30 protein-coding genes (2 of these 30 only partly in view) are annotated in these 57,671 nt (G+C 52.4%); all 30 read right to left on the bottom strand.

Going from position 1 to position 57,671, the window contains the following annotated elements; genetic code table 11:
• Positions 1-1,771 carry the 5' portion of a hypothetical protein gene (locus HGA34_02645; GenBank protein NTW22425.1) on the bottom strand. The gene continues 23 nt to the left of window position 1, outside the view, so only the first 1,771 of its 1,794 coding nucleotides appear in the window; the start codon lies at positions 1,769-1,771; its stop codon lies beyond the left edge, outside the window.
• 18 nt (positions 1,772-1,789) lie between these two features.
• Complete coding sequence (locus HGA34_02640) at positions 1,790-2,812, bottom strand: hypothetical protein (protein ID NTW22424.1); 1,023 nt, start codon at positions 2,810-2,812, stop codon at positions 1,790-1,792.
• A gap of 32 nt (positions 2,813-2,844) precedes the next feature.
• Complete coding sequence (locus HGA34_02635) at positions 2,845-4,095, bottom strand: hypothetical protein (protein ID NTW22423.1); 1,251 nt, start codon at positions 4,093-4,095, stop codon at positions 2,845-2,847.
• Between the two features lie 95 nt (positions 4,096-4,190).
• Entirely contained in the window at positions 4,191-5,279 is a 1,089-nt protein-coding gene (locus tag HGA34_02630; protein ID NTW22422.1) for a hypothetical protein, read from the bottom strand.
• A 22-nt stretch (positions 5,280-5,301) separates the two neighbouring features.
• Positions 5,302-5,919, bottom strand: coding sequence for a hypothetical protein (locus tag HGA34_02625; GenBank protein ID NTW22421.1), 618 nt, complete (start codon positions 5,917-5,919; stop codon positions 5,302-5,304).
• Positions 5,920-6,127: 208 nt separating this feature from the next.
• On the bottom strand, positions 6,128-7,861 hold the full coding sequence (locus tag HGA34_02620) for a hypothetical protein (protein ID NTW22420.1): 1,734 nt from the start codon (positions 7,859-7,861) through the stop codon (positions 6,128-6,130).
• Positions 7,862-7,993: 132 nt separating this feature from the next.
• Positions 7,994-8,623, bottom strand: a complete 630-nt coding sequence (locus HGA34_02615; protein ID NTW22419.1) for a hypothetical protein — start codon at positions 8,621-8,623, stop codon at positions 7,994-7,996.
• Positions 8,624-9,781, bottom strand: coding sequence for an ABC transporter permease (locus HGA34_02610; GenBank protein NTW22418.1), 1,158 nt, complete (start codon positions 9,779-9,781; stop codon positions 8,624-8,626).
• A gap of 55 nt (positions 9,782-9,836) precedes the next feature.
• Entirely contained in the window at positions 9,837-11,165 is a 1,329-nt protein-coding gene (locus tag HGA34_02605; protein ID NTW22417.1) for an ABC transporter ATP-binding protein, read from the bottom strand.
• A 4-nt stretch (positions 11,166-11,169) separates the two neighbouring features.
• On the bottom strand, positions 11,170-12,795 hold the full coding sequence (locus HGA34_02600) for a hypothetical protein (protein NTW22416.1): 1,626 nt from the start codon (positions 12,793-12,795) through the stop codon (positions 11,170-11,172).
• A 96-nt stretch (positions 12,796-12,891) separates the two neighbouring features.
• Positions 12,892-25,983, bottom strand: a complete 13,092-nt coding sequence (locus tag HGA34_02595) for a hypothetical protein (protein NTW22415.1) — start codon at positions 25,981-25,983, stop codon at positions 12,892-12,894.
• Between the two features lie 481 nt (positions 25,984-26,464).
• The gene (locus tag HGA34_02590) at positions 26,465-28,297 is read right to left on the bottom strand and encodes a hypothetical protein (GenBank protein NTW22414.1); all 1,833 of its coding nucleotides are present in this window, start codon (positions 28,295-28,297) and stop codon (positions 26,465-26,467) included.
• 17 nt (positions 28,298-28,314) lie between these two features.
• Entirely contained in the window at positions 28,315-28,782 is a 468-nt protein-coding gene (locus tag HGA34_02585) for an Hsp20/alpha crystallin family protein (protein ID NTW22413.1), read from the bottom strand.
• A gap of 146 nt (positions 28,783-28,928) precedes the next feature.
• A complete protein-coding gene (locus HGA34_02580; protein NTW22412.1) occupies positions 28,929-30,779 on the bottom strand; it encodes a hypothetical protein in 1,851 nt (616 codons plus the stop codon).
• A 2-nt stretch (positions 30,780-30,781) separates the two neighbouring features.
• Entirely contained in the window at positions 30,782-31,204 is a 423-nt protein-coding gene (locus HGA34_02575; GenBank protein NTW22411.1) for a hypothetical protein, read from the bottom strand.
• 19 nt (positions 31,205-31,223) lie between these two features.
• Entirely contained in the window at positions 31,224-32,072 is an 849-nt protein-coding gene (locus HGA34_02570; GenBank protein ID NTW22410.1) for a formylglycine-generating enzyme family protein, read from the bottom strand.
• A gap of 39 nt (positions 32,073-32,111) precedes the next feature.
• The gene (locus tag HGA34_02565) at positions 32,112-33,842 is read right to left on the bottom strand and encodes a DUF916 domain-containing protein (GenBank protein NTW22409.1); all 1,731 of its coding nucleotides are present in this window, start codon (positions 33,840-33,842) and stop codon (positions 32,112-32,114) included.
• Positions 33,843-33,847: 5 nt separating this feature from the next.
• The gene (locus tag HGA34_02560) at positions 33,848-34,831 is read right to left on the bottom strand and encodes a hypothetical protein (protein ID NTW22408.1); all 984 of its coding nucleotides are present in this window, start codon (positions 34,829-34,831) and stop codon (positions 33,848-33,850) included.
• An 18-nt stretch (positions 34,832-34,849) separates the two neighbouring features.
• Positions 34,850-35,974: a hypothetical protein gene (locus HGA34_02555; protein NTW22407.1), complete on the bottom strand. Its 1,125-nt coding sequence runs from the start codon at positions 35,972-35,974 to the stop codon at positions 34,850-34,852.
• Between the two features lie 221 nt (positions 35,975-36,195).
• A complete protein-coding gene (locus HGA34_02550; GenBank protein ID NTW22406.1) occupies positions 36,196-37,209 on the bottom strand; it encodes a hypothetical protein in 1,014 nt (337 codons plus the stop codon).
• 372 nt (positions 37,210-37,581) lie between these two features.
• Positions 37,582-38,316 carry a hypothetical protein gene (locus HGA34_02545; GenBank protein NTW22405.1) on the bottom strand — a complete coding sequence of 245 codons (735 nt, stop codon included), beginning with the start codon at positions 38,314-38,316 and terminating at the stop codon, positions 37,582-37,584.
• A gap of 7 nt (positions 38,317-38,323) precedes the next feature.
• The gene (locus HGA34_02540; GenBank protein NTW22404.1) at positions 38,324-48,664 is read right to left on the bottom strand and encodes a DUF2341 domain-containing protein; all 10,341 of its coding nucleotides are present in this window, start codon (positions 48,662-48,664) and stop codon (positions 38,324-38,326) included.
• Between the two features lie 22 nt (positions 48,665-48,686).
• Positions 48,687-49,106 (bottom strand): hypothetical protein, encoded by a 420-nt coding sequence (locus HGA34_02535; protein NTW22403.1) that lies wholly within the window; start codon positions 49,104-49,106, stop codon positions 48,687-48,689.
• Positions 49,107-49,322: 216 nt separating this feature from the next.
• Positions 49,323-50,774, bottom strand: a complete 1,452-nt coding sequence (locus tag HGA34_02530; protein ID NTW22402.1) for an ABC-F family ATP-binding cassette domain-containing protein — start codon at positions 50,772-50,774, stop codon at positions 49,323-49,325.
• A gap of 339 nt (positions 50,775-51,113) precedes the next feature.
• Positions 51,114-51,728 (bottom strand): hypothetical protein, encoded by a 615-nt coding sequence (locus HGA34_02525; GenBank protein NTW22401.1) that lies wholly within the window; start codon positions 51,726-51,728, stop codon positions 51,114-51,116.
• 5 nt (positions 51,729-51,733) lie between these two features.
• Positions 51,734-52,168, bottom strand: coding sequence for a hemerythrin domain-containing protein (locus tag HGA34_02520; GenBank protein NTW22400.1), 435 nt, complete (start codon positions 52,166-52,168; stop codon positions 51,734-51,736).
• A 3-nt stretch (positions 52,169-52,171) separates the two neighbouring features.
• Positions 52,172-54,586 (bottom strand): lamin tail domain-containing protein, encoded by a 2,415-nt coding sequence (locus HGA34_02515; GenBank protein ID NTW22399.1) that lies wholly within the window; start codon positions 54,584-54,586, stop codon positions 52,172-52,174.
• Between the two features lie 84 nt (positions 54,587-54,670).
• Positions 54,671-56,344 (bottom strand): hypothetical protein, encoded by a 1,674-nt coding sequence (locus HGA34_02510; GenBank protein NTW22398.1) that lies wholly within the window; start codon positions 56,342-56,344, stop codon positions 54,671-54,673.
• Between the two features lie 95 nt (positions 56,345-56,439).
• The gene (locus tag HGA34_02505) at positions 56,440-56,670 is read right to left on the bottom strand and encodes a hypothetical protein (protein NTW22397.1); all 231 of its coding nucleotides are present in this window, start codon (positions 56,668-56,670) and stop codon (positions 56,440-56,442) included.
• 369 nt (positions 56,671-57,039) lie between these two features.
• On the bottom strand, positions 57,040-57,671 hold the 3' portion of the coding sequence (locus HGA34_02500; GenBank protein NTW22396.1) for a M23 family metallopeptidase. The gene runs 598 nt beyond the window's last position; only the last 632 of its 1,230 coding nucleotides appear in the window; its start codon lies beyond the right edge, outside the window; its stop codon occupies positions 57,040-57,042.

Genomic DNA, 57,671 nt, shown 5'->3' with positions numbered 1-57,671 from the left:
CCTTTATCTCTTTCAGGATTTTCATCTCGGTCGTGTCAATCGATTCCCTCAGTGCCTGCTTCATCTTGGCGCCCTCTTTCCTGACTTCGGTGATGCGCTTGAACTGGTCGATCCGTGAAACTTCATCGTCTACCATCTGCTTCAGTCCGCACATGTTCTGATGCAGCACATCCTCGACTTCAACCGTCTCCTTCTTCAGTTTTTTTCGCAGCTTGCCGCTCAACAGCATGACCAAAGCGACGATCAGGATGATCATGAACAGAAGGCTGGTAATGACCGTGAAGTAATTGATGACGAATGATCCAAATGTGGCGAAAACCGGCGGCGTCACCAGAAAGCTGACCTTCTGGGTGGGCACGCTCTTTAAGCCATTGATGTTTTCACCCTCAGCCCAAGCGAAATAGCGTCCGTTACTCAGACCGGAATCATTCAGATAAAACCAATTGCCGTTCTTATCGCCATGGACGACCTTGGCCGCAATCCTGCCCGCGCTGTCCTGGATGTAAATATTGACCAGACTATTCGCCAGCGCCGTACCGTTGATGAAAAACTGATCCGATGGCTTGATTTCTCTGGCATAATTCTTGATGACCGGAGTCTCGATCGGCTGGATGGTGAATTCGACGGTTTCAACCGTCTCGTTGCCGGCTTTGTCTATCACCTTGATCAGTGCCGTATGATCGCCGTAACCGAGCTGTGACAGTTCGATGTTCAGATTTTCCTGCGATTCATCCTCGGTCAAGCTATATTTATTCTCTTCCAAGCTGTTAACGTAGATTTCGTACGACTGGACGCCGGAGATATCGTCTTTGGTCTTGAAATACAGTTTCGGCCAATTGCCGGCGTCAGTCTGCTCTACCCTGATCGTGAACGGCTTAGGGCGCACATTATCAAGCATTACGCGGTAATGATCGACAGTCCCCCATTTCTTGCCGTCATATAGTTTGAGATGCAAATACCAGATGCCGTTTTCGACATTATCATAAGCTTTCGAAGAAACCAGCCCTGATGATTCTGATTTTGGATCGAAGTTCAGCTCCTTATTGAAATCATAACTGACTCCGGTCACGCCTGCGGGCATTTCCCAAGCAAACTCGACATTATTCTTAGCATACCAGGTATTCTGGTCCGGATGGGTTGCCGAGGTTATGTTCGGCTTGTTGTACTCGTCAGTTATGACTGCCGTTTTCTGGTCTTGGACTACCAATGGTTTGCCGGTGCCAGCTGTCTCCTTCGTGGCGGAATCCGGCACGACGCCATCCTTGGCTGAAATATTAAAAGTGGCGCTGCCCATGGTCTCGAGCACATTGGAACCCTTGCCGTCATTGGCCAGGATGGCGCCCGAGGAAAATCTGACTTGAGTCGATCCGACCGCTTTGGCTTTGAAAGTCACCGAAATGATCTTACCAGACTGCCCCGAGAAACCTGGCGGAGTCAATCCGCCACCGAAACTGACAGAGCCGGCCCCGTTGGAATAGCTAGGCTCAGCCGGCCACATGGAAAAAATAGACCCGCTCTTAGAGATGCCGGAAACTTCCAGAAAATTCCTATCGAAATTCAGGACGCCCTCGGCTGCGTTTATGGTGTTGCCACCGGTATAGGCCTTAACCGTGACCGTAATCTTGTCACCGACGACGTAAGTGCCGTTGGCCGGAGCGATATATAGCGATCCGCCGGCTGCAAGTGCAGGCGAAACGAGGCCAAAGCTGGACAGCGCGAAAACCAGCAGCGCTGACAAGGCCAGAAACCTATTTTTTTTATGAGTATTCATCTCCTTGACTTGTTATCTTTACTTGATGCGGTTGCGAGACCTGGCTTTCCGAAAAATGAGCCAGGCCGCAAGCGCCACTATGATAAATAATACCACAAAAGGCGCGAACCTCATAGATGATTTGGGCGCCGGTTTTGATTCCTTGATGAAATATTCTTCAATCCGCTCGTTGCCGGCCTTGTCTATGGCCTTCACCTTGATGTTGCTTGACAAGGACTGGTCCTCCAATATGTAGGGGATGCTGGCGAGCTTCCATTCAGGGTCAGCCTTCTTGCTTTCAAACCAGCCGAACCAGGAAGATCGGTCGGCGCTATCATCAAATCTCGCCTCTAGGACTTCGTAATGGTCTACTCCGGACTGCTTGTCCGTAGTGTTGAATATCAGATAATTTTTCCCATTATACATCGACTGGCTGCGCTGAATTTCTATAACGAAAGGTTCGGGCGGGATGACATCGTCATTCTTCAAGGTGTCCCACTCCTTCCTCGACTCCGCCTGCTTTTCAGTGACAGTGAATTCGGCCTCCTTCAAAACAACCTTGGCCTCGGTGCCCAGACCGTCATTCAGAAGCACCTGGGTGCTGTCAACGAAAAAAACCTTAGCCGTCGGCTTGGGCACGGCGTCCGCCTTGAAGTTATTGACCTTAAAGATGATTTTGCCGATGATATTGCTCTCGCCCGGATCACCCGGAATCTTACCGCAGTAACCACCAGGAATGCCGCCGGTGAACTTGACTATCTTTTCATGATTGATATTCGGCATGTCGCCAGTCTTGGGCAGGTCGATCCATAAGGAGAGGATCGATTCGCCACCGCTGAAATCGACCATTTCAAGATAATCCTTATCGAAACCGATAACACCCTGGACGGTATTGATGCACTCGTCACCGCTATCTATATCGATTTTGACGTCGACAGCGAAAACATCGCCATAGCCATAAGTTCCGCTAGAAGGCGTGAAATACAAGGTAGCAGCACGAGCAGCAAATGACGGCACGACCAGCAAAAAGGCAAAGATGAGAGTTTTTATCACATTATTCATTGAGAGTTGTAAATTGATAATTGTAAATTGTGTTACCCTGTCCAATTATATAGCATGATACTGAAATCGATAAGGTCGACCTTCTTGTTGCGGTTCTGGTCGGCACAAGTATTATCAGTGCCCCAATAGTAAAGCAAAATCGAGAAGTCGACCAAATTAGTCTTCTTGTCCTTGTTCAGGTCAGCCTTGGGGCAAGGCTGGGCGAAGCCGCCCTTGCCGACATAGAAGCTTACCGCTTTGGAAAAACCGCTCTTGATAATATTGTTAGTCCCTTTCTGCTCGAATGATGCCTTGACGATGTGATAAGCCTCGGACTCCAGCGGTGCCGTATTGAAATTGAGCGTCCATTCGCCTTTGTTCGAACTCTGAGTCTGTTTGACCACCTCAGTTGCTGAATGGAATACGACCGAGACATCGCTCGTCGGAACGGTCTGACCGAACACCCTCAGCTCCTCCCCTTGTCCGACTGTCGGCTTGTCGATATCGATGCTTGGCGAGAGATAGGCTCCGGAAACGGTAGTGACCGCGCCGGAAGCGACGCGGAAAGTCAGGGTTTGCAGGGCCGACTTCAGTCCCTTGCTGTCTTCTGCCCAAAGCCCCAAACCGATTACGCCAGGAGTTATGGTTTCGCTTTCGAAATAGAAATCCGCTTTAGGATCGGCCCGAACGATACCGATAGTCTTGCCGTCAATCAGAATGTTGACGTCGGATCCAGGATAGGCTTTGCCGTTGACTACGACCTTGGTCGCTTTGGGTGCGACTTCGGAGCCAGGAATGAAGCCGGCTGGAAATCCGCCGCCGCCAGTGCCTCCGCCGCCGCCCGAACCGCCGCCCTGGGAACCAGCGTTGCCCGGTTCGGTCAAACCGACGCTGGCACACCCGGTAATGACCAGATTGCAGTTGGAAGCGCAAGACAGGCTGCCGGTGTTATAACCGAACATCTGGCAGGTGCTCGAACCGACATCGGTGCCATCGCACTGCTCGAAGCCTTCTTTGATCCCGTTGCCGCAAGTGCTGCAGAATGGCGTCAGGATCGTCGAACAATCGCCGGGCGTAATAGTGTTGGAACAGGTCAGTTCGCCGTCATCGAAACCGAAGTTGCCGCAAGTCAAACCGCCGAAATCATTAGTATCGCAAGTCTCACCGCCATCCTTCAAGCCATCACCGCAAACCAAGAGGACGGTTACCGAGGTGGTAGCCGTGCTGGCGTTGGCGATTTTATGGTATGGCAATAATCCGATGGCTAAAATCAAGAATAATATGGATAACGGGCGAAAACGCATAATGCAAAAAGCTAGATGAGGAACGGCCGGCCAGCAGGCACGCGCCGACTATATATAAGAGAGGTGCTGCTGCGTGACGCAACCGCTTGATTTTCTTAGTCGCGACGATCGCGGTCATTATGCTGGGAAACCTTGGTGCCAACCCAGCGCCAGAAACCGGTCTTCATGCTGTTGGTCGATTTGGATACCGCTCTGGCGACCGGGCGGATCGGAGCGAAGAACTGGGCGAGCAGCAGAGCCAGACCTTTGCCGGTCAAACGCCAAACCTTGATCTTGATCAGGAAAGACAAAACGATGATGGCGATTACGATATAGCCGGCGAGGAGCAGCCAAGGCAACAAACCGAGGCTTAATCCGCCATTAGGCAATTCACCCGGCTTAGCTATGGTAAAGGCGATTTCATAGGCATTAACTATATCGTTGCCCTTATAGACTTTGACCTTGCCCCAATACTGGCCGACGCCTAGCTTGGTCGGGAAATGGGCGGAAACTTCCTTGGTTGAGAATGAAGGTATCTTATCAATCGACTTGTCCATCAGATTCTCCAAAGTCTTGGTCTTGGAGATGTCGAGAATCTCCAAAGCGACCTTTGATGGTGCGGTTTCGACGTTGCCGATATTCTCGATATTCAAGACGACTGTGGCGCGATGAAGGAAGGTACTGAAGATCTTCCAATTCCACGGCCACTCAAGCATCTCAAAATCAGGGATGGCGGCTGTCTTGACCACGAAGTCGCTATTGGCGACGTTGGTAAGAGTCAGATCGATATCTACGCGGGCACCGAGGGCGATGGCAACGCCGGCCGTAGCAGCATTGGCCGATGCGACCTTGATATTTATGCTGCCTTTGTAGTTGCCTAATTCGGCGCTCTTGGGCACGTTAACCGTTACGATCATCGGCACCTGCACCTCGCCCTTGGGCAAGACGAATTCCTCGCCCTTATCGATAGTAATCCAAGGGGCGATTTCCGGCGCGTTGACCTTGATAGTTGCCTTCAGGTCCTCGTCAGCCGACGAACGCAGCAAAGTGATCTGCTGCTCGAACCTCGAACCAGGCACTAGCTGCTGATTCTTAAGATATGGCGGTGAGATACCGAAACCGGCAGACGCGCTCTTAGCGTACCCCAAAAGGCACAGCGCAACCGTGAAAAAACCGAAAAGATTAGTTATTGCTCCCCTTTTCATTATTATAATTGCCTAACGGTGATTAGATTTCATAAACATATATCAGATGAGGGCGTTTACCCTCCTTCTTTTTCGAAGAAAAAATCTTGCGCTTGGACAGGAAATCCAAGCGGCCTTGCTGCTGGGAAATCTCTAAAACTTTTTTTTCTGGCAAGTTAGGAATCGGAAAACCGACACTGATGATCAAGGTACCCGGCTTGCACTCGAACTTGAATTTCTTCGGCAGCTCTCTCAAATATTCTATGCCGAGATAACAGTAGATCACATTCGCCTTGCTGACATCGAGGCTATAAAGCCGCTTCTCATACAGGACCTTGATATCAAGCAGCCTGATCCATACCTGGATGCGCTCAAGCAGATAAAGCAGAAAGTCGTTTTCAACTCCGATCAAGGTGGCATTCGGGAATGCCTTGCCGACAAAATACAAAAAACCGGACTTGCCGCAACTCAAGGAATAGATTACCGGATTTTCCTTGATCTTATTCTTCTTCAGCTCATCAATCAAGGTCTCGATTACCCAGGGGCGCGATGAAACAACCGGGGCAAAACCGCGCAACAGCAGGTCGAAAGTGAATCTGATCAGATAATAAAAGAACGAAAAAACTATTGCGCCATAGACTGCAATTTGGATTTTGGTCATAATCTAAAAATTCGGCCAATACAAAAAAATATATCCTTCAAACATATATTATTATTCCTTTATATTATACTATAATACGACACAATTTTTCAAGGCAGAAAACCCCTGAATTATGGGCATATTATGAGCTATATTTAGGCTAAGGTTAAAGTTTTACACAAAAGAAGCGCCCTTAAGGCGCTTCTTTATATAATTTTCACTGTATTTATTACCAAACTCCGCCGGAATAAAGTCCTGCTGTAAATGTATTCGTACCGTAATAATCACCCGAGGGCAGCAAAGCCGGGATATTGATACCCCAATAAACTGGCCTGGTCACGTTAGCCGCGCTGGTTGGTCGAGCAGAAAGGTTCAAGGTTTGTGGCGTCGTGGAAGATAGATTATAAGTAAGCGACCCGTAAACGGCTGTTGAGAGATCAAATTTCTGGTTATTTTCCCCTATATGATTGCCGCCGTTAGACATCCAAGTTCCATCTATATCGCTAGCCAAAGGACAATTGCCAAAATTTATGACTGTGGTGGTTGCGTTGTAACCGGCAGTATTCTGTCCAGCCTGTAAGATGCCATAAGGAATTGTCGCCTCAGAGACGTCTAGAGCCATATTAGTAAACACGTCGACCGGACTGCTTGTGGCAAGACTGGCTGAGAGGGTTTCATCATAGGGAAAAATCGAAGCAATCCAGCCGTTTGAAGTGTACGGATTTCCCGTGGAAATGTCAGTTGGGATGGCATGATATTCCAAGCCAGCGCTGCATACTACTGTGGCCACGGTATCGACACCGCCTGAACAGTCAGAAACGTTGCAAGCAGCTGCTGCCGACTTATAACAATTATTGTCGTCGGCCGTGCAGTCGGCTCCGCCGGCGACTGCCGAATAATAAATAGTGCTGGTGGCGTCAACCAAGTCGGCACAACCGTTATTGTCCGTAACCGAAGATGAGGATGCGGTTACTGTTTTTGGCCCGGCACCCTTATTTAATAAGGTAATGAGTGAACCGCCGTTCAGGACGATATTGCTCACTGAAGGAGCGACATTGTTGGTAGTGATTACGCTAGTTCTCGAGTTGGCGGCAGAGGCTAACTGATGCCAATCTTTGACAAAGGCATAATATGAAGAGGTTCCATGAGCCATCGGAACCGGGCTGGTATAGGTGCAGGAAACCGTAGCGCCGGTCGTGGTGCCGGTGCAGAATGTGGTGGCAGCACAACCGGTGGTGGTGGACCAGCTATTCGAACTGCAGACGCTCATGGTCAAGGTATCGACTCCGCCCTGGGCATCTGTATCGCCTACGTTGCCCTGGATGGTAAATATGCCTCCAGGATCCTTGTTGTCATCAGTCGTGGCCACTGCCGTAAAGGTAGGGGCATGGTTGACATAGTACGGAGAGCCGGAATCACCTGAGCCGGAATTGCCGACAGTCGTACACTGGGCCTGGGTGGCGTGATTATCGCAGACAAAAGCAGCCCAGTTCTTGGTCTCAGCTCCAGGATCAGCCACATTGCCGTAGGTGCAGCTTGCCTGAGCCGTATCGCCAGTCAAGCCGGAAACGCAGTTGATGGTGTTGCCGACACTGCAGGTCGGGGCGGCGCCACCGGCGCCAGGAGTGGCCGTAGCCGTACTATCGCAAACAATCAAGTAATAACTGTTATTTTCCGGGTCATCGGCCGTGCCGGTAAAGCTGATATTAGCGCCGACATTGACCGGCGAAGTTGAAGAAGACGTCGGGTTTTCGGCTGCATTGACCGTGAAGGCCGGCGGCGCGTTCTTGACGGTAACAGAGCTGGTGGCCGAATCCTGGGCCTGAGCACCGTTAAGCCAGCTGATTTCTAAAAGATTGAAGCGCATGTTGAAAAACACGGCTGAGATGGCGATATTCAGAATCAAAAAACCGGCCACGACGGGATACGATCGTTTGAGTTGTTTTTTAATTGCTTGCGACATGCATGGGGAATATTAATAAATTAATATCTGAAAACTAAGTTACGAAAAAAAATTCCTGAAGAAAATCCTCTATTGATATTTTACCACATTTTACGTTTTAGTGACAACAACTTTTTTTTATCTAACCTTAAATTAATTTTTGGGTTGAAGATGGCTCCGAAAGCTATTCCAAGATGCTTTGGCCTCACCGGTCATCCTTATATACTCTTTAACTCTGTCCTGGTCGGTCGTGGTTGCGTTGCGAATCCTGGCCACGAAGACGTGTTCCGGCAAGTCCTTAATGACTTGAGCGCCTTGATTGGCGGCCTTGAATTTTTCCCAATCTTTTTTCGTTAATAAATCGACCGTGAAGATCGGGATGCCTGGCTCTCCAGGCAAGACGTATAAAAAATCGATCGACTGTCCTGTTTCTTTGGTGGCGTATTTCCCTTCCCAGGACTCCGGGATGGCCAGGCTGCCGATATAGGGGGCTTGAAAGAAGAACGAAGTCCGGGAAAATTTCGGCTCGTTCGGCACTGTGGATAATTGCGCCGCACCAGCACCGGTTTTTTCATCTGATGGTTGGCCGAATCCGAAAAACTGCCGGCTGATCCGAGAAATAACCCCCTGTCCGGCTGATCCCTCTTCTGTTACGACTTCCTGCTCGGCCGGTGGCAAGCGATCGTCTTGTGAAACCTGGTACAACGCCAGAAACGACATAAGGTTAAGAATTACCAAGACGACATAGGCGGCGACTCTGGCGTATTTATTCTCGAGCATCATTTATTTGTATCTGATGGCGTCTAGCGGACTCAAGGAAGCGGCGCGCCTGGCCGGATAAACACCGGTCAAAAAACCCATGACGGCGCCGAAGGCGGCAATCATCAGTAAAAAAGGAACAGGAAAGCGGAATAAGGTGATGGCCGTACCGCCCATACGAGTGGCGATCGAGTTCAAAAGGAAATTCAAAGACAATCCGCCGGAGACGCCGATGGCGATACCGACCACGCCTCCCAAGAAGCCCATGACGATCGACTCGGACAAGAACATGACCTTGATATTGGTCGGCGAGCCGCCGATGGTACGCATGATACCGATCTCGTTGGTTCTTTCCATTAGGGTGACGGTCATGGTGTTGAACATACCGATAGCCGACACGACCAAAGCGATGCCGCCGAAGATAGCTAAGATGATCTGGATGCCGCTGAAGATCTTGTTGGCTTGTTCGACCGTTTTGGACAAAGCCGTCACCACGAAACCCTTCTTGATGATCGCATCTTCGGCCGCAGTCAAGAACTCGTTGCTCTCGACCTTGACTCGGGCGCTTTCGTAGGAAGTGACCGCAAATTTAGCAGTCAGCTCCGATAGCGGGACAAAGGCATAAATCGAGGAGGCATCATCGATTACGCCCGCGACTTCGTACTCTTTGCCCAAAGGCACCTCCTGGACATCGTCCGGATTAGCGCCTGGCACGAAAATCTTGAAATTGACCCGCTTGCCGAGAATAGCTTTGGGTTCCAGCTCGAAAAGTTTCAAGGCTGCTGTCGACAAGATTACTTTGTTCGCCTCTCCGTTGCCGAACAACGATCCTTCAAGCGGCACCACGCCGGCATATTTGAAGTAATTGGCGTTGACGCCGCGCACGAAGATGCTGCCCGTCAGTTCGCCGAACTTGATCAAGGAAGTGTAGCTAGTCATCGGCTCGACCTCCTGGACATGTTCCAATTTCCCGAACATCTCCAGGCTCTTCTTGTCCAGTATGACCGCTTTCGATGACGGAGCATTGACATTCAAGCTCAACAAAGCCTCGCCGAAAACGATCTTTTCCAGGATGATTCCCTGCAAACCGTAGCCCAAACCGACCAAGACGACCACGGCAGCAATACCGACGCCAATGCCAAGAATCGTCAGCCAGGTTCTGGCCGGCCTAGTTTTGAACATGCGCGTCGCTAATCGGGCTGTGTCTTGGACTCTCATATATATTGATATCTATAAGCTAATGTTCTCCTTTTTCTTCGGTCTCCAAGCCTTGTATCAGCAGCTTCTCGAAATATTGGGTCAGTCGATTGGCCATATCCTTATCGAAGCCGAGACCGCCTTGGTCGAGCGGCGCCATCAAGGATTCCAAGAATTCATCCATCTTTTTCAGTCCAGCTACGCGGTTATAAACCGTTTCCTTGAGGCGTTTCTTTTGCATAACCGTAATGGCGTGGCCGTATTCGTCCATCATGTACTTGGCCAGCTTATTGATCAGGTCCTTATCGGTGTCGAAAAAATTGTTGCGTTCCAAGCGCCGGCGATAACGGCGGATATCCTTGGACTGAGCCAGAATCTTCTCGATCTTTTCGGTCATGACCTCGGCCAACCCCGGCTTGACCCCGACGCCGCCGTCTTTGAATTCCTTGACCAGGAGCGCATTGAAATTCTCCGCATTCATCTTGCCATCGATCATCAGCTTGGAAATATCTTCCAAGCGCTGCAGCTGCTCGAAGGTGAAATCTTGAGTCAGATAATTGATGATGCTCTTCACCTTAAGCTCGCTCGGTGACAGATACGGATGAACCTTGACCAGCTGCTCCATCTCCGTAATCAGGTTCTTCTGCTGATCCACGCGGGCGATCTGCTTCTTTTCCGGGTTTGGCACGATACGTACCACTCGGCCGTCTTTGATATAAATCACGCGGTGCGCGTAGGGCAGATATTTGGCATCATGGGTAACTAGGATGATGGTCTTCTTGTCTTTCTGGTTGATCGTATTCAGCGTATCCATAACCTGTCCGGCCGAGATCGAGTCCAAATTTCCGACCGGCTCGTCGGCCAGGAGGATTTCCGGGTCGTTGACGAAAGCGCGGGCGACCGAGACTCTTTGGGTTTGGCCGCCGGACAAGGCTTCGGGCAGCTTATGGCCGTGTTTGCCCACACCGAAGCGGTCCAAAAGCTCCTGGGCGCGTTTTTTCCTGACACTGGGATGCACGCCTTTGAAAATCAGCGGCAAGGTCACGTTATCGGCGATGGTCAAAGACGGTATGAGATAAAAGGCTTGGTACATGATGCCAATGACGGAAGTCTGATAATGCACCAGCTCTTCCGCGGTGTAGGCGTAGGGGTTTTCGCCTTTGACCATGACCACCCCCTCGGTCGGCGGCAGCACGCCCAAAATAGTATAAAGCGTGGTCGATTTGCCGCAGCCGGACGGGCCGAAAAAAATGATGTACTCGCCCGGGTAGATTTCCATGCTCGTGTTATCAGCGGCACGGAATTCATTTTCCTTGCCCTTGTTATAGATCACGCTCATGTTTTTGATGCGGATTAGCGGTTCGATCATATTCTTATTTCTTTTTAAGCCAGCCGAAGGTGCCTTCGAAATTCTTGATGATCAAATCCAAGATGCTTTGCTCACGTGTAGGCGTCAACATGGTATAGTCTTCGGATTTCGCCCTATTCTTGGTCCTGTCATAACACTCGATCCAGAATTTATAGACCGTGGCTGGCTGGAACTCAGTCACCACCTGGACGTGATTGGTAATGTAATCTTCTTCTTTGGCCAAAGTGCTGGCGTCCTTGCTTGAGGCCAGGCCCTGGCCGTAAAAGAATTGGCACATCGACCCTTCGTCGGTCCGCCAGCTGATAATGGTCTGCGTCTTGTTGTCGGTGCCGGGGTAAAGCGTGGACTCGGTGTTGACCTTCGAAATGACGGGCGGCTGGATATCCTTGATGGTGGTGAAGGTGATCGGCTGGGAAACGACCTTTTCTCCCTGCTCGTTCTCTACCTTGATGACAGCTGAATAATAACTGTCGAATTTCAGGTTCTTCAGCTGGATCGAATGGGTATTGACTACGGCCGTGCTGCCTTCAAGCTTAGTGACATTAGTGCTCAAGTCGGTATACTCTACGATCGAAGAACAGGGCACGTTAGTATTGAAATCGATCGTAGCCGAATCCTCCTGGACTTTGCTGATGGTGATATTGAAAATTTCCGGCATGATCGACTTGGTCTTGAACGTGTTGTCTTCACTGACGCCTTCAAGGCCCAAGCTCGACTTGGAAGTGACCTGATAATGATAGGTCGTGGCCGGGCGCAATCCGTTGACCATGACTTCGTGGACCAGCACCATCTGATTCGGTTCGCCCTCTTTCCAGCGATAAGGGTTGGCTGCGTTCGGGGCGTACTCGCTTTCGGCGGCCAAGGCCACGATCGAGTCCGATTCCTTGTCGGTCTTCCAAGTGATCTTGGCGAAATCAGTGCCCACCTCGACTTTGGCGAAGTCGCCGGTGATGACCGGGGGTTTGGCTTTTTCCTCGGCCACCTGCTGGATTTTCGACTCGATCAAAGACAGGCTCTCTTCGCTGTCAAGCTGCTCGAGCAAATTCATGGTTTCTCTAACCACCTGGGTCTCGTCCTGGGGCGGATCCTTGTAACCGCCTCCTTCGCCGGCGCCGTTGCCCGGGCCGAGATTCTGCTCCGGCGTTTCGGTGGGCGTCTGGGTCTCTGGCGGCGTCACTGGCGTAGTCGTCTTGGTCTCAAGGTCTTTGGTCGTGAAGACAAAATCATTTGAGATATTCTGGTTGCCATTCTTATCAACGGCGATGATGCGGTAATAGTATTGCTGGGACGGATTCAGCTCCGGGATGACCAGCCGATGTTCCTTGACCAGGGCCGAATCGCGGGTAATGCCGTAATCCCGGCTGATATTGAAATTGACTAGCGAGTCAGCTTCCTTGTCGGTCTTCCAAGTGATGGTGGTTGAGGTCGGCGAAACGTCTGCCACCGCGATATCGCTGATCTGAGGCGGCGTTTTGTCTGCCAAAGCTTCATCCGCTGCCGCTGCCGCCTTGAAAAAGACCTTGCCTGGCCCGAATAACGGATATAGATAATCATAGCTAGTCCAAACAACTGCCACTAAGGCGGCGGACAGCATGATCACGTTCAATATTAATTGGCGATTCTTGGGCATTGATGATGTAGTTTATCTCGAATCGGCCGGCTCAGTCCGGCATGCTTGGTACTCAGATATTATAACACAAATATAGCAAACCGATAAAATTTACGGTTACCAGTTAAGCGCATCGAGTATGGCGGTAAAGATATTCGATCCGGTATAGGCCGATGACTCAGCCCCGAACGGGATGCCGATGCCCCAATAGATCTTTTTTGATACGTCGGCCGTGGTGGTCGGCTTAAGCAAATTGACGTTGACCGTCTGGTCGACGTTCGTAAGTGAAGTTCCGACAGGATAGTTGAAATTCTGAGTTAGCGACCATTTCTGTTGCGTAACAGCTAAAGTTCCGGTCGGAGCGCCCACCATATCGGTGCCAGAAAGATCCGTATTTATGGGCGAGTTGCCATAGTTGATTACCGTAGTAGCCCTGCTTGAAGTGCCTGTATCGTCTCCGGCAAAAAGGTTGTTGCCATAATCGATTGCCGACTCGGATACATCAAGGACCTGGCTTGCAAGGACCTCTACTCCTGGCGAGCTGGTTGCAGCATAGTTGACCCCATCATAAACCTGCAACCTAGAAAGCCAGTTATAAGGCTGCCAAGGGTTGCCCGTAGCTCCATCATCGGTCGGGATAGCGAAATGCTTGAAACCTGCCGTGCACGTATACGTGGCAGTCGTATCATTATCGTCAGTGCAATCGCTCTTGACGCAATTGCCGGTCGTAATCTGATAGCAATCGTTGTCGTTAGCTGTGCAGTTCGAACCATTAGTGGCGTTGGACATATAGATAACAGCCGTGGCACTGACTAACCCGGTGGCGCAGCCGTTCTGATCAACGATCGAGGTGTTGATTGTCGAAACAGACTTGTCACCTGCTCCCTTGCTATTCAAGGTAATATTCGTACTGCTATTCAAGACCAGGCTACCCAAGACTGGCGAGACGTTATTGATGGTATAGGTGTTCGTGCGATAATTGGCGGCCGCGGCCATGTCATGATTATCGAAGAGGAAGCCGTAGTAAGTTTTCGGTCCGGCCGGAGTCGGCGCCACGTCGGTAAAGCTGCATCTGGCGTTGGGCGAGCTGGTGGCCACGGCCGAGCAGACCGTGTTGCCTGCCCCGCCGGCGCAGCCGGAGAAGGTAGCGGTGCTGGTCGAACAGACGAACAAAGATAGGGTGTCGGCACCGCCCAAAGAGTCAGTGTCTTGCGAGACCGTGGTAATGGTAAAGCTCGAACCGGGGTTCTGATTATCTACCAGGGTCGAAACGCTGGTGAAAGTCGGGGGGTGATTGATGGCGAACGGTGAGTCATCCTCATTGCCCCAGTTGCCTTGGGAAACGGTTGAGCAACGGCCGACACCGACGCCAGCCTTCTTATCGCAGGCAAAACCGTACCAAGCCGATGATTCGCTCGAGGTGGCGGCCGTGTAGCTGCAAGTCGCCTCCTGCGTGCTGGAGGCCAAGCTTGAAATGCACCAGCTGCCGCCACCGCAGGTCGGCGGGGCATCGTTCCCAGGAGCAACGCTGTTAGTCTGACAGATTGCCAGGTAGTAGCTATCGTTGTCCGTATCTTCGCCTGTGGCAGCAAAGGCGATTTGGCCGCCGAAATTTGTCGGCGTGTTGGTAGCTGAGCCGTTATCTGAAGGGTCGACTACGAAAGTCGGAGCCGCGTTGGCGTTCGGATTGACGGTTAATTCGGCATAGCGGTCATAATGATTGAGCGGCGTTCCATTGTCCGTCATCCTGAAGCAATAAGTGGTGTTATCCACGGCATTGTTGGTGGCGAAGAAGGCGAATTCTATTTCCGTATACCTCGATTCGGCAAGCGTCGTGGTCGTGGCCTTATTTGACGGGTCCTTGACTAAGCGGCCTGGAACGAAGGTGTAACCCTCGGCATTAGCCAGCTGCTGCGTGGTGCTTGAACCATTATTGATGGTCGTGGTCGTGGACATGCGGAAGGCTAGGGTTGTCGAGGTCGGAATCGTCGCCCAGCCGCCAGGGTCGCTAGCGCAGTTGCCGGTCGTAGTCGCGTATTGTATCTGGTACTGCTGATTTGCAGCTCCGCCTCCAGTATTGGCCGCCGATAGCCTTAGGCGGGTCGTTACGTTCTTTTGGAGCGAGGTTGAAGCGGTCGGACTTCCCACATCTTCGGCTTCAAGCCAGAAAGCCGTTGTCTCGTTGCCGAAATTGGAGCGCCAACGGTAATGTTTCTGCCAGGTATCGGCAACCGGAGCCGAGAAAGTCGCATTGAAATAATCCGTACGCAGAGTCTCGGTGCCAGCATCTTGATAGACGCGCCAGTAGGTCCAGTTCGAACCGTCATAATATTCTGACAGTCTGGAATTCAAGGAAGCCGTCATCGTAAAGTCCGTATTGGCAGAGAAGGTCGTTTCCAGGTCGACCGTCACCCAGGCATTAGTCGTACCGAAACGATAAACCTGGAGATACATGTTGGATCCAACCGAAGATATCGATGACTGGCCGTTCCAAGTTGCGGTAATGGCCTGGGTGTTGGTCGAATTCTTGGTCACGAAGTAGAAGATCGGATATTGGGCTGTAACGGTCAACGGATCACGGTTGGAATTATCATCCGCAGCCACATCGCCGTAGCCTTTGGGGTCGAGATAGTAGGTAAGGTCCGTCGTTCCGGTCGGCAGACTGGGGTAGTTCCCTTTCGAGTGCCTGACTGTTTCGCTAGCCACGATCGAAACGGCAGGATAATTATTGTAAACTTCCAAAACTTTATTATCCGTACTGTTGTAGAGGCGCAGCCGGTAAGTCTTGCCAGTGAGCGCGTTATTGGTGCGCAAGGCGAAGACGAGTTCTGTATACTGGCCGTTGGCCAAGGTCTTGGCTGAGGTGAGATTCGTTCCCTCGTGCCAAGTTCCATTGACCCATGCATTGGCGTTAGCGCTAGCCTTGGCGGAGGTGACGGCATCGCCATCGTTGCCGGAGATGCCCAGACCATAAGCGATGCCGGAATTATTAGAGACATCAGCCCAAGTTCCTGGCGCATCGGTCTGGTTCTCGAATTGCAGTTTATAAACTTTGTTGCTAGCGACGTCGCCGCCGCGATTCTCAATCTGGATGCGGGCATCGAAACGCTCTCCCTTATTCAGGTTAGCCAAACTCGTCGAAGCCGCTGCGGCCGAAGAATTGGAATTGACATTGGCGCCATCATCATTCTCGAAGATATATGAGGTCTGGGCCATAATCGGACCGACACTGGTCGTAGTTGAGACCTCCGGCGTGGCCGTCGCCTTGTTACCGGCCAGATCATACGCCCAGATATTGAAGACATATTGCGTGGTGGAAGCCAGGTTGATCACTAAGCTCGTCGTCGCGCCGTTGTAATTTATGAATCCGAGATTGGCGTCGCTCTGCAAGGTATCGGCTTCGGTCGCGCCGGAAGCCCCTGCCTTGTAATAAATGCGGTATGAGGAGAAGTTTGACTCGGTCGTAGTAGCACCCAGACGCAAAGTGACGCTATTGCTGTTCTTCGAGGCGATCGTCAAAGCGCCAGGCGCCGTCGGGGCTGTCGTATCGACCTTGAAATTAGGTTGAGTGGAGTTGAATGCGACCCAATTGGAACAAGCCGTGGTTGTCGACAAAGAATCATCGCATGCGATTACCTGCCATTTGTAGCCGGTTGCGGAGTCAGGCAAGCCGGTGATATTCACCTTGTTGGAATAAGGCGTAACGCTATAATCACCAGGTGAGCTTGAGGCCACGAACCAGATCTTGGAGGCACATGAGCCATAGGCAGTGCCCCAAACGCAGGCGCCTGAAGGCAAGGCCGTACTGGTGGCAAAAGCGGAAGCATTGGCGACTAGCTGGGTGTAGAGCGTGATGACTTCACTAGTATCCGGATCTATGGCGCTTGCGCCTACATAGACTTGATTCTGGTTGGTCCAATTGCCATTGGCAATCGTGGTGCTGGCGTCGCTGCGCTGCTGCAGTAAAGCTGTCGGCGTGTTCGGTGCCGAATTTCCGGCGGTATAGGTGAAGGAGACTGCAGCATCGTTCGCGCTGAAGGCACCGGTGTTGGTGGCGACATTGAGCCAGGCCTGATTGCCGGCACTATAGAATTGATTGGCGGCTCCATTGAAGAAAACTGCTCCGTAATTGATATTCGTGCTTTGGAAAGCTGCCAGGAGCTCGATCTCATTCGGGTCCTTGTACAGCTTGACGCGGGTCCAGACTGAAGAGGTCGCTCCTTGCACGGCCGTATTGACCGCGTCAATCGTGTTCGTGGTCGAGTTTAGGATACGATATTTAGGCGTCGTCGAGGCGGCGGCGTTCCAAACGACAACCCCTCTATAATATTTATAGAAAGCGATGTCGAAAGGCATCTGAGCGAAGTTAGTCTCATTGTATAGCGTACTGGTGGAAATATTGTCTCCATTGGTGACCGTCGACCAATCAGGCGTGCCATTAGTAATATCCACCTTATAAACGTTCAGCTGGTCGCTCGCATCACGGCCGGCGAAATAAGCCAAGCCGATGCTGCCGAAGTCGGCCGAAAATTTACCCTGGACAAAGGCGCCACCCCAATTGTCTGGCGCAGTTTGCGGACTGGTCGATGCGGATCCGTAAGAGATGCTCGAGCCGTCTGCCAGGAAATTCTTAGCATTGGTATAGGTGTTGACGGCGCTATTCGAGTAATTGATGGCGCCGCGCGTATTATCTCCCGGATCGAAGAAGCTTTCGCCGACGAAATTGTTGACATTATTCTCGTTGGTCGAATGTTCGTTCCAGGTCGTCCAAGAGTTGGAATAGGTCGAGGTTCCGGTATAATAAGCGCTGCCGAGATCGACCGCGTTATCGAAAGTCGTCAGGAGGTAATTGTCAGAGCTGGGCCTTCTGGTCAGCTGACAGCCGGTCAGGACCGCTACCGGATTCGGGCCGGCGCCTTCCGCTACCCAGCCGCCCGTCGCCGACCAGGAATAAACCAAAGTGCCGTTAGCGGCATTGTTGTTCCTGACCACGAAGAACTCTCCGCTAGACAAGCTCCCCATGCACCCAGTAATCAGATTGTTGGTTGTAGCGTTGTTCTGAGCGGCTCCAAGGATGGAGGAGGTGGCAAAATTATTGGCGGCCACCCGATAGACCGTGCCCCACCACTCCTGGTTAGTGCCGTCCCAAGTCTTGACCAAGACTGCCACTTTGCCGCCGTCATCCGAACGGATCGAATCGATATGGCGGATGTTGTCTCCGGCGGCGCTGCCCAAAGTCGGGCCAGACTGTTCCGCTCCCCAGGAGATGCCGCTCCAGACCCTGTAGAATAAAACTCGTGTATTTTTGGTGTAGAAATAGACGCCCGGGGTTGAAACCGTCGGATTGGTCGTGACTGCCACTTCGGTCGAGGTGGCATAAAGGCCGGCCAAATCATAAGCCCAGATATTGAAATAATATTGGGTGTTCGGCGACAGGTTCGGAACCGTAGTCAGAGTCGCGCCATTATAATTAATGAAGTCGAGGTTGGCATCCGTCTGTTCGCTCGATGTTGCCGTAACCGGCGTCGAGGTCGAATAGAAAATCCTGTACTGGCTGAAATTAGTCTCGGATGTAGAGGAGCCGAACGCCAATGTCACTTCGGTACTGGTCTTAGAGTTGAATGTCAGGGCACCAGGGGCCGTAGGCGGGGTCGTGTCGACCTTGACGTTCGGAGTTACCGCATTAAAAATTTGCCAACTAGTACAGCTGCCGTCATCATCGCAAGCTAGGACTTGCCACTTATAGCCGCTAACGCTATCCGGAATGCCGGTAATGCTGGTCGTGGCACTGAAAGGGTTGACTGAATAATCAGCCGGCGAGCTTGATGACACGAACCAGATCTTGGAAGCGCAGGAATTATATGCCGTGCCATATGCGCAAGCGCCTACCGGGACCGTAGTTGCCGTCTTGAATGAGCTGGCATTGGGCAGAAATTCGAAATAAAGCGTCAGCACCTCGGAAGTGTCAGGATCCTTGGCTGAGCCGAAAAGCTTGATTTGGTTTTCCGGCGTCCAAGCGCCGTTGGCAATCGCGCTATTATTGCTCTGAGTTTGGCCGCCGACTGCCAGGCTGTAAGGGTAAGCATTCGTCCTGATGGCCAACTGGGACGAACTGGCCTTGTTGCCATAATCATCATACGCCCAGATCTTGAAGTAGTATTGGGTGTCGGGCAACAAACCGGTAACCAGGGTTGTAGTCGCGCCGTTATACCCGACGTTATTAAGATTGCCGTCGGCTTGCTCGCTTCCGGCTTCGGTTACGGGAGAGGACGTCGAGTAAAAAAGGCGGTACCGGTAAAAATTGGTGTCGGAGCTCGGGGCGCCGAAGCCAAGCCTGACCGAATTATGGTTCTTGCTGATTTGGGATAGATTGCCTGGATTGGCCGGGTCTATATTATCGATCAATATCAGCTTGGTTGAGGAGGTGGCTTGGTCGAACAAGCCGTCATTGATTGTCAAACGAACGCAATAGGTGGCGTTGATGTTGGGAATATCGCTCTTTGACAGCCAATCGAACAGTACGAAATTGTTTCCTAACGAAGTCACTATCCAACCGGAGGTAGTACCGACCTGGTAAGTCGCTGCCTGGTCGACCTTAGGGTCGCCATAGGTAGCGGTAGTATTGGCATCGGCCGTATCAATGGTCGCTTTGCTAGGAGAAGAAAAGTCGCAACCGACTCCGGCCACATAATCGATCTTGGCCCGCAACGTGTCGTCATTATCCGGGTCTTGCGCAGAAATGGTGAAATCTATCGCGCCTGACCCGTCAGTCTTCTGAGCCGTAGTGATGATGCTACCCGACGGCGGAGTGAAAGAGCTGGTGGTTGAAGCGACAAGCACCTGGGTCGAACTTGTCTTGTTGCCCGCTAGGTCGTAGGCCCAGATATTGAAGACATAGGTCGAACCGGCCGTCAGTGAAGTCACGGTCGTAGTAGCCGTGCCGTTGTAATTTATGTAATCGAGATCCGAATCCGAATGCTGGGTGTCCGACTCACTGACCGTGGTCGTCGCCTTCTTGTAGTAGATGCGGTATCGATCGAAATTCGCCTCAGTGGTTGAGGCTCCAAAATTCAATGTGATGCTCGTTACGCTGCGGCTGTTGAGCGTCAAGCTGCCCGGGGCGGTCGGCGCGGTCAGGTCGATTCTGAAATTGGGGTTCGGACCGTATTTATTCCAAAGCGAACAGGCGGCGCTGTCGTCGCAAGCGATGACTTGCCACTTGTACCCGTTATAATCCTGAGGCAATGCCGTAATGCTGGTCGTCGCCACAAAAGCGGAATAGCGATAGTCGCCCAGCGTCGAGGTGGCGGCCCAGACCTTGGAAGCGCAGGCAGCGAAGGTCGTGCCATAGGCGCAGGTGCTGGTCGGCCTGACCGTCGACGACCGGAAGGCGGTGCCGTCAGTAATCAATTCATAATAAAGACCTATGGATTCGTTTATATTCACGTCGGTGGCGTCGGATAGCAGCCTGATCGTTGTCTGGTTGATCCAGGCCTGATTGGCTATCGTCGTCGTGCCGGCCGCTCCAAGATATTGGATCAGGTTGTCAGGCAGATTAGGCGCGGTATTGCTGGCAGCCGTAGTCAGCACCGGATAGCTGCCGTAATCGGTCAAGATCGTTCCGTCGCTCTTGGTCATGCGGAAACAATAGTCCGATGAAGATGTGGCCGAATTATTATACAAGACCCAATCCCACTCGCCATATTCCCCTTCGTCCAAGCCTTGCGGATTAAGGCTTGTGGGGTTGTCCTCTTCATAGGTTTCGAACTTATTCGAAGTCGAAAGCAAGGCGCTGGCAGTCGAAGACCCGTCAGCTACGTTCGTATTATTATAGCTTCTCCAAGGTGAGGCGCTGGTCGTTGTTCCGACATCAGACCAGCTGACGATAGCTGAGCAATTCGACCCTAGGCCATACTGCAGCCTGAAAGATTGGCTCGAGGTCACTGCCGTCTCCGCCAGCGATCCGACATTGAGACGCAAGCGCACGACATCGGAGAGATTCACGCCGGTGGTAGTTGCCTTTTCGCCACCCCGGGCCGGTCCAGGGGCCAAGCTATTGGCATTGTCATACCAGCGCCAATCCCCTTGCCGATATTGGACCGGCGGAGCGTCATAACGATAGACGTAGCGAAGTATGCCGTTCATCTTGCCGCCAGCCGTGGCATTCGCTCCGCCATCGTTGGAATAGCAGGCGATATACCGCTGATTATTAGTGACCGACAGGCGTGAAGTCACGTCTTTATAAAACTCAGTGAAGGCGTTGACCGAGTCCGGTCGGGAGTTGTAGGCATTAGTACAGGTCGGCGTACCAGTAGAAATGTTGGCATCAATAGTCAGACCGGCGCCAGGCATGGTGCCGTTGCTGGCGGAAAGCAGGTAGCTCGCCAACAAGCCTCCCGAAATAAGGGTTTTGGAATTCGGCGCCTCGGGAGCGAAAAAGCGGGCGACCGAGGTCGTGGCGTTCTGGCTATTGCCGTTGACATTGGTCTGCCCGGCCGTAAGCGAAAGTGAAGACAGGTGCCCGAATACCTCGGTCGTATAACTATAAGTGATGACCAATTCAACAGAAGTGCCGCCGTGCGATGTGCCGATGCTGTTCTGCGTATAGACGGAAACCGCCTTGGGTGTCGTGGCATTGGCAGATTGCAGCTCAGCGTAATCGGCCGACGGTATGACGTGAATGATGTTGAATGACGGCTTGATCGAAGTTCCGGCCTGATTGTAATTATAAACCGAGCCGGCTGTTTCAGCCCGGGTACCGACCTTGGTCGAGACGGTGACCGTATTGGCTGCAGTGTTGTAATTATTAGTAATGATCCTGAACCAGGCCTTCTTGATAGAAACCACGCCAGTCGATTGGCCGTTCTCAGGGAAATACATAGTAGATGTAGCTCCCGTCTTGGTCGTTGTCAAACCGTTGTTGACGACACCTACTGGTATGACGGCGGTACGGGTTTTAGTAGCCGCCGAGGTCGATGCCACATACGTCTCGACGACTTCCCCGCCCAAAAGATAATAGGTCAGCGTAGCTCCAGGACTGGTGGCGTGATACTCAAGCTGTTGAGCAGTACTCTCGGCATATCCGTTGACATCATAAAAATAGATCACTGGCGATCCGCCCTGAGTGCCGCCCAGGGCCGACTCGTGGACATAAGTATTGCTGTCGAAATTAGTGCCCTGGATATTCACATTGGAGTTCATGTCAGCCGTACTGTTGCCATCATTCTGATTATAAGTTTGGAACCATTGGGAAAGCTTTTCGCCGAACTCTGGAATATCCATGTTATAAGCGAAAATCGGGCAAGTGCTATCGACCGTGCAGTCATCCGCCTGAACGGCCCGACGCGTACCCTGATCACCGGCCACTGTCGATTCGAGAGGATAAACTACGGTATTAGTGTAGCTATCGGTATCGTCTTCGTCATATTGGTAAGTGACTGCCAAGGTCGCCTTGGCAGCTGAAATCGAATTTATTGCCGTGCCCCTATTGATGCTATAGCCGACCTGTCCTGACAGGAGAGAGCCATTACCAGAATAAGCGGCCAGCTGGGCTTCGTTCGTCACGTCCAAAACCAACCGAACCTGGTTGCTGCCGGTTTCGTCGTAAGCCAGGACCGTGCTATCGGTCAAGGAAATGTTGCCGGTGCCCGTAAAGGCATTGGCCGTGCAAGGCTGCTGGCAAGCGTCGAAGGCCAGCTTATGGCTGGTGTAACTGCCGGCATTGTTGGCATATGACTCGAAGTGGCCCTCGAAAACCAGATAGGCGTTCTTGATCTTGGCTCCTGTCTCGGCCAGCTTGAAGTCGAAAGCCGGAAGCGTCTGGTCAGTGTCTGATTGTTGGCCGGTCGCGCCGTCGCTAGAGGAATATTGTCCGGCCAAAAAGATCACCGAATTGGCTCGCAACGGTGCAGCCTTGCCGGTAGTCAGCGTGACCTCGCTCGAGCTTGACTTGTTGCCATATTGGTCATAAGCCCAGATGGAAAAAACATAAGTCGTCAAAGGCGCAAGGTCATCGATGGTGGTCGAGGTGGCGCTGTTGTAATTCGCGTAATCCAAGTCGCCATCAAGGTCCTTGTCAAAGACCTGATCGTTTTCCGTGACACCCGACGACCCGACTTTATAATAGATCTTATACTCGCTGAAGTTGCTATCGGTCGAGGTGGCGCCGAAGGACAAGAGCGCCCCATTTCCCGCCGGACTCGTAGTAGCGGCCAATTGCCCTGGCGCGGTCGGCGCCATATTATCAATCGTGACAGTGGTGGTCGCTGGCGATGTCTGGTCATCCGACTTGTCATTGGCCGTCAGCCGCATACAATAAACGCCATCTCCTGTAGGAATGTCGGTTTTCGAGTTCCAGTCGACATTGACGGTATTGGTGCCGGAGGCCGTCAATATCCAGCCAGTAGTCGTACCGACCTGATAGGCCGAAGAATTATCGACTACAGGCGCACCGAAAGTGGCCGTCGTCGCGGCATCTATCGTCGGGTCGCCCGGCGAAGCGAAATCGCAGTTCGAGCCGGCGACGTATTCTATCTTGGCTTTGGAGGTGTCACCATCGGCATCGCTGACATTGAATGCGAAATCGACCTTGCCAGAGCCGTCGGTCTTTTGTATCGCGCTATTGATTAGTCCGGTCGGTACTGAATTCGGCGGCGTATAGGTCACCCTGATACTGATCTGGTCGATATACAGAAATCGATTCTGCGCCGCGCTGCTGCTGCCATGGACCAATACGTCCAAATTCTGGATATTTGCCCAGGTCCAAGAAGAGCTGGCGCTTGTGATATCGACATAAAAAGTCGCACCAGTGTCAGCGGTTGTCAGGGTTGTTCCGGGAATCTGTTGCGGCGTACCCGTAGCTGTGCCATTCAACAATGGACGGAGCCAGGCGCTGACCGTAGTTCGCTCGACGTACCCTTCGACGCCGATCTCGACCTGCGTGATGGTGCCGCCCAAGTCGGTGGCACTATTAGCTGTTGCCTTCAAATAGTTAGCCGAGTCATTGGCGCCGCCCTGCGGTATGTCCCTGGAGGCATAGGTGTTGTTCGTGCCATTCCAAGCATTGGCAGCATTGGTCCAGTTAACGCCGGAGCCGGCGGTCGCCAGAACGACCGAAACCGCATCTGAGGCGATCTGCCACTTGCGGGCCTCGGTGAAATTACCAATGGACAATGGACCCAAGAGATAAAATTCAGGAGAAATGTCAGGAGCGTCGAACTCATAGACTATCGATAACGAGTCGTATTGTTTCAATCTGATGTTGCGCCAGGTCATGACGCTGCCGTCGTGGCCATCGTTCGTCACATCCAGCCTGCCGCCCTGCCCAAGCGGTGAGCCGTTAAGCAGGAGTTCTTGGGAGACTATCTTGAATGGTCCGGGCACGACTTCGGAAATGTCTCCGGCATAATCCTCGTTCGCCCGGATATTGATCCGCATCTTGTAGTCGGCCAAGGGGTATATTCTGGTCGGGCCGACGCGCTCGACATCGAACGGCACAGCATCACGCACTTCGAAAGAGTCGGTGATTTCCTTGTTGCCGTTAGGCGTGCGGGCGATCAGCTTTAACTGATAAACTCCTGCCCCACCTACGCCGTAGTGAGCGAAGTAATCAGGGGTATCGATTACGTTATTCGGCCCGCAGGCGCTGTTGCGCACCACTAGGTCGTTTCCGGTATTGAGATAAGCGACGCCGCCGTCAGGCGCCGTAACTTCCAAGAACAGGTCGGCATCGCAGATGGTGTTGCCGAAGTCATCCAAAGCTGCCATCTGCAGGAAAGCCGTTTCACCAGGAACATAAACGGACTTGCTGGCATTTATCGCCAAGACGCCCCAGCTGAAATCCTGCGTTTGGACGTATGACTTGTCGCCATCACTGATTTTCAATTCGATTGAATACTTTCCGGGCCGGACATAACGCATCTGATTTTTGAGCCTGATCCTGAATTCTCCGTCTGCCAGATAGTCGAGGCTCGTTTCTACAGGGGTCCGTTTTCCGCCGGCATCGATTATTGCAGCCTCGATCTCGATCCCGCCATATTGGTCCCAAAAAGTTCCCAGGACTTCGGAGATGGTTTTGCCGATAAAGCCCTGCTTGCGCTGATATAGGAAATTGAATTCCGGATTGTCGGCTGTTTTGAAATTATCTTTTCCCGAAATCAGGTCCAAGGTGAATTCATCGCTATTCTTGGCTGCCGCTTCATCATCTTGGCCAGGGTCGCTCTTGATCGACGCTTTATCCGTGCCGTCATAATCGACTTCGAGCCAAGCACCATCAATGAAGGCCTCGACCGTACGCTGCTCATCCCCGGTGCGGGCTTCGAGATAACTGACCTTGATACGCAGCTTTCCAAGCTTTTCCCAAGACTCGAAAATTGGCAGTCCGAATAGGAAATAGCCGTTATTGCTCTGATTCGACAGCTGGTCTCCAAGGTCAAGAAGGCCCATCTCCTCCCAGTTTTCATCAAGCGTATAATAAATCTTCAACCTGTCCTCTTCCACGCTGCTTTGGGCAGCCAACGAAAGCCGCAGTTGGACATTGGCGATCGTGCTCGAACTGAAGCCGTCCGGAAGGCTGAAATCTTTGAGAATCATGTCGTGCGCTGCGTACGCCATCGCTGGAGGAGTCGCATCAGGCGTAGAGGTTGCGGCCACACCCGGAACTGTCACCTCTTCCACATCTTGGGCGCTTGCAGTATCGAGTTTGGAAAAATTAGCAGCCAGGGCCGTAACACTGACTCCGGCATCCTCTAAGCCGCTGAAAAAATCGGGAAGCAAACTGCCGAAGAAACCCTTGATCAGGCGGGATAATGGTTCGGCCGATGCGGGTGGCTCAACCGCGGATTCGACCTGTTCAGTCGGCAACGCCGCTTCCGGTTCCGATATTTCTTCCCCTGTCTTCTCTTTTTCCAATGAAGGGGCCTCGGTTTCTGATGCAGGCTGTTGGCCTCCATCTGGCGCAGCCTCGGGCTCCGCACTCGGAACCTCCTGAGGTTCGGCCGATTCAACGGGTGCGCTCGAGGTGGGCACCGGCGTGTCGACTGAACTTCCTAACCCGGTCATCGAGCTCATAATCAAGGCCGAGTTGTCCTGATTATACTCGCCCAAATCGGCATTCTCTGAAAGATCGTTGACGAAAGCATTGCCGATCTTTTTCCAAGCGAGCCCCGACTGATCATCGACGGGATCGAACGAACCAGGAAAAATATTCAACCTGCTGGTTTGGCCGGTTTGGTTTTGAGCCTCGGCAGGTCTGGAAGCAACTTGAAACAAGCAAAAAGAAGCTGATATTAATACAAATACAACTAAAATCCTAAACAATAGGTTTTTGTTTTTTTCGAACGTGACAAGCATAGGAAAATGGCGTTGGAAACTATGTTTTGTGCTGGTTTTTACATTTAAAAATTAGTTGCATACACTTTGCCCAGCATACATATTATACCAGATTTTGGCCCGTCGGCTCAAGCTCTATCGGTTGAGTATTTCAACGGATAGAGAGCCGTTCGGCTCCGTCAGACTTGGCATGAGAGCATGCGATAAAAACACTTTTATTAGCCAAATATTTATACGAATAAATAACTATGCACCCATCCGCAAATAGAAACCAAACAAAAACTAAATCGCAGCTCAAATAAAAAGCGACCGGCTTGGGCCGGTCGCTTGAAAAACTATCTGCTTGTGGATAACAATTCTGCTATTTTTTCTTTTTGGAGACGATAATTTCTTTTTCGATGTCTTCGATTTCCTTATTAAGGAATTCTTCTGAAATATCTAAGGCCTCCTTGATTTTTTCCTTGATTCTCCGCTCCGACTCAGACAAACCAGCCTTTTTATCGGCATAGATGATCAGCTCATCCACTTCTTCTTGCAAGGCCAAGAAAATGTCATTGACCTTTTTCTGCGCCTCCAAAGTTTCGTCCAAGATCTTGGCTTTCTCTGCTCGGAAATTCTTCTTCAGGATGATGATGTATAGAACCAGCAAGATGATCAGGAAAGCCAGCAAGATGATGATATACAAGCCGTAGGCGGTAATATAATCCACGGCGACAACGGAGAGCGGCTGCTTCGAGCCGTTAAGGCTCTCCGCACCACGATCATCCGTGACTTTGGCCCAGACTTCATAATTGCCTTTGGCCAGCTTGCCGGAGTGGAAATAATTCCAATCACCATTCTCATCGGCTTTGATGTCATTCTTTACAGGATCGCCCCCATTGCTGCTGATAAAGACGCTGATAGTCGAATTAGGGTAGAATGAAGCGCCGCGGACTATCAGGTCGTCCCGAGTCTTTATTTCTTTCGGCATGTCCGTTATCATCGGCGCCTTGAGCGGCTCGACTACGAAAGTGATGGAAGAGGTGGCCATGTTGCCGGCCTTGTCATAAGAATTGACCGATGCCGTATAGCGGCCAGGGAGAAGCTTCTCCATCTGATACGGCGAAAGGATATAGTCGCGCGGCTCTAGGTCCTTGTCAGTGTTATTGAATCCCAACTTATACTTGCTCAGGCCGGAAGTGATATCATTCGACGATACGCGCAAGAGTACGCTCGGGTTGGTCGCGTCTCCGCCGTTGTCAATCTCCAATCGCGGAGTGGTGGGCGGCGTCTTGTCGACCAAGATCTTGCGATGGGCTGTCGGGCCCCAGCCGACGCTATTCTGCAGCTTGATATGGAAATAATGCTTGCCGTCGGCCAGTTTTTCATAGGTCTTGGTCTGGATTACGCCATCAGATGTATTGGCCAGAGTTGAGCTCGGACTTTCGGTGAGCAGCAGGCTGGCGCCGGTGATGCTAGGCAGTATTTTCCAATCCAAGGCAACCTTGTCAACCGGATACCAATCCTCTTGGTTGGGATGCGAGGTTGAAGTGATTTCCGGAGCCGGTGGCAACAAGCCCTTGGAAGAACTGGTTTCGGTCTGGCTATCGTTTGCCGGCTTGGGCTTGGTGTTCGTATCCTTGGTCGTGCTATTGCCCGTACTGTCGCTTGGCACAACTTTCGGCTTATCTATGACCTCGGGCTTCTTTTCGGCGATGGTGTAAGAGCCGGAGTTAGCACCGCCATAGACATTCTTGCCCTCTGGTCCGTATTCGGTAATCATGCCCCCGGAAAAACTGACCTGGGCCTGGCCCTGTTTCAAGGCGGTGAAACTGATTGAAAAAACCTTACCGGAACTGCCTTTATACGGCGAGGTGGCGCCGCCACCAAAATTAATAGTACCCTTTGTATTGGAATATGAAGGTTTGGCGGTCCAAAGTTCAAAAATAGAGCCTGACTGGCTGATGGTGTTCACTTTCAAAGTGTCCTTGTCGAAAGCGAGTGTGGCTTCGGCCGCATTGATACTTAAGCCGCCGCTATTGATATAAACGCCGACTGAAAACGTCGCTCCGACATTATAACTGCCCTTGCTTGGCGAAAGAAGGAGGGTGGCTCCGGCTGCCTGAGTCGGCTGTCCTCCAGAAAACAAAAAGCTCAGCACCAGGACCTGAGTCAGAATCAAATGCCAAACTCTTTTTGTTCTGATATTAACCATAATATATCAATCTAATTTCAAGCTTTTAAGCTGACTTGGATATTCTTCTTGCCCCGCTGCAGCCTGAGCATCGGAAGAATGATTACCAGAACGCCTTTTTCTTCGTAAGCCTCGATCAATTCGGGATTTATTTCCTGAGGCAAAATAATCTGGCGATAGAACTCTCCCCACTGGCATTCCTGATGATGTGGCACGATCTTGGACTCACCGGCCTTGAGCTGATCTATCGGCGACTCCTTCTTCCCTTGGATAATCAGGACGTCGTTCTCTTCACCGACCGAAAGCTCGATGTTCTTGATATCGACTCCGGCGATCGAGCCTAAGATTACATACTTCTCAGGCGTTTCGTATATATCGACATCAAGCTGGGCGTAGCTGGTCCCGCTGCTCAGAGTTTCCTTTTTTGCTTCGCCATTTTCAACCTCTTTCAGCTTGCCCTCTTCCAATACGTCGACTTTGCGTTTTAATTTATCCAGGAAAGACATACATTTTGCTGGGTGCGGCGGACTTTGTCGACCGCGCCTTATTAGACAAAATTAATTTCACGAAATTATTATATTAATTATAGCACGAACGTCGTTTTGGACAAAATTCAGAACGGCGAACTAAACTCATCTCGGGCAGGCATATCTTATCCGGTCCAATTATACAGCATGATACTGAAATCAATCAGGTTCACTTTGCCATCCTTGTTTTGGTCGGCGCATGCGTTGCTTGAACCCCAATAGTAAAGCAGGATCGAAAAATCGATCAAGTTAACCTTGCCATCCTTGTTGAGATCAGCGCCAGCACAGACGCCTGCGCTGACCGACTCACCTAGTCCAACCGGTACTATTTGGCTGAAGTCGCTGTAACCCACGACCTTGATCATGGTTCTGCCACGAACATTGTAAGCTCCTTTGGCCAAGGCTTTCGTGTCGACCGCCAGGCTCCACTTGCCGTTACTGCCGATCGTTCCCTGCTGTTTTACAATATCCTTGGCCGTCACACCCGTCTTGACCGGCTCGATCCATAGCTCGATAGTAGCATCTGGCACCGACTGACCCACGACATTCAAAGTCTCGCCTAATGCCAGATTTGATTTGGCGATAGCCATGGTCGGCGGCACTATTATGGAATTCAAGACCGTTTTGGAATCCTGCTTGATCCAAAACGTATTAGTGTAGTTGCGAGAACGGCGATTTTCCGTATCCGTATAATAAATACCGAATGAATACATGCCTTCGGTCAAGTCTTTGACACCGAAGGAAAATTTAGCGGCGGCGTCAGCCCCGGCCCTGGTCAGCTCCTTGCCATCTTTCAATAAGACCAGACTGCTGTTCGGACTGGACCAGCCCGATAGCGATAAGTCAGGGTTCTCCGGCTTGGGCGGATACGGTTCGGTCGCAACCGGCGATGGACCGCCTGGTCCGCCGCCAGCGCCGCCAGCTCCTCCGCCGCCAGCGCCGCCGCTGCTGCCTGGACCGACACCCGAACCTGTACCGCCTCCTGTACCGCCACCCCCGCCGCCGGAGCCGCTGCCCGACCCTGTGCCCGAACCCGTACCGCCTCCTGTCCCGCCTCCCGTACCGCCGGAGCCGCCATTAGCGTTTGCAACGGAAAAGGTTATGAGATAATCATCCACATCGTTGACGCCGAAAGAGTCGCGGCAACGGACGTAGTAATAGTAATAATTGCCATCGGACAAACCGCCGATGATAGTCGAATGGAACTTTGCGCCCGTGCTTGTAAAAATGCCTGTCATGCTCGCATAAGGCGTATTCGAAGCGATCGAATATCTGCAAGTGCCATCATAATTAGTATTCAATGACAAGATCGTCTGCAGTGTGCCGCCGACCAGGATGCCGGTCGGTGCGCCATTGCTCCTGATTTTCGCCTGGTTGGCCGATACCGATATCGGTGTGATAACCGCGATCATGGCATCGGCGGCGTCGAGCGGCGTTCCCAAATCATCGAACGTTGCGACGTGAACCTGGTAAGATCCGATCGATCCAGGATTCTGTATCAACGTGTCTCCGGTTGACCCATAAACGGCCGTAATGCCTAGTCTGACACGCACGAATTTACCCATACCGATGCCTTCGGAAGAGTTCAGATCCAGAGTGATGCTGCCATTTGCTCCTGTCACGACGCTGGCACCATCATCAATGGCGCTGCTTGCTGCTGCCAACTCACGCTCCGCATATGGACCGCCAGGATTGTCGGCGACAGCCAAATCGACATCAGTATGATCGAAACCCGGCTGGATATCGAACTGTCCGCTAGCCGGAGTGATTATGATCCTGCCGCCAGGAGGGATGGAATTAACTAAAGAGAACCTGATTTCATGAGAAGTGCTGGCTCCGGGCCAAGACCGGGAAATCTTATCACTGACAAAAGCCAAGCGTGAGGCGTCGGCCGAGTAGGCAGCGATAAATAAAAAAAATAGCGAGGCCAACAGCGCCGCTTTGCCGAACGATATGATTGTGCCGATCTTGGGCATACTCACAGCTTTAAATATCTGACGTTATCAGGCTTTTTCTCCTCATCCAATCTCCTGCGGTGGTAGTCGAGATAATAATTGAGCATTATCAAAAGAAACAGGAGCAACACGAAAAGCGCCAAAACCATATTGCTCCGCTGGAGCTCCTTTTCATACTTGCTTACCAACCTTTCCCTCTCGGAAATATTCTTTTCCTTTTCTTTGAGCTGGGCCGCGACTTTGTTATACGGATTCTCTTCGACGCTCATCGAGACATTGGTCGCCGCATCGGCCACATTGATCCGGCACATGCTACCGAGCAGCAAGGCAACGCAAAAGATGGTGGCAGAGGCGGCTCGCGCCGTTCTTGCCGCCTGGCCAGGAAAGACCCCTTCCTGCAACGGGCGAAGCGAATCATCAATTGTCAAATACTCAAGATTAATCATTCCTCCTTGATTAAGATAATCACTTTACACAACGGAAACCGATGCCGGCACCGGCAAAAGACGGCGAAGAAACCATATAGGACGAGTTTATACCGGCCTCCATCTTGTTGTCCCAATATCCTCCGCGAGCAATCCCGCGGGTGCCGCTATTCTTGATATAAAGATAATCCTCATCATAATTAGGGTCCGCGGCCTCCGCTGTCTCGGTCGGCAACGAATTCTCGTCCACGCCGGAAACGAAACCTTGTTTGGGTAAAACCCGGTTATCATACTCGCCATTATAGATTGTCCCTTGGACCCACTCCCAGACATTGCCGACCATGTCATTAGCTCCAGCGGCGGATATGCATTTGCTGCCATACCCGGCCTGCCCTGGCTGACTGCCCCAGTTGCTGTTCACGTTGCAATCGTCCGGGCCCCAACCGATTTCCGGATCGGGCGTGCCCATGGCTGACTGGAACCATTCCCTATTTGTCGGCAAACGCTTGCCCGCTTTGGCGCAAGCCGAAGCGGCTTGGTTCTGAGAGATATTACGCCAAGGCAAAGCGCCTTTGACCGAGGCCGCTTTGCAGTTGACGTTGTCCAGGTTGTTCCTGGTTTCGGTTTGCGTTGCTGGACTGGCATGGGGACAATCCGGTCCGGCCGAAGCCTCATATTTATCGATACAGAAACTGCCGCCGGCCGAGAGTACTTGGACCATATTCTCCGGACAAGGACCGTTTCCCTGCCCGTCGCCAGCGTTCATGAAATTGTCGGCCGCCTTAATGCCTACCGTCGTCAAAACGATCGACGACACGACCACGACAAGCTCCCTGGTTCCTAACCAGGATGAACGCGGCTTTGATTTTAGATTTATTGTCCGGTCCATGGATCCAAGGCTCGAGGCCGGTTAAAAGTGCCGACTGGCTTATTGGAAATTTTTGCCCAAAGTAACGACTATCTTGCCGCTGGTGGCCGGGTCCTCAGTCATCTTGCTGTCACCGCCGACCAATTGGTCAATCGCCTCGGCATTATCAGTGACGTCTGAGCTATATGAGATTTCGGTAACGGCGAAATTGAAATTGGCGGCATTGCCTTTTGAGGCGACGATATAACCGGCTTCTTCCAAGATTTTGGCCGCTTTGCTGCTGACCCCGGTAACGCCGCTGCCATTCAGGATAGACAGCTTGACTTCCTTCTTGTCCAGAGCCTTAGGCAAGGTCTCGGTCGAGGTGGCAGCAGTCGAAGTCGCCACGGAATCAGTGGACGTAGCGACCGCTTCGGTCGAAGTCGCGATTGAGTCAGTGGAAGTGGCAGTCGTTGAGGCTGTCTCATCGATAGCTTCTACTGCCGGAGCGGATGTCGCATTCTCGTTATTGACCACGGTTACGCCAGCGCTTTTAGGCGCATTGTCTTCAGCGGTCTTGGTTGATGACTTCTTATACTGGCTGTAGAAGAAGGCAGCAGCCACCACGATCAGGGCGACCACGATAAAAATCAAGACGTTCTTTAAGAAACTCCAATTCATAGGTTTGGTTGTTTTATTATTTAAATTATTGGTATTAGCATCGCGCAGATTGACAACCACGCCGTCCATCTTGCCAGCCGGCGTTTTGGCTGTCGGCAAGGAGCGGGCCTCGGTCTGAGGCAATGTGCGGCCTAAGCGGCCAGCGACCGCTTCGGCTTCCATCCTGGCCTTGCCGATGCTCTTCCTGATGAACCTCCTGATAAGGAAGATTGTCATCATGACTATGAAAAGCAGACTGCCAGCGACGGCCAAGGTCGGCTTCAGATTGACGACCCAGAAATTTATTTTCCTGACTTCCGATTGCTTGCCTTCTTCGCCATAACTCAGAAACAGCTCAGCCTTCATGCGTCCGGCATCCCAGATGCTGCTCTCGCCTTTCCAGTTGAATTCCCATTTCTTTTCGCTATCTGGCAGGACATTGCCGAATTCAGATTTCTTATTGATCGCGATGACACCGCGAGTCTGGCCGAACATATTAGTGATCTTAACCTCGCCCTCGGGCCGCAGATGCACATTGCCTTTGTTGATGAAACGGACAGTGAAGTCAGCCTCGGTCTTTTTGGAAAAACCTTTGCTGGTCGAAAACTCCCGGACGTCGCCTTTTTCTACCACCTCACCGGCTACCCGCACCAAAAGGAGCGAAGCCAGCTTGGAAGAAATCTTGACCACGCTGCCAGCGGTATTATCAATCGGCTTGTTGCCCACCAGGATGGCGGCATAATGCCCGCCGGGGTCGGCGGTCTGGGGCAGCATGACCTTGAAGGGTATATCCTGACTGCTGAAAGCGCCGATATCGATAGGTTCTGAGGTGATTTCCAGCCACTGGCTTAAAGTATAGCCCTTGCCGGCAGCATCGGGCTCGTTTTTGACGAACTCCACCCCGCCGGATTCACCGGACTTGAAATCGGCGACCTGCGTATAGACCGTAACCGGATAGGCATTATTGTTGACTACTTTGACTACGCTTGACCAGACCTCGCCAGGCTTCATATTCACCTTGAACAGCGGCGGGGTAATGGACAGGATCATCGAGCTGTCCTGCGCTGAAGCATAGCCTGCCGAAAAGCTGCCGAAAATCGCGGCCAAGGCCAATGATGCGATTATTCTTTTGATCTTGCTGCTTGATTTCATAATGATTAATGGCGCGGCCTATTTTTTAAATTTATTATCGGTGACTTCGCTTCTTCTTGCGCTGTCTGGATAACCCGGCTGTGGTGCTTGATGCGGGAGTAAAATAGCCAGACACTGGTTACGAGCAGTAGGAACAAGAGGCAGATCATCGCTAGGAGCCACCAAGGCATTATCCAGAAATAGATGGTGTCTTGGATGTTGCGGTCGCCTGACTTGCCGTACTCAACCTCCAGCTTGGCCTTGAATTTGCCCATCCGCTTACCGGCAGACCAGACGGGTTCGAATTGCGGATTCTCACCCGGCTTGACCAGCTGCTGGTTATAATTGACATCGATACTCTCGACTTCACGCTCGCGCCGGTCATAGATGATAATCGATCCCTTAGGGTAGATGTCCTTGTTGCCGATATTCTTCAGGCCGATCAGAAATTTTACCTGATTGTTAAGATTGACTTGCTTTTCGGTGGAAAAGGCGAAATTCTCCGCTTTTTCCACTACGTGTTCGGTCACCTCGATACTGATCATCATCTGCGGCTGGTTGGCCAGCTGCTCAGCCGCCGCCCGATTGGAGCCATTCGGAAATGTGATGGCGGCGAAATATTTTCCCGGCTGGGCGTTCATGTTGACCGTAATCTTCAACGGCACTTCTACTTCCTGATTCGGCCCAAGTTCGACGACGCCACGCCGGATCTCGATCCAGCGGGCGAGCGAAGTCGCGCGATCCAGCTTGCTCGGGTCGACGAATTCCTGTCTGCCCTCATCCTGTTTGACATCATTGACAGTCGGGTAGAGTTCGACTTTGGCGGCAGTATTGTTCTTCAGCTTTACGGTTTTTTCGATTATCTCCTTAGCCTCCGCCCGCTCATCGACGATGCTTGGCGTAACAGTCACCGCCGAATCCATTGTCTGCGCCGAAACCGTTCTGACACCATGCCCGCTGATCGCAGAAGCCAGTAGCAGGCAGGCGAATATTTTGGCAAATATTTTCATTTTTCTTTGAACTTAAGCCTAAGCGAAAAACAGGAAATAAGTCACGGCCGCCAGCAAAAAGACGACTGCCAACAGGATGGCCAGGGTCAGTCCCAGGTGCATGGCTGGCGATCCGCCCTGGGTCTTCTTGACGTAATACTCGCTGCCGACGCCCATCTCACTCATGGCGCTTTCGATTGCCTTGTTCTTGTAAACTTTCAGGAAGATGAAGATGGCGGCGATCAGAAATGCGATACCAGAAACGACGATACCGATGATCTTCCAAGGAAAAATCCAGAAATATTTTATTGATGTCAGCGACTGCATGCCATTGCCGCCCTGCTCGGCCGAAGTACCATAAGTCAGGACTAACTGGGCCTTGTACTTGCCGAAGCCGAAGTCGCCGCTCCAAGGAACCTCAAAACGACGAGTGCTGTTCGGCAGGATATTAGCTCCAGTATCATTAATCCGCACATTAGCGACCTTGTTGCCAAGCATATTGGCAATCTCGATCGTGCCGCGCGGTTTGACATGAACATTACCCTGGTTCTGGAGCCTGGTAGTGAAGTTGACCTTGAATGGCGTACTGTAAAATTCCTTGTCGGTGACGAAATCACGGACCGAGGCAGTCTCATTGGCGTCGCCAGGTATCTGCAAAAGGATCAACGACCCGGCCTGCTGGGCCACTCCAATGGCGGCGCCCTTCTCGGCCGAATCGATTTTGACGTCCGGGGCGCGGGTGCCGAAAATAATGGCGCCGTAATACCCGCCCGGACCGGCATTCTGCGGCACGGTCACGGTATAAGGAAAATCCGCGCTTGAACCTGCCGGGATGTCGACACCCTCCGAAGTGACTGAAATCCAAGACGACAAGAAAGAGCCCTGCTCTGTCCCCGGAACAATCAGTCTCGGCTTGCCTTCTTCGCCTTCAGCCGTGAAGTCGCGCAAGTAGGCATATATCTTCTTCGGCGATTCGGAACTATTAGTCACGGTTATCGACTTGGTAATGACCTGCCCTGGCGCGACCAGCTCTTCCACTCGAGAGGGGCTCAACATAATCGCCTCTGCTGCCAAGGTTATTTGCGGTACAGCCAAGGACATGATGACTGCAGAAACTAACGAGACCAAACCGACTGAACGCTTTAGATTGCTTAATTTCTTCATAGAAAAATTACTGCCAACATTAAATAAAAATTCTCCTTGTTTTTACTTCGTTGCCGGCGAGCCAAATATAAAAATAATAGCTGCCTATTTGATAGAATTATAGCAATTTTTGCCGCCTTTGACAAAGGAAAATGAGGCAAATTTACGACGGAATTTTCATCCGAAAAAACAAAAGAGGCGCCCCATGCTAGGCGCCTCTTTTTATCGTTTGCAGTATCTGTTTAGTAGATCGGGGTTGCGATGTAGGTCAGGGTACTGGTGTAGTCGCCAGCTTCTTGCAGTGCGGAGATCTGGATGCGGTAAGCGACCTTGGCCATGCCCTTGTCCTGGGTCGAGCCATCAGCCGGACCGTTGTGATACATCACGGCCACTGGAACATTATTGTCGAGACCGCGCCACTTGCTGGAGGTGTAATCCTGAAGGCCTCCGCCAGTTGCATCATCGGTGGTGAAGCCGAAGTGGCCGTAGGTTCCCTCTGAATCCAAAACCGGGGTCGGAGCAGCCCAAGTCTGCGGCGTCGAAGTGGCGCCATCTCTGAAGGCATCGATATCCGAACCTCCAGCACTGGTCAGGTTCTGGTCCTGCTCGAGAGTAACGGTATAGCCGCTATCAGCGTTTGTCGTAACCCTTAATTCTTGAGCCATCACTGAGGATGTACCGACCTGCAAGGTGCCGAAGGCTAAAGACGTTGTCGCAGATGCGGCTGTCGTGGTAGCTCCATTGACTGGGGTAGTAGTCGCCAAGGGGCGAATTTCAAATGTCAGTGTCGAAGCGACAGTGGCTGAAACGTCGACATTGTCAACGATGGCTACCATGGCGTTGGCGCTTTCAATGATCGTGCCGCCAGCCTGCTTTGATGAAACAGGGACCAAATAGCTTCCAACCGACGGATTAGTCGAGGTTGTTACTATCGAATAAGTGCCGGTAGCGATAATGGCATCAGCTTGGCAACGTGCTGTCTTTAGGTTAAAAATTGATCCCGTCGTGTTGGCGGGGCAGGTTGGTGAAGTGATATTTCCGAAAGAAGTCAAATCAACTTCAAACCTTTCACCGATTGCCAACGCGACGTGAGATGTGAAAGTGATCGTGTGAACTGCTGAAACGCCTGCATCGGAATCACTTAATCTATCACTTACGTTGGATAGAGAGGCGGCATTTGCCGTCGAGACGAAGCCGTTGACAGCCACCAAGGAGACGATGGCCATGAAGGCTACGATTTTTCTTAATTTTTGCATGGGGATGATATTGTTAGTTTTGAATAAATTTTTTGGGTTTCCCTCTTAGCCTTCCGCCGGCAAACATTTACCAGGTTTTTCGACCTTAACCCAGGATTTACCGGGGCAAACTTGATAAATATTAAGACTAGTTATTCCGACTTAGGCAAATTGGAAATAAAAATATTGTTATTAAATTTATTATACCATAATTTTTCCTTTTTAGTGAGATTAAGGAAACATTAATATTATTTTTCCACCTCACTAAAATTTATTTTAATATTAGCTTTTTATTCACTTATTCCTAGCTTTGTCAGGCGTTGTTTTTTCAATTTTTACCCGCCCTTATGCTCTTGCCATGTTTTTTATCCACAACTTGATCAGTAAATCCGACTACTTGCAAAAACCCAGTTCGCAAATCAGATTCTTCTGGCCATCGCAAGTCTGCAGACCTTGAGAGTCCTGGCAGCACGGCTGATTTGTCTGGCCGCAAGGGAGGCAACTGCCGTTGTTTAACAGATGTCCTGACTGGCAGAATGGCTCCGTCTGGCAGGCTGGTTGTCCATTGGCGCCGCAAAGACGGCAAACGCTGTCAGCGCACTCCGCCTGGCCGGTTGCCGGACTCAAACATTTATCTCCGACGATACAACAAGGATTCCCTGGCAATCCGCAGGCGACGCAAGCATTATTCTGACAAGCTAAGGCCGTGGAACTGGCCGCTTTGCCCGGACAGGCCGGATTATAACCGTCCAGACCGTCAGTCAGGATGTTGCCATCATCGCCTGCACAGCAAGCTTTGCCTTCGATACCGCACAATTGGCAATTGCCCGATTGGCACGATAGCCCGGCTTTACATTTCGGACCGTCGACGCAACAGAATTCCTCTTGCCCGCCGCAACCGCACTCATCGGCGCAACGGTTACGGCTCGGATCGGCCGGGTCGGTGCAGCATTTCTGGCCATAAGAACAGGTGGGTTCGGTAACGCAACACTTGAGTCCATCCATGCCGCATTCTTGGGCAATCAGCACCTCCGGCTGCTCCCTGCCTTTGCTGCCGAAACTCAAATCGCAGCCTGTGACCAAGAGCAGAAGCAATAATAAGGCGGCGATTGTGCTAGCTTTTTTCATATTCAGTTTAATATGTCGGCACCAGGATGTACTCGACTTGGGTCACGTAGTCACCGGGCTGCTGCTGATCGCTGATCTGGATGCGGTAAATAAGATCGATCGGGTCGTTAGTGACCGGGATCGGGCTGTATCCGACCTCCTGTATGCTCGTTTCAAACTTGGCGTAGCTATTGTTGGGGGCGAAGCGCGATGGCGAAGCGCCTGAAAGCGTGTCATCGCTCGTATGATAACCGAAAGCGGCCGGATCAGGAGTCATGGGCCAGGCTTGCGGGTTGCTATTATCAGCCGCGACCGCGTCAATCGTAATGCCATGGCCGTTAATCAGGTCTTGGTTCTGTTTGACGAACAGCTGATACCCGCTCTCCGCGTTGGTCGAAATCAGCAGGCGATGGGCGCCAGTGACCGAAGTCTCGAATGGCAGATTGCCGAACGGTATCGTTATTTCATCGGTGGCGATATCGGTCACCACCCCTTCAGTCGCCGTGCCTCCTGGCAAACCGGAAAGCGCGGTGCCGAGAGACTCATTCCCAGGGGTCAAACTCGGATAAAAACTTCCCAGATTCGGTTCAACCCCCTGGACGTTATATTGGTCGGTATAGGCTCGGAAAAAGTAGGTCGTTCCATTTGTGGCACCGTTGTTGACGATCGTAAACTCCCATTCGGCAACCTCGTCAGCGTTATGCATATAGGTCGAAGTCGAGATGCCAGACTCGTTATGAGTGGAAGTGGCATCGGAATCGGACAGTGTGGTAGAGATTATCGGGTCGTTGTCAGCATCGACGCCATCGCCGTAATTCCAGATCGATGATGAGGAACCTATTTCGCCGACGAAATTCACATCGCTTGAAAAATCAGAAAAAGTCGAATACTGCAGCTTCATCTTCACGTTGCTGCCGGCCAAGCCATTGGTCGCCTTGATCGAAAGCCTTAATTTGAGGACATTGCCACGGGCGATTCCTGCTGGCGCGACTTCTTCTCCTGCCACCGCCGCGGTCGGGGTCTCGTTTTCTTCATCATGGTACCAGCGCCATTTCTGCGACAGCGGTACATAAGTCGGGCTATTGTCCCAAAGGATATAACCTCGGGGATCACCGGCATCGTTGTCAAAATCTTCGCCAGCTATGTTGCCGAGGAGTCCCATAAATGTCCATTCGGTCGTGGCTGCGCTGCCCAAAGCCACGTTGTAGCCCGATATTCCGGTCGAGGTAGCGAAGCTGCAGCCGCTGATCGTCTTGGACGGGTTGGCTGCCATGAGGCCAGGGGTGACGGTAATCGAAGTGCCGCCATTGGTGCCGAGAACGTATTCGCCATTATCCAGAGAAGTGATGACTGAGGTGCCGGACAAAGATAGCCCGTTAGAATCGGTATTGCCGATATTGTAGCGATCGGCGTTAAGTGTGCCGGAGGTGACGGCTAGGCCGTAGCGTCCGGAACCCTGATTATCTACTGTCGTCGTAGCGGTCGAGGTACCTAACAGCTGCAAGGTGCCGCCATCAACGGTGACGTTAGTGCTCGAGGCCAGCCGCACGTTCGCTTGGCGCTCCGAACCGGAGAGCGAAACGCCGTCGAAGTCGGTCTGCCAATTCCAGTACTCGGTCTGCCCTGCTCCGACGTGGTAATCCCCCCAGATGAAGAGCGAACCGTCGATATTGCCATGATCCATCGAATAGAACGAGCTGGTCGGGTCGATATCGTAAGCAGTGGCCGAAGAATTCCACATCCTGATATCGGTATCAGCTCCGACCTTGATGGTGCCATAAGCGTCCGAGGTGCTGGCTTTGCCATTGATAGTCCGCGAGCTGCCGGCGAAGTGAAGGATCGAGCCGGTCCAGGTGGTCGAGGCGGGGTTGAAGGCATTATTGAAAATATTAGACACTACCAGAGTCGCGGCCGGAGAAAGAGTGAAGTCCTGGCCGGCAAGCAGGCTGAAGCCGTTGGTCGAGGTGGCGTTGGCGTTCACGGTCCACCCCCCAGACGGTCCGTTGAACTCGACGTTGTGGAAAGGCGAGTCTCCCGCATCGACCGTCTTGCCCGTGGCGGCGGCATCGAAGACTACGGTGCCGTTATTGCTGGCATAAGTTCCGTTATTCTGCCAATCTCCTCCGGCATAGAACGGGCTGAAGGCTGAGCCGACGAAAGTGGCGCCGCTGCGGATCGAGAAGTCGCCATTGATATCGAAGACCGGATTGTCGACATTGGTCGTTACCGTGACCGGATTGGTGCCATCGCCGATATATAGATAATTGTTCGTCGCCAGCGTACCGCCGTAGAACGCGTAAGTCGGCGAACCGGCACCGCTGGGCGACAGCTCCAAATTGTAGAAAGTGACCGGCGTAAGATCGATATTGTTGACGGACGTAAATTTGAAAGTGGACTGTTCCGGATTAAAAACACCATCGACTGCCAGCGGATTGCCGTTACCCGCCAGAGTCCAGGTACTAGTACTGGCATTGAGCGTCTGTCCGCTATTGATAGTCATCGGGCCGCGGACCAAGATGTTGTTGGTACCCGTCTTCGAGGTGACATCAGTCCAGACGGCATCGCCGATTTCCAGTCCGTAGAAGCTCCAATCGGTCGCGCCGCCGAAAATTCCGGTACCGTCGATAGTGAATATGCCACCAGTCAGATTGATCGTGCCGTCCCCGGTCGCACTGCCGCCCTTGACCAAGACGCTGGTCGTACCGGACAGTGTGCCCGTAGCCATATTCAGGTTGCCGTTGATGGTCGCCGTATCAGAGAAAGACCAGCCGCCGCCGACACCGGTGAAGGCCAGATCCTTGAAGCCGAAGCCGCCGGTCGTGATATCGTAACCGGTGGAGGTGGCCGTAAATGAGACTGTTTCTCCGGCATTCGATTGGAATTCTCCCAGATTGGTCCAATTGCCCCCGATCGAAACGGCATTCGATTCGGCATTGAAGATGGACCCGGTATTGATCAGCAAATCTCCGCCAATCGCGGCTGGCGCGGCGCCTGGCAGCAAGGCGACCTGCCCTCCTGGTCGGAAAGTGCTATTGGGCCAGATATAAAGCATCTGCGACGCCGGCAAAGTCAGATTACTAGATGCGACGCCGGCCTTGATCTGCGAATTCTGGTCAGCGTCATAATTATTGATATCTGAGTTGGTGATCGGTCCGGCATCATCATTACGGACAACGACCCTGTCCTGGTAAACGTCGAGATTGGCCACGTCGCCTGAACCGGCGTAACGGTTGAAGCTGACGCCATAAGTAGAGGCCGGCTTGACCTCCTTAAAAGCGATAATATATCTTGTACCAGCATCGGGGCCTAAGGCCAGCTGGCTCTTGCTGACATTGCCAGTGCTGGTGGCTGTAGGAAAAATCCGATACGCCGAACTGATCGACTGGTCGCTGGTGCCATTCGTGTTGCGATACTGGGCAGAACCGGCCACGCTCCAGCCGGCCGTCAAAGTGCCCCAAGTGTTATCATCGGCGCTAGTCCAAGCCGCGAACACCAGGGCGCCGTCGCTCTGAGTCGTTATGCCAGTAATCGTGACCGGCGAGGCGGCGGCATAAGTGTTGCTCGTTTCTGGCACATCGATTGCCCAGGTGCTTCCGGAATAACCGGGACGGAAGACATGCATCACGACGATATTATTGACTGCCGAAACCATATTGACGCTTGGGTTGGCGCTCCAAGTTCCGTTGAACTGAGTCCAAAATAAATTGACTCGATGATTGCCTGCCCCATTCTGCTGCGTCAACGTATTCCACGTCTGGCCGCCGGCATTAGAGATGGCCAGCACGCCCGATGCGGCAGCGTGAGCCGCCTCAAGTATAACTAAATCTCCGGCTCGCATATTTACAGGTGGAGTAACGACGGTCGGGTTCGTAGCGCTAGAGCCGTTGTCGGCCGGAGTCGAGGCGGAGTTGAAGTAGGTGATGCCGCCCGAGGCTTCTAGCACGGAGTTATCAAGAAAAACCGCCGTCGAACCTCCGGCTGAAAACTGAGTGATATTATTGAATATGAAACTGCCATCGACAGTCGAAGCGGTAGTGGTGGCGATGAGCTGGGTGCCGATTGCTAATCCGACTACCGGGCCGCTCAGAAGCTGGCTGAATCCGTCATCGCTGTAAACCGCTCCGGAAATCGAGATATTGTCGGCAATGTAGACGCTCGGACGGGTGGCGCCATCCTCGAGCGTCACCGGCTTATTATTGAAATATGGCCGGAAGTAATAAGTCGTGCCGGGAGTGGTGCTGGCGGCTAATAAGGTGAACTCCCACTCGGCTACGGCGCCCAGGGCGTGAGTATAGGTCGAGGCCGAGGTGCCGGACTCGTTGTGGGTGGCGGTGGCTGAAGAATCCGATAAGAGCAACGACGAAACGGCCGCGTTGTCGCTATCAGTGCCGTTCGTATATATCCAGGCCTCCGACGTTGAAGCGATTTCGCCGACGAAATTCACATCGCTTGAAAAAGTCGGAGAGGTCGAGTACTGCAACCTCATCTTGACGTTGCTGCCGGCCATATTGACCGAGCCGATCGATTGCCTGAGCTTGAAATCGGCGCCATTGACGATATTTTGCGGCATCGTATCTTCATCGGCTGTCGGGACGACCGGCGTCTCGGCATTAATGTCATTATACCAGCGCCACTTGCGGGCTTTCGGCGTATAAACCGGGCTATCATCCCAGATAAGGTAACCGGTCGGATCACCAGGATCGCTGTCGTAGTTATCGCCGGCGAAATTGCCTGTATGATTGGCAAAGGTCCAGTTGCTCGAAGCGGCCGAGGCCAAAAATATATTGTAAGCCGCGGTTATTGCCGTGGTGGTAGCGAAGTTGCAGCCGTAGATGACCTTGCCCGGATTGGCATTAATGACGCTGGCGGTCAAGGAAATAGCCTGACCGGTCGATCCAGCTAACTGAAAATCGCCGTTATTCAGAGAATTCACGGCTGGCGAACCGGAAAAATTAAGGCCGCTAGTCCCGGCATTATTGATTTGATAATAATCGGCATTAATGGTGCCAGCACTGACATTGAATGAATAGGTACCGCTTCCCTGATTCGAGATCGTGGTCGGTAAAGTGGTTGAGCCGACCATCTCCAAGGTTCCGCCATCAACTGAAACTGTAGCGCCGGACGCCAGAGCTACTTGTACCTGTCTTTGTGCTCCTCCCAGGTCGCTGCCATCGAAATCCGTCTGCCAGCTCCATTCATCCGTCCCGGCAGAGATGTGGTAATCACCCCAAATGTTTAGCGCGCCATCGGAGTTGCCATGGTCCATCGAATAGAGCGAGCCGGTCGGATCGACGCTATAAGCTGAAGCCGAGGAATTCCACATCCGGATATCGGTGTTAACGCCGACCTTCAAGGTGCCATAGGTTTCAGGCGGAGTGGTGGAAGCGCTGATAGTCTGCGATCCGCCCGTCAGGTAGAGTGTCGTCCCGGCCCAAGTAGTTGAGGCTCCGCCGATGCCGTTATAAAACAAGCCGCCGACCTCGATCAGGATCGATGAAGAAGCGATAAAAGTTCCTGCGGTCAAAGTCCAGTCGCTGGTCGAGGTGGCACTCTCTCCGATCGTCCAGCCGCCAGACGTGCCATTAAAAACCACTTTACTGAAAAGTGAACCGCCGGCGTTAATGACCTTGCCAGCGCTGTCGGCATCGAAGGTTATGGTACCCGCCGAATTGATGAAGGTCCCGTCATTTTCCCAATTGCCAGCTACCGTAAAGCCGCTCGAAGTCGGCGCCGCAAAACTGGCCGAGGCGTTGATGGTGAAATCCCCGTTTATATCCAAAGCGGTATTGCTGGCCGCCGCGGTGACCGTAACCGGATTGGTCCCGTTGCCGATCAGAAGATAGTCCGCCGTCGACAAAGTACCCGCGCCCAACGTATAGGTCGGCGACCCGGCGGCTCCCGGCGCCAAGACGAGTCGATAAAAGCTCTTAGGCGCAAGATCGATTCCGCTAGCAGCGACAAACCGGAAAAGCGAGGTTGAAGCGGTCAAACTGCCGTTGCCGGACAAGGCCGGACCAGGCCCTGCTACCACCCACACCGAAACGCCGGCATCAAGAATGTGGTTCGAATTCAAGATCAAACTGTCGGCGACCGTAGTCGTACCGACGCCGGCCTTGGTCGAAGTTGCGACTGCGACTCCATTACCGAAAGCCAAGTCGTAAAAGGACCAGTCGGCCGCACCGCCGAAATCGCCGGTGCCGGCAAGAGTGAATGTTCCGCCAGTCAGATTGATCAGTCCGGCACCGCTGGCCGCCCCTCCGTTGACGGTGATATTATTGGTTCCCGACAAGGTGCCGGTCGCCATGGTCAGATTGCCATCAAGCGTGGTACTGGTGGCGAATGACCAGCCGCCGCCACCGTTGAAAATCACATTATTGAAAGTCGAGGTACTGTTGCTGATAACGAAGCCTGCCGAAGCGGCAGTGAAGATGGTGGTCTGCGCGCCGGTCTTCTGGAATTCTCCCAGATTGGTCCAACTGGAACCGACGGAAACCGTATTGGCTTCGGCGTTCAAGATCGAAGAGGTGGCGACCACCAAGCTGCCGCCTATGCCGCCCCCGCCCGCAGGCAGCGTCACGGTGCCGCCCGGCTGATAAGTGCTCCCCGGCCAGACATAGAGCCGCTGAGTCGAAGAAGCTGACATATTCCCAGAAGACACCAGGACCTTGATGAACGGATCCTGATCGGCGTCATAGCGGTCGATGGTGGCGTTGGTGACCGGACCGCTATCATCGTTGCGCACGATGATGTGGTTCTGATAAATATCCAAACCTATGACATTATCCGCGCCTGAGTAGCGGTCGTAAGCGACGCCGGAGACAGTCGTGCTGGCAAGATAGACGATGGTACTGCTGCCAGTCTCCGGCATAGTGACATTACCGATAGAAAAGCTGCCGTCAGTCGATGAGGCGGTGGTCGAAGCGACAAAGGTGCCGCCGACAGCTAGATTGACCACCGGCCTGGTCAGGAGGGGCGTCACGCCTTGGTCGCTATAGACTTTGCCCGAAACAACTATCTTGCTCGATTGTTCCTCACCCAAGGTGACTATCGGGGTGGTGGTAGCCTGCTTCCTGGCTTGGACTGCACCCAAAAAATTGCTTTCGTCGCCGCCGGCACCAGTAATCGCCACCTGCTCGACATCTTCATAATAAGCATAGAACGGTTTGCCGTCAGTCGAGACGATGCGCGAACCGGCAGCATAGGTCGAGGCATCAGCTACGCCGAACAGCCTTTTCCCCGGATTGGTCGGGGTAGTGGTGCAGGTCGAACTGGCCACGAAAACATTGCTTGGATTATAAATGCTCAGGGTGGTCGTGCCATGCTTCGGCACGCAAGCTACAGCGATGTAGGCGGCATTGCGCGGCACCATATACTCGGTCGAGAGCTCGATGTCGGGCATGAACATCGACATCGAGACGCCATCAGAGTCGTTATACGAATATGAACCGATCGGATAGGTCTGATTGGTCAGACGGACGGCATTGCCGCCGCCCTCGGTCACGGTAGCGCAAGTCGTATTCAAATAGGCGGCAGTCGTGCTACCGACCTGATTGGTGGCACTGGCGCCGCTGGAACAATAGATGGCAAACGTCGTAGTGGCGGTGAAGCCGATCGGGTTGGTGCCCGAACGGATACCGTAAAGGTCGCGCGTGGTCGCCGGATAGATCGCGCCGGAGTAAGCAGCGGTCGTGGCGTAATACGATGCCAAGATCGGATTGGTCGATAGCAGGCGCCCGGCAGTAGTGATGTTGTAAGCGGTCGAGGCGGCGAAGCCGGGATTGATAGCCGTGGTATTACCCAGAGTGTTGCCGTTATAGATCGTGGTGGTCGCTCGGAGGAACGGAGCGTAGCGGGACCAGGTCTCGGTGGTGCCGGAGCTGAAAGGCATGACGAACTGCGTGCCGGCATAAGAGATCGGCACCATGGTTGCGCCTGCCGCGACGCCCGTTATGCTGGCCTGGACCGGCCCCTTCGCTCGCAAGGTGGAGGTGGCCGTCAACGGCGTAATGGTAGCTATCTGCTGGCGATTCAGATTATAGGTCGTGCCGTTGTTGAGTTGGACTTGGTTATTGTCGATCAAGCTGACCACCGTCACCGTTGTCGTCGAGACGGTTCCGTTCCTGACCACATAGTAGAGATCCTGCATCGTGGCATAGCTGAAAGTCGAATACATGTCGCTGGTCGAGGCGGCGGCGGCGTTGCCGTAATAGAGATAGATCTGGCTGGATGAGGCAGCCGGTATCGAGTCGACCTGGACCCAGATCTGCGTGCTTGAACTGGTCTTGTTGAAATACTGCACCCAGAAATCCAGCTGCGTATCCTGGGCGCTGTTGACGAAACGGATATCCGAACCGTCGGCATTGACGTTGTCCCAGAACCCGGCAGTAGTCGAGGCTATTTCGACCAGCACTTGATAATCAGTCAGCGCCGAAGAGTTGGCGGTGTTGTTAATGGTTATCGGCAACTTATAGGGCCATGAGCCGTTCCACCACGGATCCAAGAGACCATACCCCTGGCCATCGCCCATGGCCTCGATAAAGAATTCGCCTCTGGTGCTCGCCGGATAAGCGATGCGCATCTTGTAATAGCGCGTCTTGCCCGGGGCAAGGGCTTGCCCGCTGCCTTTGGTACTGTTCTTGGCCCGCATCGTCTCGGGTACATGTTTGCGCTTGATTTCCTGGCCGAAGACTTGCTTGAAAACGTTCGGCGGCGGCAGTTCTCCGCCTTCCAGTTCGGCCTCGGTCCAAATATTCCTGTTCAGCTGTTCCAGCTTGGCGACGCTGCCTTTGTCTTCCGGAAAGTGGACCTGCAGATTCACCAGCTCGCGCTCGGTCGAGGCATTGGTAACACTGAAATAGACTATGGCATCCGTGACGCCGAAATAATCTTTGCTATTTGATTTGATAATCAGGTTCTCATCGCTATTGTCATCGGTGAATTCAAAAACGATTTCTTTGCCATCAACAAATATCTTATCAGCCGTCTCGTAGCCGTCATCCAGATCTATTTCTTCCTTATTGCCATCGTACTCGGCAGTCACCCAGACGCTATCGAGATCAAGGCCGTAGTCTCCGTTTTCCGACTGACCCTCGATCTTGACCTGCAGCCCCTCGACATCCTGCCACGACTTGAGCTCAGGTGCGTCAAAGGAAAGACGGCCAGCCTGGGCATAGCCCGCCAAAGCCGCTATGTAACAGTCGCTCGAAGTGGCCTCAGCGCAAGCTGACAGATCGATCTCTGGCAAGTCAGCCAACTCATGCCATTGCTTGCTGTCTGGTGAGTCTGCTCCCGGCATGTCAGTGGAATACAGAACCTTCACGCCCCGGCTTGCCGTAGTGCTAGCCGAAGCCGTCTCACCCGAATTATCACTACCCAGCTCGGCTTGGCCGGCAAAGCTTTGGGCCAAAGACAGATTAATTTTTGCGCCTTTCAGCCTGCCCAGGTCCTTGAGTTCGGCCTTGTCCTCTTTCGCTCCGGCCATCAGGACGACCTGGTCGACAAGGTAATCGACCGCTTCTTTGATTTCAGCAACCGTTTCAACGATGGCCTCGGCCGCCTCTTGCAGCTGGCTGGGTTCCGCCTGCTCAGCTGGGATATCAGTCTCCAGCACCGGTTCTGGCGAAATCTCGGTTGGCTGTTCGGTAGCCTGCTCAGCAGCAGAGGGCTCATCAGACGTGACGACCGGCTCTTCGATTATTACTTCAACCTTATCCTCTTTTTCAGCAGCTGGAGCCGGCGCCTCCTCGGCTGCGGCAACCGGGCTGTCTGCCGGAATATCTTGTCCATCATTTTCTGCCACAGCCTCGGGCTGTTTGGCATCTAAGGCTTCTGCGTCCTGGTCTGGCTCTTCGAGATCGACTTTCATGATTTCCGGCTGTTCCGTGGTAAATCCGGCGCAAACAAGAGAATCTCGTCCGCCCCGATAAGCCGCTGAATTAGCGGCATTGAAATCCGTGCTCGATGCGCCTTCTTCAAGACTGGGGGCGCCGCTTGCGTTACCCACACCCTGCCAACTGCTCGAGGCAGCAATTCCGCCTGAACAATTGCCTGCATAAAGATTGACGGCCTTGATGTCCTCTCCTGCCAAAGCCGCTACCGAATTACGCAAAAGCTCGATCGGACCGACTCCGGTGATGGTCCAAAACAAAAAGAAAAGCCCGATCGCTCCGCGCCAGGCTCTGCCGAAAATTTTCAGATTGTCAGAACTATATTCTTTAATGCCCAAGACCTCATTGGAAATCCGCAAGACGCTAGGCGGCACGATGTCCTGCATTAGGCGGACAGCGGGCCGGGAACGGCGAAGCTCTTGCTTATTTTGAGCAAAAAGACGCTTTGTTTTGCTGATGATTGTTTTAACCTTCTTGAGCATGGGGAAAGGTTAAGGGGTCAGATCAAAATGAGAATTCGCTAATATTTGAATTAAAGGCCGGGTCATTGCCCAACACGCGCTTATCGGAAAGATAATTCATCATTGTCAGTATCAAAAAGAAAAAACTGCAGATTAAAATAGCCAATATCGGCAAAACTGATTTGAAAGTCTTGAAAAAAAGCAGCAAGATATCTAGTTCCATCCTCGCTTTTCTCTGTCTGGTCACAAGATACTCCTTTAGGCTAACCTTATCGCTTTTCTGAGACTCCTTGCCCTGCTTATAGGCCAGAACCGCCTCGGGGGTGGTCATCCACGAGACATTGGTGTAAACCTGCTTGCCGGATATCTTGCCGGAGCGAATCAGCTGGCCGATATAGTCCGGGCTATAACCGGAAATTTTCGACGCTTCCTTCAAGCTGATGAAGTTTTCCTGACCTGGCATACTATTTTGCTAATTTTATATAAATCTCGACCATCGAGATTTTTAAAACCGATTTTCTCGACCATCGAGATTATGTAATTATTATACCATAATGGTCAGAACAGGTGCAAGAGGATGAGCCGGAAATAAAATTAATCAAATACACTGGGTAAAACAAGCCTTTATACAAAAAACGCCCCGGCAGAAACCGGGGCGTAGCTATCGCAGAATATTTGACTATACCTTGCCTAAATCCAAAAATTCAGTAAATTCTATCTCCTTCACGAACTCGGGCATATGGCTGATCATGATGATCGCTCCCTCGAAGTCGTCAATGGCCTTGGCGATAACCGGAATATGACGGAAGTTGATATGATTTGTCGGCTCATCCAGGATGATGATTGCTGGCTGCATCAATACCAGCCGGGCGAAAGACAGCAAGCCTTTCTGCCCCTCCGATAAAGCACCGACCTGCTGGCCCAAAAGATCACCGGCCACCATGAAGCCTCCGGCCACATTGCGCATCTCCTGATCGTCGATGCCGTCTGCGGCTGCTCGTTGCAACGACTCGAAAACTGTATCATTGAAATCCAGCGTGGCGAAATCCTGGCTATAATAGCCGACTCGGATGCCCTCCATTATTTTAGCTCCCTCGTGATTGCGCGAAACCAATGTGCGCAAAAAGGTGCTCTTACCCACACCGTTCGGCCCAGAGACCAGCAACCGGCTGCGCTTGCGCAGAATTATGTTCACTTCCTTGATGATCGGCTCGTGGTTGCGGATGACTTTGACTGACTCGATCTTGACGATCTCGCCGCTGACATCCTGGACGGGGATACTAAACTTGCGGATCGTGCGGTCTTCCTTGCGGACATCGACCATGTTATCTTCCAGTTCGGCTGTCTCCTCTTTAAGCTTCGAAGCTAATTTGCGCATCTTGCCGCCTTTGTTGGCGAAAAAGTTGACTTTTTCCTTGCGGTCCTTGATCTGCTTCTCGAGCTGAGCATTTTTCATCTTTTCACGCTCGACCCGCTTAGCGATCTCTTCGACCACCGTAAAATAGTCGCCGACATAAGTCTCGATCTTGTGAGTGTGGATATCCAGATAGATGACGCCTTCGGTGAAGCAATTCAAAAAATCGGCGTCATGGGAAATTACTATGACTGTTTTCTCATACATGACCAGAAAGGTGACCAGATGGTCAATCCCCTCTTTGTCCAGATTGTTGGTCGGCTCATCCAAGAGCAGGATGTCCGGATTCTGGATCAAGGCGATCGCCAAGAGCAGGCGGGCCTGCTGGCCGCCGGACATCTCGCCGACTTTGCGCTCCGTCGGGATGACCAGATTGACTGCCTCCAGCACCTTGCTGATGCGGCTAGCCAGATTAGCTGGCACGACCTCGAAAGCCTTGGCGAAATAAGCCTCGACCGTCAACTCCAAGTCTTCCCTGGAAACGGTCTGCTTGGCGGTGCCGATAGTACTGCCCGAGGGCATGGAAATCTTACCGCTCTTAGGCTTGAGCTCGCCCTTGATCAGGCCGAACAAGGTGCTTTTACCGGCGCCATTTTGGCCCATCAGGGTAATTTTAGAGCCGCGGCGCACGCTGAAGCTGGCCTCGTCTAAAGTCGGTTTTTTGTGGATATATTCGAAGCTGACTTCGTCAAACCTCAAGATTACTTCTTCTGCCATATGAAATATTATTTTAGTACCACCAAAGAATAACAGATTTCAACTATTTTGTCCATGGCTGCGAGTTGGCAGCGAGTTGGCAGCGAGTGAGCTGCCAGTTCTCTGAAGGGTCCGCAAGGACCGAAGAGAACAGCTTTATACCAGTTCCTCGTAGTCTCCGTAAGGAGCAAGAGGAACAGTATAATCAATAAAGGCTCCGCAAGGACGACGGCAGGTGAGCCGTCGGTTCATCATCAGCTCCGTCAGGAGTGATGATGAACAGCTTTCAGAAAAAATCCTAAAGAGCAGCCATGAAAAAACAAAAAAAACGCCCCTTGGCGAAACATCCCTGCCCTACCTTTAATAACTGCTAATTGCGAAAGCCGTGCCCTGGGCTGATGCCAGAACGTCTGAACCGTAACCGTCATTAGCCAAAACCATCGAACCGGGCAGAAAATCGATCCTCGCCTCACCAGGAGCCGCTGCGATGAAATACAGTTCCGCCACTTGCGCCTTGGCGCTGATGCCCGGTGCCGGCTGCATGCCGGTTACTGCCAGCTCGCCGATGCCGGTCTGATTATCGAAAATGATCGAGAAGGGCGCGTCTTCACCGTCAATAGCGACAAGCGTAAGCGTCTCGGCCGTGTAGGCAAGGCTCGCCTTGGCCACGTTTATGGCCGACTCTCCGGGATTGACCATCAGCCTGACGCTGATGGTCTGACCAAGCGTAACGGCTGCCGGCAAGTCGGCTTCGATGCTGAGCGAAGCGCTCCTTGTGTAATCGTAATCATCGCCCGCCGGCCCAAGAGGTGCGATTTCTTGCGTACCCGCCATAATCGGCTCATTCAAGACAAAGGTCTGATCGGAAAGCAGCTCCTCGGCCAGTGCCGGAGAGACTGTTCGCGGTATCATCATTCCCAGTGCGGCCAGCGGCACGAGAGCGGCAATGACTTTTTTTCTGGCGAGCAGCTTCATATTATCTAATCCAAATTAGTCCTCACTTCCGCCAGCAACTCCCGTTTGCGCTCTGGTGCCAAGTGATGGTCAAGATATGGATAAAGGGTCTCGTCTTCGAGCTTATGGTGGCCGAAAATGGTCTGGATGAAATCTGTGAGCTTGACCGAACCCCCGCTCCTGATGGAAGCCTCGATTTCCGCCACCTGCGCCTTTATCTTTATGTGATCCTTGTATAGACGCCTCGTCGCATCGACCATCGAGCCCTCGGCTAGGTCATCTAGGCTGAATATCGATCTCTCCTCGGTCAGCATGTGCTGCTCCAGTTTCGCCTTGAACCGGCCGAACAATTCGAGACGCATCTCGTCGCCATCAGCCTCGCCGACCTGTCCGATCAATCGGTCAAGCTCTTCGTGGCACTTAGCCATATAATACATTATCTCATCATCCAAGTGGTGCATATTTTAGGTTTTATTGATTATTCCTCTAACCAGGCGTGTAGAAAAATCTTGCCATTGGTAATCAAAACTATCGAACACGAGCTGGGCCGCGACGACTTCCGAAACCAGGTCATTGATCGCGTTATCGATAAATCCGTTGAGCGATTCGAGACGGGCTGGATTGATCCAGCTCTTCGCCAGGCTGAACCAAACGCCGCCAAAGAACGAGGCTGCGCCCGACATGGCGAATCTGAAATCGATACCAGACCCATAAGCCAGCTCGGTGCCGCTATCGACGTTCTGCGGCTCTGATTGTATTTTCAAGACGAAATCTTCAGCGTTGCTATTGCTGTCGTAGCCGTTGCCGGAAAGATGGTGCGTTGCGCCATTGACCATAGTGCCGGCAGTAGAGGTTCCAGCAGCTTTGCGCTCCAAGCTTTCGTATGGTCCGGGGTTGTCGGCGAATGGTTCTAGTTCGAATTCCTGGGCCGTACCGAAACCCAGCCTGTCGATGGCTTGGCCTGATTGGCTGATGATAACAGTGGCGTTGGCAGGAACTTCGCTTGTTGGCGGATAGCTGATGTCTGGCGTCGCCCCGCCGCTGTAATCGGCGGATGCCACCAAGACATAGCCGTGGGCATCGATCTGCATGTTCATGAAGTCATCGACCAGGATGGTTTCGTTGCCCGCAGAATTTTTGAAAGAAAGGACGAATACCGACGTATCCAAAGTAATGGCATCGTCTGTCGGGTTGTATAGCTCGATGAACTCGTCTGTCGCGCTGTCTCCGGTGATCTGCACCTCGCTCAAGACCAGGTTGCTTGGCCTGGTGCTGGCGAACCTGGTCTGGCTGGTGTCGCCCCAGTCGCCGAGATTGCCTGCACCGTCGTGAGCTCGAACTCGGAAGTTAACGACCTGATTCTCGGACATCTGCTGGCCGAAAACTGCGTAATCCTGCTCCAAGGCTTGATTCCACTGCTGCCAGGCCCCTCCGTCGATTGCGTACTCCACATCGTAGCTGAAAATGCCGCTGCCATTAGGCATGTTCTGGTCCGAACCGCCGAAGCTGACATTCAAACCGTTGACCGAATAATCTTCCAGGCTCGTCGTTTGCGGCACCTCGTTGAGATAGGCCGTAGGCGGCAAGAGGTCGACAAGCCAATTCGCTTCAATTGTCGCCCCCTGGAAACCGAGCGTATCGACACCGTATGCTGATAACTCGTGAAAGCCCTCAGATAAGCCGCTGAAGCTTGTCGTCGCACCGACGGATTGCTGCCAGGCCTCCGAATCAAGCTTATAGTGATAAGTCGCCAATTCGTTGGCCCCGAATTCGAAAGCGGCTGTTGTCTGGTTGGTGGAGCTGGCGGGAGCGGAAACGAAAACGATGGCTGGCGGCGTCAGGTCGATCCGCCAATCGTATTGGACCGGCGTCGGGTCAGGGCCGACTGAATCCGTGCTTCTGGCCATAAAGACATGATTCCCCTCCGATAACCCCGAGAGCGAAACCGTATTGCCGGCAGAAATCCACGTTCCGTTATCCAGCTTGTACTCATAAACCACGACTGATTTATTGGATGAGTAGGCGAAGGTGGCTGCGGTTGAGCTAGTTAATGATGCAGGCGAGGCCGTTATAGAGGTTTCCGGGTAAACCGGCGCTTCGTTGATGACATATTTCACGACCGTCTGCTGCTGTTCCGGTTCCGGCGCCTTGACCACCGGTGTCGTGGTGGTGGCCGGCGTAGTCGTTGCCTTGACCACCGGTGTCGTGGTCGGCACCACCGTCTTCACCGGTTCAGGTTTCTTGACCACCGGTGTCGTGGTCGGCACCGCTTTCTTTACCGGTGTTGGCGGCTCGATTTTTACAGGCGCGACCGCAATCGGCGCGCTCGAGGCGACTGGAGCAGCCGGCGGCGGACTTACGGGGACTTTGGTTTCGTTTTTAGGAGGGCTTATCTTGGTAATCTGTTTCTTCACCCCCGAAGCCAGACTGCCGATCTCCTTCTTCACCCCCTCGGCAATCAAGGAAAAAATCGAAGGCGAGGTCGATGAGGCGCTAGCGTCGTTCTGACCGGAGATGGTATCCATGGCCAGCTGGCCGAAGTTGCCCAAAGTCGACCGCAAAAGCTGTATCGGCCGGTATCGATCTTGCACCGATTTGTTCCAAATCAGGGCCGACCATGACAGCATGCTGACTATTACGGTCAACAGGACTACCGCCGCAAAAGCTTGTCCTCCATATGCCAGGCCGCCTTTGATTTCCTTGCGATGCTTGAAGAGGTAGCTCTTATTGGCCTCCTTGGGCGGCTTCTGCTTAAAGCTGAAATTTATAGTAAAATCTTCGCCAGCGATACTGAATTTCTTCAGCCACGAATGGCGTTCAGGTCCATGAGACTTTAGCGTCTTTTTGGCCTTTGATGATTTTGGCGTTTTGTTGTTCACAGCTATTATTATACCACAAACAGCTATAACAAAAAAATGGCTGACGCAAAAAAAGAGCCCCTTCTGAGGGGCCCTTCCAATGATTTAATAATTGACATAGAAATACTTGCTATCGACTTGCCGGAAGCCAGACCCTTCATCGAAGAAGACCCTGAATTCGTAGCTGCCGTAGTCCGAGTTGTAGCTGCTGGTCACGACACTGCTGTAAGGCCAGGTGGTGTTGCGCAGCCTATTCCAAGGAGTGGTGAAAGTCCACAGCAAGGAGTTATTGCGATAGGTCTCGATGGCCCAGCGATGGTCGACTTTGACATCCCTGGCTTGGGCCACGATATAGACCGTGGCGCCTCGGTTGAAGCTATTGCGCGGATTGACCGCTTGCAAGTTGCGCTGGTCGCCGCCATAGGTGGTCCAATTCTCGGCGACCGTGGCCCCGTTATAGCTCCATTTGGCGCTATTGCAGCTATTGTAGTAGCGGCAATCGTAGTTGCAATAATTATTGCTGCTGTTGCAATCGGGTCCGCGCCAGTTGTCGGAGACAGTGAAATTCTTGGTATCAAGAAGCTTGAAGCCCGAGCCGGTGTTCAGATAGATGCGCCATTCATAATTTCCTGGCATGGCGTTGTCGTATCTCGGATAATAACTGCCGAAAGCGTGCCCCATGCCGACGTCGCGCCAAGGAGTGGAATCCTGCCAAACCAGCTGGCCGTTGCGATACAGCTCGGCCTTCCACTGGTAGTCATCAACGATGTTCCGTACGGTCGAGACGGCAAAGATATCGTCTCCATAATTGAAACTGGAGCGTGGGTCGACCGGCCGTATATTCCAATACTCCGAGCCAGAACCATTCTGCCAGCCGCGAGAGACGGTGGTGCGATCGTAGTAATAAGGCTGTCGGGTGCTATTATCGCGCTGGTTAGTCACTTTGAACGGCCTGACTGCCATGCTGCGCCAACCGCTGCCCGTATCGATCGATAGCCTGAATTCGTAATTGCCGACTTCGGCATTGCTGTAATATGGCTGGTAATTGCTGTAAGTCCATCCGCGGCCCACGCGATTCCAGGGCGTAATGTTTTCAAAAACCCTGTTTCTCGGACCGTCAGTCCGGTAAAGCTCGATCCTGTAACGATGGTCGGCTTTGACATCCTTCAGCTGGGACACGAGATACACGGTTTCACCCTGCCTGAAGGACGTTTTTTGCCCGGTCGGCTGTATATTCCAATGGTCGCTGCTCCCGTTCTGCCAGCCGGAGGCAACTACTGCTCTGATCATCGTGTACCTGTTATCCGGATATCTGTCAGGAACGGTACTCCTTGAAACGACCCTGAAGTTGACGTTAGCCAAGCTTTCGAACCCCGCCCCTGAATCCAGCTGATAGTGCGCCCGGTATTCGCCGACCGGCAAGTCGGTCATATAGGGCACGAAGTTCGAATAATTCCAGCCATAATAATAATCCGGATAAAAACGAGGGTTAGTTTCGATCCGGTATTGGCTATTGTTCCGGTAAAGGACCAAGCGCCACTGATGCTGGTAGTTTATGGGACCGACCTGGGCGAAGAACTGGACCTTATCTCCGAGGACGAATTCGGTCCTTTCGCCAGTCGGGATGATGTGCCAGTGTTCGTCACTGCCGTTGGTCCACCCCCGGGAAACGGTAAATCGGCTGTGATCGAAACGTGGAGCGGCAAAAACGCTGGCTGGCAAAGCGGCAAAATTGAGCAGCAGAAGCAAGACCAATAAATTGCTCAAATACCTTTTCATATGGTTTCTTCTAATAGTTAATGCCCTCCTTATCCACATTATATCAATTCTATTGTAATATTGGTACATTAAATATTTATTAAAAAAACCACCTGTCAAGTCCTGCCGAAGAGCCTTTTGATGTGGGAACCGGCGACTCGAAGAAAATCGGCCAACGGATTGATCCGAGACTCTCCCTCTTGCATGCCAAGGTCGGAAACCGCAGTTTGCTTGCGGTTGGACTTGAAGAACTCGAACATCGCTGCATCGTACTCCGACTCATCGTCAAAAATCACCGGCTGTCCGCCGTCTTCTTTCCTTTCAATTGCTGGCTCAGAAATGCGCATATGTTTGCATCGGCTTAAGTATTTTCCCCAGAGACTTCCCTGATCGCTGGATGTTGGTAGTCCTTCTGCTGCGGTCTTCGTGAGTCCGGACATAAAAAACCTTCAAAATAAAAACACCGGACGTGGCGTCCTCGTTTCTGCTTTTGGACGGAGCCCGGTGGCACCAATCCATGTTGTTTTTGGGCAATCGGACCCTGGAAATAGCGAATTTCATATGGTATCTGGAAACACTGCTCGATTCGCAGCTTATTATCCATATCATAGTCGCCAGTCATTAAGCAAAGATTAAAATCTCCAAAGAAACCGCCGTGCCTAAGAAACAAAAAAACAGGCCGCTCCGTCGGAGGGCCTGTTTTTCCTGTACTATAGTCAGATCTTGATCTTCTCTTTCAACTGGTCGATAGCCTTTGTGAAATCGGCTTTCCTAGAGTCGCCGATCGGCCTTCCTGGAGGAACGATCTCATTAGCCGGATTGACCTTGACGCCATTCTTTTCCATCTCGAAATGCAGATGGGGCCCGGTGGAGAAGCCGGTCGAACCGACATAGCCGATCACCTCGCCCTGGCGCACTCGCTGCCCGCGCTTGACGATAATTTTCGACTGATGCCCATAATTGGTCGAATAGGTACTGTTATGGTTGATCGAGGTAAAATTGCCATAGCCGGCGGCCCAGCCCGCATGGGTTACGGTGCCGTCGCCGATCGCCCTGATCGGCGTTCCCTGCGCAGCGGCATAATCGATAGCCCGATGCTTGGTCGAGACGCTGAAAGCTTCGACGTAGCGGCGCCCAGTAGTGAACGGCGAAGAAATATATTTGAAAGCTAGCGGCGCCTTCAGGAACATCTTTTGCACCGAATTGCCATTCTCGTCGAAGTAGCCTTTATTATCTTCCGATTCTTCAAAATAAAATGTCTGGTAGAGCTTGTCACCGTTAAGGTAGGCACCGGCTAAGACTTTGCCGGGCATAACGAAGCGGCCATCGCGATAGCGCTCCTCATAAA

The organism is Candidatus Falkowbacteria bacterium (assembly GCA_013336275.1).
Taxonomy (GTDB): Bacteria; Patescibacteriota; Patescibacteriia; order Patescibacteriales; family GWE2-39-37; genus JAAXUA01.
Note: the sequence above shows the minus strand (reverse complement) of the source record. Positions and strands in the feature narration are given on the sequence as shown.

Coding starts and splice junctions, on each gene's coding strand:
- HGA34_02525 (NTW22401.1), bottom strand. CDS start 51,728: ATGAAGCTGCTCGCCAGAAAAAAAGTCATTGCCGCTCTCGTGCCGCTG.
- HGA34_02505 (NTW22397.1), bottom strand. CDS start 56,670: ATGCGCATTTCTGAGCCAGCAATTGAAAGGAAAGAAGACGGCGGACAG.
- HGA34_02530 (NTW22402.1), bottom strand. CDS start 50,774: ATGGCAGAAGAAGTAATCTTGAGGTTTGACGAAGTCAGCTTCGAATAT.
- HGA34_02585 (NTW22413.1), bottom strand. CDS start 28,782: ATGTCTTTCCTGGATAAATTAAAACGCAAAGTCGACGTATTGGAAGAG.
- HGA34_02610 (NTW22418.1), bottom strand. CDS start 9,781: ATGTTCAAAACTAGGCCGGCCAGAACCTGGCTGACGATTCTTGGCATT.
- HGA34_02560 (NTW22408.1), bottom strand. CDS start 34,831: ATGAAAATATTTGCCAAAATATTCGCCTGCCTGCTACTGGCTTCTGCG.
- HGA34_02520 (NTW22400.1), bottom strand. CDS start 52,168: ATGCACCACTTGGATGATGAGATAATGTATTATATGGCTAAGTGCCAC.
- HGA34_02565 (NTW22409.1), bottom strand. CDS start 33,842: ATGAAATCAAGCAGCAAGATCAAAAGAATAATCGCATCATTGGCCTTG.
- HGA34_02590 (NTW22414.1), bottom strand. CDS start 28,297: ATGGTTAATATCAGAACAAAAAGAGTTTGGCATTTGATTCTGACTCAG.
- HGA34_02555 (NTW22407.1), bottom strand. CDS start 35,974: ATGAAGAAATTAAGCAATCTAAAGCGTTCAGTCGGTTTGGTCTCGTTA.
- HGA34_02630 (NTW22422.1), bottom strand. CDS start 5,279: ATGAAAAGGGGAGCAATAACTAATCTTTTCGGTTTTTTCACGGTTGCG.
- HGA34_02620 (NTW22420.1), bottom strand. CDS start 7,861: ATGTCGCAAGCAATTAAAAAACAACTCAAACGATCGTATCCCGTCGTG.
- HGA34_02545 (NTW22405.1), bottom strand. CDS start 38,316: ATGAAAAAAGCTAGCACAATCGCCGCCTTATTATTGCTTCTGCTCTTG.
- HGA34_02640 (NTW22424.1), bottom strand. CDS start 2,812: ATGAATAATGTGATAAAAACTCTCATCTTTGCCTTTTTGCTGGTCGTG.
- HGA34_02635 (NTW22423.1), bottom strand. CDS start 4,095: ATGCGTTTTCGCCCGTTATCCATATTATTCTTGATTTTAGCCATCGGA.
- HGA34_02600 (NTW22416.1), bottom strand. CDS start 12,795: ATGCCCAAGAATCGCCAATTAATATTGAACGTGATCATGCTGTCCGCC.
- HGA34_02535 (NTW22403.1), bottom strand. CDS start 49,106: ATGCCAGGTCAGGAAAACTTCATCAGCTTGAAGGAAGCGTCGAAAATT.
- HGA34_02540 (NTW22404.1), bottom strand. CDS start 48,664: ATGCTCAAGAAGGTTAAAACAATCATCAGCAAAACAAAGCGTCTTTTT.
- HGA34_02550 (NTW22406.1), bottom strand. CDS start 37,209: ATGCAAAAATTAAGAAAAATCGTAGCCTTCATGGCCATCGTCTCCTTG.
- HGA34_02615 (NTW22419.1), bottom strand. CDS start 8,623: ATGATGCTCGAGAATAAATACGCCAGAGTCGCCGCCTATGTCGTCTTG.
- HGA34_02510 (NTW22398.1), bottom strand. CDS start 56,344: ATGAAAAGGTATTTGAGCAATTTATTGGTCTTGCTTCTGCTGCTCAAT.
- HGA34_02625 (NTW22421.1), bottom strand. CDS start 5,919: ATGACCAAAATCCAAATTGCAGTCTATGGCGCAATAGTTTTTTCGTTC.
- HGA34_02580 (NTW22412.1), bottom strand. CDS start 30,779: ATGCCCAAGATCGGCACAATCATATCGTTCGGCAAAGCGGCGCTGTTG.
- HGA34_02605 (NTW22417.1), bottom strand. CDS start 11,165: ATGATCGAACCGCTAATCCGCATCAAAAACATGAGCGTGATCTATAAC.
- HGA34_02575 (NTW22411.1), bottom strand. CDS start 31,204: ATGATTAATCTTGAGTATTTGACAATTGATGATTCGCTTCGCCCGTTG.
- HGA34_02570 (NTW22410.1), bottom strand. CDS start 32,072: ATGGACCGGACAATAAATCTAAAATCAAAGCCGCGTTCATCCTGGTTA.